At 51.3% G+C, this 57,671-nt stretch carries 58 protein-coding genes and 1 tRNA gene (2 of these 59 only partly in view); 21 read left to right on the plus strand and 38 right to left on the minus strand.

The genetic code is table 11. The features are described from left to right. Both PsW74_RS30090 and PsW74_RS30095 read right to left on the minus strand, forming a co-directional pair. On the minus strand, window positions 1-83 hold the beginning of the coding sequence (locus tag PsW74_RS30090) for a linear amide C-N hydrolase (RefSeq protein WP_275484639.1). 337 nt of this gene lie to the left of the window's left edge; 83 of the gene's 420 nt are visible here — the first part of the coding sequence; its start codon is at window positions 81-83; its stop codon lies beyond the left edge, outside the window. A gap of 74 nt (window positions 84-157) precedes the next feature. Continuing rightward, on the minus strand, window positions 158-814 hold the full coding sequence (locus PsW74_RS30095) for a linear amide C-N hydrolase (RefSeq protein WP_082830487.1): 657 nt from the start codon (window positions 812-814) through the stop codon (window positions 158-160). 149 nt (window positions 815-963) lie between these two features. Between PsW74_RS30095 and PsW74_RS05190 the strand changes: the two genes are divergently transcribed. Then, a complete protein-coding gene (locus PsW74_RS05190; protein WP_063289174.1) occupies window positions 964-1,428 on the plus strand; it encodes a GNAT family N-acetyltransferase in 465 nt (154 codons plus the stop codon). Here PsW74_RS05190 and PsW74_RS05195 read toward each other — a convergent pair. The 7 genes from PsW74_RS05195 to PsW74_RS05225 all read right to left on the minus strand — a co-directional run bounded on the left by PsW74_RS05195 (window position 1,420) and on the right by PsW74_RS05225 (window position 8,591). Further along, on the minus strand, window positions 1,420-1,863 hold the full coding sequence (locus PsW74_RS05195; protein ID WP_063289175.1) for a GNAT family N-acetyltransferase: 444 nt from the start codon (window positions 1,861-1,863) through the stop codon (window positions 1,420-1,422). The genes PsW74_RS05190 and PsW74_RS05195 overlap by 9 nt on opposite strands. Continuing rightward, the gene (locus PsW74_RS05200; RefSeq protein WP_063289176.1) at window positions 1,863-2,336 is read right to left on the minus strand and encodes a GNAT family N-acetyltransferase; all 474 of its coding nucleotides are present in this window, start codon (window positions 2,334-2,336) and stop codon (window positions 1,863-1,865) included. The genes PsW74_RS05195 and PsW74_RS05200 overlap by 1 nt, the downstream gene beginning before the upstream one ends. Before the next feature lie 69 nt (window positions 2,337-2,405). Beyond that, complete coding sequence (recJ, locus tag PsW74_RS05205) at window positions 2,406-4,238, minus strand: single-stranded-DNA-specific exonuclease RecJ (protein WP_063289177.1); 1,833 nt, start codon at window positions 4,236-4,238, stop codon at window positions 2,406-2,408. A gap of 96 nt (window positions 4,239-4,334) precedes the next feature. After that, the gene (gene glpX, locus PsW74_RS05210) at window positions 4,335-5,330 is read right to left on the minus strand and encodes a class II fructose-bisphosphatase (RefSeq protein WP_063289178.1); all 996 of its coding nucleotides are present in this window, start codon (window positions 5,328-5,330) and stop codon (window positions 4,335-4,337) included. Window positions 5,331-5,376: 46 nt separating this feature from the next. Then, window positions 5,377-6,702 (minus strand): homoserine dehydrogenase, encoded by a 1,326-nt coding sequence (locus tag PsW74_RS05215; protein WP_063289179.1) that lies wholly within the window; start codon window positions 6,700-6,702, stop codon window positions 5,377-5,379. A gap of 31 nt (window positions 6,703-6,733) precedes the next feature. Then, window positions 6,734-7,945: an LL-diaminopimelate aminotransferase gene (locus PsW74_RS05220; protein ID WP_057464398.1), complete on the minus strand. Its 1,212-nt coding sequence runs from the start codon at window positions 7,943-7,945 to the stop codon at window positions 6,734-6,736. A gap of 316 nt (window positions 7,946-8,261) precedes the next feature. Continuing rightward, the gene (locus PsW74_RS05225) at window positions 8,262-8,591 is read right to left on the minus strand and encodes a hypothetical protein (RefSeq protein WP_208981937.1); all 330 of its coding nucleotides are present in this window, start codon (window positions 8,589-8,591) and stop codon (window positions 8,262-8,264) included. A gap of 539 nt (window positions 8,592-9,130) precedes the next feature. Between PsW74_RS05225 and phaC the strand changes: the two genes are divergently transcribed. Continuing rightward, window positions 9,131-10,939, plus strand: coding sequence for a class I poly(R)-hydroxyalkanoic acid synthase (gene phaC, locus PsW74_RS05230; protein WP_063289180.1), 1,809 nt, complete (start codon window positions 9,131-9,133; stop codon window positions 10,937-10,939). A gap of 63 nt (window positions 10,940-11,002) precedes the next feature. After that, a complete protein-coding gene (locus PsW74_RS05235) occupies window positions 11,003-11,596 on the plus strand; it encodes a DUF6653 family protein (RefSeq protein WP_208981016.1) in 594 nt (197 codons plus the stop codon). A gap of 3 nt (window positions 11,597-11,599) precedes the next feature. On the opposite strand, the gene PsW74_RS05240 is transcribed toward PsW74_RS05235, so the two are convergent. The 4 genes from PsW74_RS05240 to PsW74_RS05255 all read right to left on the minus strand — a co-directional run bounded on the left by PsW74_RS05240 (window position 11,600) and on the right by PsW74_RS05255 (window position 14,306). Beyond that, on the minus strand, window positions 11,600-12,478 hold the full coding sequence (locus PsW74_RS05240) for an FkbM family methyltransferase (protein WP_208987849.1): 879 nt from the start codon (window positions 12,476-12,478) through the stop codon (window positions 11,600-11,602). A 176-nt stretch (window positions 12,479-12,654) separates the two neighbouring features. Further along, entirely contained in the window at window positions 12,655-13,131 is a 477-nt protein-coding gene (gene rpsI, locus PsW74_RS05245; protein WP_057464395.1) for a 30S ribosomal protein S9, read from the minus strand. Window positions 13,132-13,133: 2 nt separating this feature from the next. Then, complete coding sequence (gene rplM, locus PsW74_RS05250) at window positions 13,134-13,598, minus strand: 50S ribosomal protein L13 (RefSeq protein WP_057464394.1); 465 nt, start codon at window positions 13,596-13,598, stop codon at window positions 13,134-13,136. A 231-nt stretch (window positions 13,599-13,829) separates the two neighbouring features. Continuing rightward, entirely contained in the window at window positions 13,830-14,306 is a 477-nt protein-coding gene (locus PsW74_RS05255) for a hypothetical protein (protein ID WP_208981018.1), read from the minus strand. A gap of 300 nt (window positions 14,307-14,606) precedes the next feature. Here PsW74_RS05255 and PsW74_RS05260 point away from each other — a divergent pair, with 300 nt between their 5' ends. Together PsW74_RS05260 and PsW74_RS05265 are read left to right on the plus strand one after the other, a co-directional pair. After that, complete coding sequence (locus PsW74_RS05260) at window positions 14,607-15,833, plus strand: hypothetical protein (protein ID WP_063289182.1); 1,227 nt, start codon at window positions 14,607-14,609, stop codon at window positions 15,831-15,833. Window positions 15,834-15,850: 17 nt separating this feature from the next. Further along, window positions 15,851-16,726, plus strand: coding sequence for a leucine-rich repeat domain-containing protein (locus PsW74_RS05265; protein ID WP_153041726.1), 876 nt, complete (start codon window positions 15,851-15,853; stop codon window positions 16,724-16,726). Between the two features lie 85 nt (window positions 16,727-16,811). Here the strand turns inward: PsW74_RS05265 and PsW74_RS28805 are convergent, their stop codons facing one another. Then, window positions 16,812-17,066, minus strand: coding sequence for a hypothetical protein (locus PsW74_RS28805; RefSeq protein ID WP_063289183.1), 255 nt, complete (start codon window positions 17,064-17,066; stop codon window positions 16,812-16,814). Between the two features lie 5 nt (window positions 17,067-17,071). Beyond that, on the minus strand, window positions 17,072-17,530 hold the full coding sequence (locus tag PsW74_RS05275) for a PaaI family thioesterase (RefSeq protein ID WP_063289184.1): 459 nt from the start codon (window positions 17,528-17,530) through the stop codon (window positions 17,072-17,074). 187 nt (window positions 17,531-17,717) lie between these two features. On the opposite strand from PsW74_RS05275, the gene PsW74_RS05280 reads away from it, so the two are divergent. From PsW74_RS05280 to PsW74_RS05295, 4 genes are all read left to right on the plus strand, one after another. Next, window positions 17,718-18,548, plus strand: a complete 831-nt coding sequence (locus tag PsW74_RS05280; protein WP_063289185.1) for an enoyl-CoA hydratase — start codon at window positions 17,718-17,720, stop codon at window positions 18,546-18,548. A gap of 22 nt (window positions 18,549-18,570) precedes the next feature. Then, a complete protein-coding gene (locus PsW74_RS05285; protein ID WP_063289186.1) occupies window positions 18,571-19,026 on the plus strand; it encodes a DUF3052 family protein in 456 nt (151 codons plus the stop codon). Between the two features lie 7 nt (window positions 19,027-19,033). Next, on the plus strand, window positions 19,034-19,471 hold the full coding sequence (locus tag PsW74_RS05290; protein ID WP_063289376.1) for a CoA-binding protein: 438 nt from the start codon (window positions 19,034-19,036) through the stop codon (window positions 19,469-19,471). Window positions 19,472-19,790: 319 nt separating this feature from the next. Next, window positions 19,791-21,074 carry an O-acetylhomoserine aminocarboxypropyltransferase gene (locus PsW74_RS05295; protein ID WP_063289187.1) on the plus strand — a complete coding sequence of 428 codons (1,284 nt, stop codon included), beginning with the start codon at window positions 19,791-19,793 and terminating at the stop codon, window positions 21,072-21,074. Window positions 21,075-21,207: 133 nt separating this feature from the next. On the opposite strand, the gene PsW74_RS05300 is transcribed toward PsW74_RS05295, so the two are convergent. Next, window positions 21,208-22,293 carry a COX15/CtaA family protein gene (locus PsW74_RS05300; protein ID WP_063289188.1) on the minus strand — a complete coding sequence of 362 codons (1,086 nt, stop codon included), beginning with the start codon at window positions 22,291-22,293 and terminating at the stop codon, window positions 21,208-21,210. A 290-nt stretch (window positions 22,294-22,583) separates the two neighbouring features. Here PsW74_RS05300 and PsW74_RS05305 point away from each other — a divergent pair, with 290 nt between their 5' ends. Continuing rightward, the gene (locus PsW74_RS05305) at window positions 22,584-22,787 is read left to right on the plus strand and encodes a DUF2842 domain-containing protein (protein WP_063289377.1); all 204 of its coding nucleotides are present in this window, start codon (window positions 22,584-22,586) and stop codon (window positions 22,785-22,787) included. 29 nt (window positions 22,788-22,816) lie between these two features. On the opposite strand, the gene PsW74_RS05310 is transcribed toward PsW74_RS05305, so the two are convergent. Further along, a complete protein-coding gene (locus tag PsW74_RS05310; protein WP_208987850.1) occupies window positions 22,817-23,896 on the minus strand; it encodes a polysaccharide deacetylase family protein in 1,080 nt (359 codons plus the stop codon). A 155-nt stretch (window positions 23,897-24,051) separates the two neighbouring features. Here PsW74_RS05310 and PsW74_RS05315 point away from each other — a divergent pair, with 155 nt between their 5' ends. Further along, a complete protein-coding gene (locus PsW74_RS05315) occupies window positions 24,052-25,269 on the plus strand; it encodes a GNAT family N-acetyltransferase (protein ID WP_063289190.1) in 1,218 nt (405 codons plus the stop codon). 35 nt (window positions 25,270-25,304) lie between these two features. On the opposite strand, the gene PsW74_RS05320 is transcribed toward PsW74_RS05315, so the two are convergent. After that, entirely contained in the window at window positions 25,305-27,674 is a 2,370-nt protein-coding gene (locus PsW74_RS05320; RefSeq protein WP_063289191.1) for a GumC family protein, read from the minus strand. Window positions 27,675-27,894: 220 nt separating this feature from the next. On the opposite strand from PsW74_RS05320, the gene PsW74_RS05325 reads away from it, so the two are divergent. The 5 genes from PsW74_RS05325 to PsW74_RS05345 all read left to right on the plus strand — a co-directional run bounded on the left by PsW74_RS05325 (window position 27,895) and on the right by PsW74_RS05345 (window position 32,899). After that, complete coding sequence (locus PsW74_RS05325) at window positions 27,895-28,452, plus strand: polysaccharide biosynthesis/export family protein (RefSeq protein WP_063289192.1); 558 nt, start codon at window positions 27,895-27,897, stop codon at window positions 28,450-28,452. 182 nt (window positions 28,453-28,634) lie between these two features. Beyond that, window positions 28,635-29,849: a glycosyltransferase gene (locus PsW74_RS05330; protein ID WP_063289193.1), complete on the plus strand. Its 1,215-nt coding sequence runs from the start codon at window positions 28,635-28,637 to the stop codon at window positions 29,847-29,849. Between the two features lie 12 nt (window positions 29,850-29,861). After that, window positions 29,862-31,421: an undecaprenyl-phosphate glucose phosphotransferase gene (locus PsW74_RS05335; protein ID WP_063289194.1), complete on the plus strand. Its 1,560-nt coding sequence runs from the start codon at window positions 29,862-29,864 to the stop codon at window positions 31,419-31,421. Beyond that, complete coding sequence (locus tag PsW74_RS05340; RefSeq protein ID WP_208987851.1) at window positions 31,418-32,686, plus strand: O-antigen ligase family protein; 1,269 nt, start codon at window positions 31,418-31,420, stop codon at window positions 32,684-32,686. The genes PsW74_RS05335 and PsW74_RS05340 overlap by 4 nt, the downstream gene beginning before the upstream one ends. A gap of 136 nt (window positions 32,687-32,822) precedes the next feature. Next, a tRNA-Pro gene (locus PsW74_RS05345) sits at window positions 32,823-32,899 on the plus strand. 133 nt (window positions 32,900-33,032) lie between these two features. Here the strand turns inward: PsW74_RS05345 and PsW74_RS05350 are convergent. From PsW74_RS05350 to PsW74_RS05370, 5 genes are all read right to left on the minus strand, one after another. Next, entirely contained in the window at window positions 33,033-34,433 is a 1,401-nt protein-coding gene (locus tag PsW74_RS05350; RefSeq protein ID WP_063289379.1) for an amidohydrolase, read from the minus strand. Between the two features lie 196 nt (window positions 34,434-34,629). After that, window positions 34,630-35,406: a glycoside hydrolase family 108 protein gene (locus PsW74_RS05355; RefSeq protein WP_063289195.1), complete on the minus strand. Its 777-nt coding sequence runs from the start codon at window positions 35,404-35,406 to the stop codon at window positions 34,630-34,632. Window positions 35,407-35,497: 91 nt separating this feature from the next. After that, window positions 35,498-36,268 carry a DUF2793 domain-containing protein gene (locus PsW74_RS05360; protein ID WP_063289196.1) on the minus strand — a complete coding sequence of 257 codons (771 nt, stop codon included), beginning with the start codon at window positions 36,266-36,268 and terminating at the stop codon, window positions 35,498-35,500. A 113-nt stretch (window positions 36,269-36,381) separates the two neighbouring features. Then, complete coding sequence (locus PsW74_RS05365) at window positions 36,382-36,687, minus strand: hypothetical protein (RefSeq protein ID WP_063289197.1); 306 nt, start codon at window positions 36,685-36,687, stop codon at window positions 36,382-36,384. Window positions 36,688-36,945: 258 nt separating this feature from the next. Beyond that, on the minus strand, window positions 36,946-40,008 hold the full coding sequence (locus PsW74_RS05370) for an aminotransferase class III-fold pyridoxal phosphate-dependent enzyme (RefSeq protein ID WP_063289198.1): 3,063 nt from the start codon (window positions 40,006-40,008) through the stop codon (window positions 36,946-36,948). A 139-nt stretch (window positions 40,009-40,147) separates the two neighbouring features. On the opposite strand from PsW74_RS05370, the gene PsW74_RS05375 reads away from it, so the two are divergent. Continuing rightward, window positions 40,148-40,576: an Lrp/AsnC family transcriptional regulator gene (locus PsW74_RS05375; RefSeq protein WP_063289199.1), complete on the plus strand. Its 429-nt coding sequence runs from the start codon at window positions 40,148-40,150 to the stop codon at window positions 40,574-40,576. Between the two features lie 102 nt (window positions 40,577-40,678). On the opposite strand, the gene PsW74_RS05380 is transcribed toward PsW74_RS05375, so the two are convergent. From PsW74_RS05380 to PsW74_RS05405, 6 genes are all read right to left on the minus strand, one after another. Next, on the minus strand, window positions 40,679-41,392 hold the full coding sequence (locus PsW74_RS05380) for a MerR family transcriptional regulator (RefSeq protein ID WP_063289200.1): 714 nt from the start codon (window positions 41,390-41,392) through the stop codon (window positions 40,679-40,681). A 41-nt stretch (window positions 41,393-41,433) separates the two neighbouring features. Continuing rightward, the gene (locus PsW74_RS05385) at window positions 41,434-41,745 is read right to left on the minus strand and encodes an integration host factor subunit alpha (protein ID WP_057464306.1); all 312 of its coding nucleotides are present in this window, start codon (window positions 41,743-41,745) and stop codon (window positions 41,434-41,436) included. Between the two features lie 135 nt (window positions 41,746-41,880). Then, window positions 41,881-42,858 (minus strand): beta-ketoacyl-ACP synthase III, encoded by a 978-nt coding sequence (locus tag PsW74_RS05390; RefSeq protein WP_057464305.1) that lies wholly within the window; start codon window positions 42,856-42,858, stop codon window positions 41,881-41,883. Between the two features lie 10 nt (window positions 42,859-42,868). Continuing rightward, the gene (plsX, locus tag PsW74_RS05395; RefSeq protein WP_057464304.1) at window positions 42,869-43,918 is read right to left on the minus strand and encodes a phosphate acyltransferase PlsX; all 1,050 of its coding nucleotides are present in this window, start codon (window positions 43,916-43,918) and stop codon (window positions 42,869-42,871) included. 166 nt (window positions 43,919-44,084) lie between these two features. Next, on the minus strand, window positions 44,085-44,657 hold the full coding sequence (locus PsW74_RS05400) for a DUF177 domain-containing protein (RefSeq protein WP_063289201.1): 573 nt from the start codon (window positions 44,655-44,657) through the stop codon (window positions 44,085-44,087). Beyond that, window positions 44,650-45,210: a ubiquinol-cytochrome C chaperone family protein gene (locus tag PsW74_RS05405; RefSeq protein ID WP_208987852.1), complete on the minus strand. Its 561-nt coding sequence runs from the start codon at window positions 45,208-45,210 to the stop codon at window positions 44,650-44,652. The genes PsW74_RS05400 and PsW74_RS05405 overlap by 8 nt, the downstream gene beginning before the upstream one ends. A 127-nt stretch (window positions 45,211-45,337) precedes the next feature. On the opposite strand from PsW74_RS05405, the gene PsW74_RS05410 reads away from it, so the two are divergent. The 4 genes from PsW74_RS05410 to PsW74_RS05425 all read left to right on the plus strand — a co-directional run bounded on the left by PsW74_RS05410 (window position 45,338) and on the right by PsW74_RS05425 (window position 49,160). Further along, complete coding sequence (locus PsW74_RS05410) at window positions 45,338-45,775, plus strand: outer membrane protein assembly factor BamE (protein WP_057464446.1); 438 nt, start codon at window positions 45,338-45,340, stop codon at window positions 45,773-45,775. 358 nt (window positions 45,776-46,133) lie between these two features. Beyond that, window positions 46,134-47,042, plus strand: coding sequence for a DUF417 family protein (locus PsW74_RS05415; protein WP_063289202.1), 909 nt, complete (start codon window positions 46,134-46,136; stop codon window positions 47,040-47,042). Window positions 47,043-47,192: 150 nt separating this feature from the next. Further along, entirely contained in the window at window positions 47,193-47,612 is a 420-nt protein-coding gene (locus PsW74_RS05420; protein ID WP_063289203.1) for a thioesterase family protein, read from the plus strand. Between the two features lie 267 nt (window positions 47,613-47,879). After that, complete coding sequence (locus tag PsW74_RS05425) at window positions 47,880-49,160, plus strand: carbohydrate porin (RefSeq protein WP_208987853.1); 1,281 nt, start codon at window positions 47,880-47,882, stop codon at window positions 49,158-49,160. Between the two features lie 89 nt (window positions 49,161-49,249). Here the strand turns inward: PsW74_RS05425 and PsW74_RS05430 are convergent, their stop codons facing one another. The 9 genes from PsW74_RS05430 to glyA all read right to left on the minus strand — a co-directional run. Beyond that, window positions 49,250-51,379 carry a sodium-translocating pyrophosphatase gene (locus PsW74_RS05430; protein ID WP_057464301.1) on the minus strand — a complete coding sequence of 710 codons (2,130 nt, stop codon included), beginning with the start codon at window positions 51,377-51,379 and terminating at the stop codon, window positions 49,250-49,252. Between the two features lie 180 nt (window positions 51,380-51,559). Continuing rightward, window positions 51,560-52,777 carry an MFS transporter gene (locus tag PsW74_RS05435; protein ID WP_063289204.1) on the minus strand — a complete coding sequence of 406 codons (1,218 nt, stop codon included), beginning with the start codon at window positions 52,775-52,777 and terminating at the stop codon, window positions 51,560-51,562. Window positions 52,778-52,947: 170 nt separating this feature from the next. Further along, a complete protein-coding gene (gene thiL / locus PsW74_RS05440) occupies window positions 52,948-53,967 on the minus strand; it encodes a thiamine-phosphate kinase (RefSeq protein WP_063289205.1) in 1,020 nt (339 codons plus the stop codon). A 3-nt stretch (window positions 53,968-53,970) separates the two neighbouring features. After that, window positions 53,971-54,462 carry a transcription antitermination factor NusB gene (gene nusB, locus PsW74_RS05445; RefSeq protein WP_057464298.1) on the minus strand — a complete coding sequence of 164 codons (492 nt, stop codon included), beginning with the start codon at window positions 54,460-54,462 and terminating at the stop codon, window positions 53,971-53,973. Between the two features lie 8 nt (window positions 54,463-54,470). After that, entirely contained in the window at window positions 54,471-54,920 is a 450-nt protein-coding gene (gene ribH, locus PsW74_RS05450) for a 6,7-dimethyl-8-ribityllumazine synthase (RefSeq protein ID WP_057464297.1), read from the minus strand. A 156-nt stretch (window positions 54,921-55,076) separates the two neighbouring features. Next, window positions 55,077-55,700, minus strand: coding sequence for a riboflavin synthase (locus tag PsW74_RS05455; RefSeq protein ID WP_063289206.1), 624 nt, complete (start codon window positions 55,698-55,700; stop codon window positions 55,077-55,079). Beyond that, window positions 55,701-56,846 carry a bifunctional diaminohydroxyphosphoribosylaminopyrimidine deaminase/5-amino-6-(5-phosphoribosylamino)uracil reductase RibD gene (ribD, locus tag PsW74_RS05460; RefSeq protein WP_063289381.1) on the minus strand — a complete coding sequence of 382 codons (1,146 nt, stop codon included), beginning with the start codon at window positions 56,844-56,846 and terminating at the stop codon, window positions 55,701-55,703. It lies immediately after the preceding gene. A gap of 94 nt (window positions 56,847-56,940) precedes the next feature. Next, a complete protein-coding gene (gene nrdR, locus PsW74_RS05465; RefSeq protein ID WP_057464295.1) occupies window positions 56,941-57,426 on the minus strand; it encodes a transcriptional regulator NrdR in 486 nt (161 codons plus the stop codon). A gap of 68 nt (window positions 57,427-57,494) precedes the next feature. Continuing rightward, on the minus strand, window positions 57,495-57,671 hold the final stretch of the coding sequence (gene glyA / locus PsW74_RS05470; RefSeq protein ID WP_057464294.1) for a serine hydroxymethyltransferase. It continues 1,137 nt past the right edge of the window; the window shows 177 of its 1,314 coding nt (coding positions 1,138-1,314); the start codon falls outside the window, past its right edge — the gene reads right to left on this strand; it ends in the stop codon at window positions 57,495-57,497.

Genomic DNA, 57,671 nt, shown 5'->3' on the forward strand with positions numbered 1-57,671 from the left:
GCCGTCACGCGCACAAAACGCGATGGCGGCGTTACATCTCCCGGCACGCCCAGCATACCTGATCCTTGCCCCAGTGGTTGCAGCTCACCTTCTGGAAACTTCTTTCCAGCCGAGTTATAGGCGTCAGGTTCACGTAATTGCGCAGATTGGTTAAGTGCTAATCGAACTGTGGCGAGTTGGTCATCACACCAAGCTCATTATCGTAGATCTTCAAGCCATCATCGACAGGCTCAATCACGATGGACTTTCCAGAACGGTCATGAATAGTGAAGTGCAGCGGAGGCACTTCGCCAAGCGGAGCAAAATCAACATCGACCAACTTGATCGACTTGACGGCTTCTTTCACCTCTTCAACTGTCTCAAACTGCGATAGGACCCAAACGAGAAAATCAATCGGCGCAACTTCATCATCTGCGCCACTCGCCTTCACGTCAGAATACTCTGCAAAACCAGGGAAGTAGAGCGCTCCAGCTGCAAGACCAGCTTCATTTACACCATCAACAATCGCGGTCTCATGCTTCATTGCATTCATACCGATCACAGCATACTTGCTTTTCCACTTTGCCCCTTCCCATTGTGTATCCCCGTTAAGCTCTCCAGAACTCGTGAGCTCATAATTGCGTGGGATCAGAGAAACAGTGGACTCGGTTTCAAAGCCGAACTCCATGGTCCTCCCATAGACACGTCCGTCATCTTTGGCCGTAACAACAAAGCTCGTGCAAGCAGATGCACCAGCAATTGGTGATATCAAAAGGGTGGTCGAACACAATCCAGTCAGCACAACGCGCTGCATTTTTGAAAATAATGATGGCATGCTAAGCTCCTTTTAGCTTTTTGCATGCGTATCGTCTCTGGAGATCTCCAAGAAATGCATAACGTTTGCATTCGATTATTCTGAAGCTTAGTAAGTGCTTTATGTTGTTGTTTTAATGAGAAATATTTAGAGCTCAGTTGGAGAAATCAATGCACAAAACTCTGAGCATCTCAAACCTCATTGATGTTCCTCACTTCCTTGAGCCAGCTGCAAAAGGCATGTGGCTGGAGTGGTGGGAAGAAGAAGGTCATCCGATTGAAGATGTTTATGTGGAACTGCGCACGAGCCTCAGCGAGGAAACCATTCCAACAACATTGATCGCCCACGACCAGACCGGGTTCCTTGGTATGGTCATGCTGGTGCGCTCAGATATGAGTAAACGCCCGCAATATGCGCCATGGCTCGCGTCCCTATGGGTCGCTCCCGAGCACCAGGGAAAAGGCATCGGCTCCCGGCTGACGAAGGAGCTGGAGACACTCGCCTCGAACGATGGCACACCGCACATCTACCTCTTCGCAAAGCGCAGCCTGCGCGGGTTTTATGAAGGTTTGGGCTGGCTTTGCATTGAAGACGATGTGAATGGAGTAGATATTTTCCGCAAGCAATTAAGCTGAAACAGCAGGCCGCTTCATCAACACCTTATGCAATCCAGGCCCATAGCCATCCGTCTCAACGGACTCAGCGACAAACCCCATTCTCTCATAGAAGGGACGTGTATGCTGCAAGGTATCGATGTAAACTGTCTGATCCGGATAGGCTTCCGCAATACGCGCAAGCCGGAATTGCACGAGCTTCCTGCCAATTCCCTGACTGTGCAGTTCACGGCGTACCATTCCCCAAGTTAGCCCAACCCCTTTAGCGTTCAGGCAATACCCGCCAGCAGCAACAATCACTCCATCTCGCTCAACGACAAAGTACGGATCATCAAGCCTTTCCAGGTCCTGGCTGTATTCTTCCAGCTCAGTCTCCATGAAATACTTGGGAACGTTACCCTTAAAGATCTCAAGGCATGCATCGTAGTCAGTTGTTTGATACCTGCGAAAGTCCATCACACAGTCCTTGGTGGTCTTGGTTCCAAAACATATCGCATGACAGGTAGTTTTCGCCCTTCAGGAAGGGAAGGTCGATACCCAACTTCTTCTGCTCCCATACGCTCATAAAACCCTTTGGCGTGAGGATCAGAGACGATCACCAGCTCCGTCATCTGCTGAGTTTGCAGCCAGTTCTGTATGAAACCAAACATAATCCGCCCGGCTCCCTTACCCATCAGTTCCGGCAAAACCCAAAAATCTTCAAGCTCACAGCACTGCTCTGCATCAACGGAAATTGAGAATACACCAGCAATCCGGCCCTCATTTTCCAAAACCCAGAAATGCCTGTTTGCCAAGACAACCTCATCAACGATCAGATCAGGCAGCCAGACATCCATCATCTCCTGCGAATAGCCCCAATGGCCTTTCGCTGAGAGGATAACCTCATTCATCTCCGAAATATGCTGTGCTCTGGCCCTGATAATATTCAAGTTCAGGCCTCCTTAGATGGAGAAGACTAAACATCTCACGCAAGCTGGCACAATCCAATGAGACCGGACTTATGCTCCGTATTGCCCTCGGGTCGGGTCTGCCACATCAATAATGCGTAAGGATGGTTTCGCTTGCCCCTGCCACGTATCAACACTCAAACTACCAGCAATATGCAGGGGCTTGCCGCGGGCTTGTAAGAGCGCCTTCCCGTGAGGCTGGTCTTCAGCTTTAAAAGCAATCGCCTTGAGATTCGTTCCCTCATTGCCGCCAAGCGTCACACTCACATGACCTTGCCCAACCACCTTGGAAAATTTGATCGGCACAGATGGCAAGGCAAAGACAGGTTCTGCGTGCGAAGCACCATAAGGTCCTGCCTGTTCCAGTATATCCAGTAGGCTCAGATTTGCACCGGCAGGCGTCAGCACACCATCAATGGTGAGTTCATGGTCAGCAGAGGCCTGCTCCACATCCTCACTCAACTGCTCGCTCAGGAAGGCCTCAAACTCAGGCACTTTTGCCTTTTCAATGGTCAGCCCTGCCGCCATTGCATGCCCTCCGCCTTTGACCAGCAAACCCGCTTCAACAGCTGCACGAACCGCAGAGCCCAAATCAACACCAATGATTGAACGGCCTGAGCCAGTGCCCAAACCCTTTTCATTAAACGCCATCGCAAAAGCAGGCCGGCGGTAACGCTCTTTCAGCCGCGAAGCAATCAGCCCAACAACACCCGGATGCCAGCCGTCTGCTCCCGTCAAAAGCACGGCAGGAGGAACAGTGACCTCCATTTTCTGGAACGCCTGCCCCTCGCCTTCTTCCAGCATCACAGCTTCCATGGCCTGACGTTCCTGGTTGAGCCGTTCCAGCGTCGCTGCAATGCGCTCCCCCTCCGCCCGATCATCAGAGGAAAGCAGTTTCATGCCAAGAGCTGAATCGCCAATTCGCCCGCCTGCATTGATGCGCGGCCCAAGCATGTAGCCCAGATGGTACGGGGTCGGCTTTCCACTCAATCGGGAAATATCAGCAAGACAGGAAAGGCCAATGTTCTCACGCCGTGCCATCACTTTAAGGCCCTGCACCACATAAGCACGATTCAGTCCCTTCAGCGGCACAACATCACAAACAGTCCCAAGCGCAACAAGATCGAGAAGGTCCATAAGCCGGGGCTCAGCGCGCTGCGCAAAAGCACCACGCCGCCGCAACTCCCGGTTCAAACCAACAAGGAACAGGAAGGTAACACCCACAGCTGCCAGGTGGCCCTGCCCCGACAGATCATCCTGCCGGTTGGCATTCACCAGAGCATGAACTTCCGGAAAGCTCTCATCCACCTGATGGTGATCCAGAACCACCACTTCCAGTCCGATCCGCTTGGCTTCTTCAAAGGCTTCAAACGACGTGGAACCACAGTCTACTGTGACTAGCAACCGTGCCCCACCTGCATGAAGCTGATTGATTGCCGTTGGATTTGGCCCATAACCATCAATGATGCGATCCGGGATATAAACATCCGGCTCCGCTCCAAGCTGCATCAAGTAGCGCTTGAGCAAAGCAGAGGACGTCGCCCCATCAACATCGTAGTCACCAAAGATCGCAATCTTAACGCCCGCTTGCAACGCATCTGCAACACGCGCGCAGGCCTTATCCATATCCACCAGTTTGGAAGGATCCGGCATCAGGTCTTTAAGGGAAGGATTTAAGAACCCGGAAGCCTCTTCCAGCGCCACATTGCGCCCGGCAAGCACACGGCCAACCACTTCAGGCAGGTCGGTTCTTTGCGCAATGGCAAGTGCTTGTGAGAGCCCCTGATCATCAAGCCGCTCACGCCACATACGCGCGCTCAAAGACTTTTTGACACCAAGAACGACACGCCGCTCGGCACTGGATGCATCCAACGTCATAACCATAGAAAGAAACTGCCCGGATTCTCGTATAAAAGCAAAAGGGGCGAGTGCTCAACACACCCGCCCACTCTATTTATCTAGCTTGAAGGAAGCGCTAAATCAATCCAGATGGAATTTTTCCAACTGGGTATGCTTCGCTTCAATGAAACGAACAGTACCAGTCGTGGAACGCATCACAACAGTGTGGGTGGTGATGTTATCACGGCCCAGCTTCACACCCTTCAGGAAGTTACCAGTTGTCACACCGGTTGCTGCAAACAGAACGTCTCCGCCAGCCATTTCTTCCATGGTGTATTTGCGATTGATATCGTCAATACCCATGCGGCCTGCGCGTTCAACCTGCTCTTCACGGGTGATCACCAGACGGCCCTGCATCTGACCACCGATACAGCGCAGAGCTGCAGCAGCCAGAACACCTTCAGGTGCACCACCAATACCAACATAAAGATCGATACCGGTCTCTTCAGGGTCAGTGGTGTAAATGATGCCAGCAACATCACCATCGCCAATCAGGAAGATGGAAGCACCGGTGGCACGGATGTCGTCAATCAACTTTGCATGACGCGGACGGTCCAGCACACAGACGGTTACGTCTTTCACTTCGCAGCCTTTTGCTTTCGCAACAGCTGCAAGGTTTTCCTGAATTGGGCGATCCAGATCGATGGTACCCTCAGGATACCCCGGACCAATCGCAATCTTATCCATGTAGCTGTCAGGTGCGTTCAGCAAGCCACCTTCTGGTGCCAGCGCGATAACAGCAATGGAGTTTGGCATGTTCTTCGCACAGATCGTGGTACCTTCCAGCGGATCAAGTGCGATATCAACCTTTGGCCCGTCTTTGGTGCCAACCTTTTCGCCAATGTAGAGCATTGGCGCTTCATCACGTTCCCCTTCACCAATCACGACAGTACCGTCGATTGGCAGCTGGTTCAGTTCGCGGCGCATTGCGTCCACAGCAGCCTGGTCAGCTGCCTTTTCATCGCCCCGCCCACGAAGACGTGCTGCAGATACAGCAGCACGTTCCGTAACGCGTGCAAGTTCCAGTGTCAGAATACGGTCAAGAACGTCAGTTGCGTCCTGATGACTATCCGCCATTTAAACCTCTCGGGTGTCCTGTTTTCACGTTAAACGTGAGGAAGTATTATTTCAGGTTCTCAATTCGTAACATCTGAGGCTTACCAGAAGTTACTTTTTCAGCAGCAATCGCATCCAGAGCTTCGCGCACAGCCAGCTCAGTGGTCTCATGCGTGATAAGGATAACACTTCGCGGTGCTGCAGGATCGCTTACACCATCCTTATCATTTCTGGAATGCGGTCCACGTTGGACAATAGACTCAAGTGAGATCCCTTTGTCCGCCATACAGCGCGCAATTGTGGCAAAAGTACCGGCTACGTCCAACACAGCCAGACGAATATAGTAACCACCTTCATGCGCTCGCATACGCGCTGGAACATAATCTGCAAGTGTTGTCGCAGACTGACTAAACACCGGCAGAGAAACATCACGTGCAATATCGACCAGATCGGAGATCACAGAGGATGCTGTTGCATCACCGCCAGCACCCGGACCAACCAGCACCACTTCACCAACCGCATCACCATCAACAGCAACGGCATTCAACACACCATCAATGCGGGCGATCGCAGAAGATTTCGGCACCATAGTCGGGTGCACGCGCTGCTCGATCCCCGTATCAGTGCGCTGAGCAACACCCAGCAGCTTGATCCGGTAACCCAGTTCATCCGCAGCGCGAATATCAGCAGTCGTAATGGAAGTGATCCCTTCCACGTAGATCGCATCTGCATTCACTTCACAGCCAAACGCAAGGCTAGTCAGCAGAGCAAGCTTGTGTGCGGTATCAAAACCTTCGATGTCAAAGGTTGGATCAGCCTCCGCATAACCAAGGCGCTGCGCATCAGCAAGACACTCAGCAAACGACAAGCCTTCCTGCTCCATCCGCGTGAGGATGTAGTTACAAGTGCCGTTCATGATGCCGTAAACGCGGGACACATCATTGCCCGCAAGGCTCTCACGCATGGTCTTGATGATTGGAATACCACCTGCGGCAGCGGCCTCATAGTTGAGGCTCACACCTTTGGCTTCTGCAAGGTGTGAGAACGCAACCGCGTGCTTCGCCAAGAGGGCTTTGTTGGCTGTGACGACATGCTTACCGGTTTCTAGCGCAGTGCGAACACTCACCTCAGCCGGACCGTCTTCACCACCAATCAGCTCCACAAAAACATCAATCCCGTCGAACTTGGCAAGTTCAACGGGATCTTCAAACCAGGTCAATCCATCCAGATTAACACCACGATCTTTAGAGCGGCTGCGAGCACTCACAGCCACTACTTTGATAGGTCGGCCACATCGATTGGCAAGAACATTCGCCTTGGCCTCGAGGATACGCACCAACGAAGCACCGACGGTTCCTAGACCAGCAACGCCAACTTTCAAAATATCAGTCATAAATACCCAGTATCTGTAGGTGGGCGGACGCCTAAGCGCCCGATTTGCTCAATTCCTCAGAATTGCTGCCCGCGTCTTCAAAAAACTTCCGAATGCCACGTGCGGCCTGTCTGATACGCTGTTCGTTTTCAACCAGACCGATACGTACAAAACCTTCACCGTGTTCACCAAAGCCGATTCCCGGAGCAACCGCCACATCTGCCTTTTCAATAAGCAGCTTGGAGAACTCCAAAGACCCTAGATGTTTGAACTGGTCTGGAATTGGAGCCCAGGCAAACATGGATGCTTCCGGAGCAGGAATATCCCAACCAGCGCGTCCAAATGAGTCGATCAACACATCACGGCGCTTCTTATAGATCTCGCGAGTTTCACGAATGCAGTCATCTGATCCGTTCAGCGCAGACGCAGCTGCCACCTGAATTGGAGTGAACGCACCATAATCCAGGTAGGACTTCACGCGAGCAAGAGCCGCAATCAGACGTTCATTACCAACTGCAAAGCCCATACGCCACCCCGGCATGGAGAAGGTTTTGGACAAAGAGGTAAACTCAACAGCAATATCCATTGCCCCCTCTACCTGCAGGATGCTCGGAGGAGGAACATCACCAAAGTAGATTTCAGAGTACGCCAGATCAGAAAGCACATAGATTTCGTGCTTACGCGCAAAGGCAACCACATCGCGATAGAAATCCAGATCAGCAACACTTGCTGTCGGGTTCGCTGGGAAGCACAGAATAATTGCAATTGGCTTCGGAATAGAATGGACCACAGCCCGCTCCAGAGCCTCAAACAGCTCAGGACCCGGAGTTGCCGGGATAGACCGCAGCGAACCACCTGCCATCAGGAAGCCAAATGCATGAATTGGATAGGATGGATTAGGGACAAGCACCACATCGCCCGGCGCGGTAATCGCCTGAGCCATGTTGGCAAACCCTTCCTTAGACCCTAGAGTCGCAACAACTTGCGTATCTGGGTTTAGCTTTACACCAAAGCGACGCTCATAATAGCCAGCCTGTGCCTTACGCAATCCCGGGATCCCTTTGGATGCGGAATAGCGATGTGTGCGCGGGTTCTGAACAGTCTCCACCAGCTTATCGACAATATGTTGCGGAGTAGGCAAATCAGGGTTGCCCATACCCATGTCGATAATATCGGCGCCTGCCGCTCGCGCTTTGGCTTTCAGACGATTGACCTGTTCAAAGACATAGGGCGGGAGCCGGCGTGTCTTGTGAAAGTCGTCCATGACGCGAGCCTCACTTTCTTCAGTTTAGCGTTTCAAGCTATATTTTGATTTCTGTTCAAACTTGGTCCCGAGTCATTTCAGCCAAGTTTCCACGGCCTTTTAGCAGGTGCGAACATTTTTCGCATCATTCATGAGGGATAAAACCGACATTTTTTTAAAGTTTTCAAAGAAGATGTGAAACTTTAAATCCAAAGAAAAAGCCGCAGAATTCTGCGGCTAACAACGGGATCTGCAATTTCGACTTGAGAAATTAGACGGCTTTCACACAAAATGCACAACTAAAGGTGCATTCGCCACATGAAAATGCGGCGAAAGATTATTGCGCCTGCACATCCTGAGATTGCTCAGCCTGCTCACCAGCAATCGTTTTCAGCTGTTCGGTACTAGACTCAAAGCTCTCACCAAGACCTGCCCTGCGCTTACTCTCAGAGGAGATTGCAAGCAGATTGGCTTCAGAAGCCGCACGCTGTTCTGGGGAAAGCAAATCGCTGGAAACTTCTGGCGGCAGTTCAGCCACACCAGTCTGCTTTGCGCCGTTGCCTTTTTCGATGGCCTCGTAAACCGTCAAAGATTCGCCAAATGCACAACCGCCAACAAAACCTGCCAGCACAACTGCACAGCAAACTCGTTGAAACTTAAGCAACATCTGGAACCTCGCGTTTTATCTGATGACGACACAAAAGCAGCGCACATAACTTTATTAAAAATGCACTTAGCAGTTGCGTCATCCGTAGTCCACATATATTACCCTGTTAACAACACATAGTTTATTACTCTAGGGCAGTTGTCATTTACTGAACACAGAACACGATATACTCAAACCATAGCCGATAAATATTAAGAAGAAATACTATTATAATTCGGAGTATTCCGAGTTTTCCTCAAGAGTTGAACTCATCCATAAAACTTAAGAATAACCCAAAACTTCTCACAGTTCCGCAAGAGCACTTTACTTGCTAAATACCTACTAAGAATCCACCTAAGGACTAAGACAATCAGCATGGATTTTCACGTGCCTGTCAAAATTCTTAGGGATATACTCATTATGCCGTTTTTGTAGGCTAAGACACCGCCCCATTACGCATGAGTGTATGTGGTATATTTTTGAGCACGATCACGCACACCAAATACTATTGGGTCTGGCGAGTATTAATCAGACACCAGATACGAGGACTGAGCAGGCAAATGACCGGTGAAGACACCAATCCAATGTTGCAGTACATCCTCAATAATCCTGAGGAGTTTGCCAAGAACCTCTCCGAGATCGCCGAAAATGGCGGCAAGGCTCTGGCAGCCTATCTGGAGCCTCGCGAAAAAGGCGAAGCAGCATCCGGTGGCACCGAAGAACTCAACGCAGTGGTAAAGACACTCGCTGAGGTCGGCAATTATTGGATGAAAGACCCTTCCCGCGCCATAGAAGCTCAAACAAAGCTCTGGTCTGGATATATGAACATCTGGAACTCCACGCTCCAGCGCATGGCTGGAGAGGAAAGAGAACCAATCGTTGTCCCCACCAACACCGACAAGCGCTTTAAAGATAGCCAGTGGGACGACAACAACTTCTTCGACTTCATCAAGCAGATGTACTTGCAAACGAGCAACTGGGCTGAAGAACTTGCAGAAGGCGCCGATGAACTGGATGATCACACGCGCCATAAGGCGGGCTTTTACATAAAGCAAATCTCCAATGCCATGTCTCCGTCCAACTTCATCCTCACCAACCCGGAGCTGCTGCGCGAGACCATGTCGTCCAACGCCGGCAATCTGGTGAAGGGCATGAAGTTGCTCGCGGAAGACATCAAGGCCGGTCACGGAGACCTACGCATCCGTCAGACTGACCCGGACAAGTTTGAAGTTGGCGTGAACGTTGCTGTCACACCCGGCAAGATCGTAGAACAGAACGATGTTTGCCAGCTGATTCAATACACACCAACGACAGAAACAGTTCTCAAACGTCCGCTCCTTATTGTTCCGCCTTGGATCAACAAGTACTACATTCTTGATCTTAACAAGGAAAAGTCCTTCATCAGATGGGCAGTCGATCAAGGCCATACTGTCTTTGTAGTCTCGTGGATCAATCCGGATGAGACGCAGGCTCAAAAAAGCTTTGAGCATTATATGCGCGACGGCATTCTCAACTCTCTGGAGCGCATTCGCAAGACCACACAGCAGACGACCGTCAACGCCATTGGTTACTGCGTCGGCGGCACTTTGTTGGCTGCTACCCTCGCCTACCTTACCAAAATCGGAGAGCAAGATCGCATTTCATCCGCAACCTTCCTGACCACTCAGGTGGATTTCACCTATGCAGGCGACCTGAAGGTGTTTGTGGACGAAGAGCAGATCGAAATTCTTGAACATCGCATGGGCGAGAAAGGATATCTGGACGGCTCCAAAATGGCGACGGCCTTTAACATGCTGCGCTCCAATGACTTGATTTGGCCTTATGTCGTCAACAATTACCTGCGCGGTAAAGATCCATTCCCGTTTGACCTGCTCTATTGGAACGCGGACAGCACGCGCATGCCTGCTGCCAACCACTCATACTACCTGCGCAACTGCTACCAGAAAAACGCACTTGCGAAAGGCGAAATGGAACTGGCCGGGCAAAACCTCGACTTGAGCGATGTCCAGATCCCGATCTATAATCTGGCAACAAAAGAAGACCACATTGCACCTGCAAAATCCGTATTCAAAGGCTGCGGGTGTTTTGGCGGTCCCGTGGAGTACGTTTTGAGTGGCTCTGGCCACATCGCTGGCGTCGTCAACCCGCCCTCCAAAGAGAAATACCAGTACTGGACAGGAAGTAAGCCGGAGGGTGCTTTGGAAAACTGGATGCAAGATGCATCTGAAACCCCTGGGTCATGGTGGCCACACTGGCAAAAATGGATTACATCTCAGGATGATAATCAGGTAAAAGCACGCAAACCGGGCGCACGCCGCACAAAAATTTTGGAAGACGCACCAGGCAGTTATGTTAAGGTGCGCATATAAAGAGAACACGCAGTGAGTCTGCTCGACGCCACGCTTGTTCTCACGAAATAAATGGAGGACAACGTGGCAGGAGATCCTAAGCTATCACAAATGCAACCGCGGAAGATCGGCGGCTGGGATCCTCGACATGTTCGGCACCTGAACACACAAAGCGCGGCCCTCACGCGCATGAACAAGCCTAAAAACCTCTTGGCAAGAATCCTTGTGCTTCCTGCCTTGCTTGCACCTCTGTGGTATCAACCAGCACTCGGCTGGTTCTGGGCTTTAGCCCTTTCACTTGCAGCTGTTGCATGGGTTTGGGTCATTCCACCCTTTGGCAAAAAAGCAATTGGCGCAAAAACTTGGCTGCAAAAAGCGATGTTGGGTGAGAGAATGTGGCTGAACCGGATGTTTGTTCCAGTTCCAGCCCCTTATCATCAAAAAGCACTCGCTCTTCTTGTCATCGGGCTAATCGCAGTAGGCACAGCGATCTGGGCAGCAACTACCAACAATCTTCCACTTATGCTTACGGGTGGCATCCTCGCCTACCTCGCAAAGCTCGCCTCACTGTTTGTGATGGTGAAGGTCTTCGAGCATATGAAAAATGCCCATCCGCTCTACAAGAGCTGGCGAAACATTCCAGTCAACGACAACAGCCTGAAAGCAAAAGCGAGCTGAGTCTTAGTCCGCCAACAAGGGCGCACCATAACCGTCTTGCTTTGCAGAAACAGACGACGCACGCCCCTGCCCTGAAACAAACCAGTAATCTGCTCCGGAGAGTTCCGGCTGGGTGACCACATATCCCTGCAACTTCATAAAGGCGACTAAGGCATCTTGCTGCTTTGAGTTATGATTGTGCTCAACGCATAGGAAGTCAAACGTCCTGCGCGAAAAATCTATTCCCTTGAGAACCTCCAGCTCAGTACCTTCCGTATCAATAGATATAAAGGGAATGTGATCAGGCACATTGTGCTGAACCAGAATATCCTCAGTCCGAGCAATAGGAACTTCAATCTCGCGCCCGGGCTTAGTTCCTTGGCCTACAACGGAGAGCATCCCAGAGTACTCCGAAGTATCAGCACAAAAGAAGCGAAGTGCTCCCCCTCCCGAACTCCAAGCCGCTCTCTTATCCAAATCAGCGTCACGCCTTGAGCAAATCTGCTCCCAGCAATCTGAATTGGGTTCCACAAGCAAACCAGACCAACCCAATGCCCTCTCAAAAAGGAAGCTATTGGAAAGGTGCGTTCCATCTCCAACGCCTATTTCTACAAAAAAACCTTTTTGCTTCTCGTAGAATGGAAACTGTTTGAGGAAATGCAGCTCCTGAAAGCGCTGAGCACGGCAATAGTAAAAGTACTTCTCACTCAACCGCGCAAACTGCTCATCACCCAAGCCAACTCGCAAAAACTCTTCCAATCGCCTCATATTGGAAAAGCCCTTATGCTCTTTCAGATAAAGCACTCTCGAAGCACTCAGGTTCTTCTTATCCAACCTCAAAGCAAGACGAGCCAGCGTCCCACTTCGTTTATGCGGGGCAAGCCCCATTAGGAATGCCGACAAGAACTTTTGCGACCACCGGATCAATGCACATCCCCACCACAGTTTCGCACAAACGTGGCAGGCAAACCCCAGCGCAACAACTCTGCAATTTCACCCACGGCAAGACAGAGAGCCCAAATACAAAAAGGGCCGCCAAATGGCAGCCCTTTCCGTAAAACTGTTTCCAGTATCGCGTATTAGCGCTTGGAGAACTGGAAGGAACGACGAGCTTTACGCTTACCGTACTTCTTACGTTCAACAACACGGCTATCACGAGTAAGGAAGCCTTCTTTCTTCAGAACCGGACGCAGTGCTGGCTCGTAGAAAGTAAGTGCTTTAGAGATACCGTGACGAACAGCACCAGCCTGGCCGGAAAGACCACCACCAGCAACAGTTACGTTGATGTCGTACTGGCCATCACGCTCGGTGAGCATGATTGGCTGACGCAGGATCAGCTGAAGTACTGGACGAGCGAAATACTCAGCGTACTCTTTGCCGTTTACAACGATTTTACCGGTGCCTGGCTTGATCCATACACGAGCGATAGCGTCTTTACGCTTACCGGTTGCATATGCACGGCCTTGTGCGTCGAGCTTCTGTACATGTACAGGAGCTTCGTTCTCGGTAGGGGCGATTGCGCCGCCCAGTTCCTCAAGGGACTGTAGCTCAGACATAATTAACCCCTCTTCGCATTTTTAGGATTCATGGCTTTAACGTCTACCACTTCTGGAGACTGGCCATCATGCGGATGTTCTGCAGCAGCATAAACACGCAGGTTACGCAGCTGTGTACGGGAAAGAGGTCCGCCTGGCATCATACGCTGGATAGCCTTTTCCAGAACGCGCTCTGGGAAACGACCTTCGATCAGCTGACGTGCAGTGCGCTCTTTGATACCGCCAGGGTAACCAGTGTGCCAGTAGTACTTCTTGCTCTGGTATTTTTTACCAGTCAGTACAACTTTGTCTGCATTGATAACGATTACGTTGTCGCCATCGTCGATGTGTGGTGTGTAGGTCGGCTTGTGCTTGCCGCGCAGACGGTTTGCGATGAATGCTGCCAGACGGCCAACAACAACGCCTTCTGCGTCGATCAAGATCCACTTCTTGTCGACCTCAGCCACTTTAGTGGAATGAGTCTTCATAAGATCTACCGTAGTTTTGACGGTTAAAATTCTTGGGAGAAATTCGTTCAGGCCCGAAAGAGCAGCTAAACGTGATAGCTCCGTGTAGGAACGGGTAGATACGCGAGCTTAAGCACAACGTCAAGAACAAAAAAACACACACTCAAGCAAATTAATCAATAAAATCAAATAGATATAAAATAGGTATTATAATACCACACTTTTTCCGCATGAATCTGAGGTTTTTGCACCTCAGGAAACACCGGCAGCACGTGCAGCAGTCAAAATAAGGTCATCTACCTGCAATTCATAGAAGACCCAGTTGGCGCTGTAACAGCTGACATAATAACCAAGACCAGCAAGTGCCACACGATATTCGCGCAAATTAATGGGTGTAAAATGAACCGGATAGAAAAACCGCCAGCGACTTCGGGTCAGGCGTGTCGTCAACGTGGCATTTGCCAGCAGCAGATTGAAGAACACCAGGCTCACGAAGACGATTGGATCACCAATAAAGGCCGTATCCAGATAGAACATCGTCTCGCGGAATTCAGCAAAGACCCGAGGCTCACTGACCACATAAAGATCAAAGAATGCAGGAACAGCCAGAATCAAAAGGATATTCAGGGCTAGAAAGCCAATATAGCCGATCGTGGCCAATAGAGTTCCGAAACGGAGTGGCACCAACAGGAAATCAAAAATGAAACCGAAAAACGCACGATAGAACACAAGCCTGCTCCCCCACACGCCGTCTTCTCAGGTCTCCCATCCATCAAAAAACGGCCTTTGGCTTTAGTCCCTGAATTTTAAGTGGCTTTTTGCTTTTGGATCAACAGACAATTCAACTTTCTGGCAAATTTAATTCAAAAGTTTCAATAAGCTGAGGGTTTTACGCACTTCAACGCAGTGTCGTCTTGTAGAGCACATGCTTCATACATTGGATAACATGGGATGAACACATTTCCGTGCGGAAATCATCGAATCGATTGTTCAATCCAAAGTTGCTTTTCTCAGGTATCAAATTTTCAGATGCACCTCCCCTTTCTCTTTCTAATTCCGTCCCTGTTCATAAAACCTGCCCTTGCAGAAAATCCACCGGTCCAGATCATCATAGACGTCAGCACCACCACACCTATGAGCGGAACTGCAACAGTCACATTTCCAGCTCCACAAGGCCTCAGGTTACTGAAGCCCCGCACCATTCGAGGGGATGCAGAAACGCCACCAATTCAGTTCTTCTGCGACGGAGTTCACAAGACATCCATTACCTATGGAAAGCAATTATCATGTCGTGAGTTGCAATGGACTGTCACCTTCCAGAATGTGCAAACCGCCCCTCACGCCATTGCAAACCAGCAAAACCTCTACTCTCCCTCTGGATGGTGGAGCTTAACGGAGTGGGATGACATTCCTCGCTTCGAAGGTATCTCTGCAACAGAGATCTGCGGCAAAGTCCATAACAAGGCGCAGGCAATCAAATGCAGCGCCCTGCCCGCCCAAAACGAACCACCACTGATCCTTACATGGGGCAAGTCCACCAAAACACTGAAAACCGGGCAAACAACACTCACGCTGTTCAAAGACGACCCGACTTCAGCCTTGAAAGGAGAGAACCTGCCCACTCTTCAACAACAACTTGCGTATCTGAAAGCGTTGCTTGCACCCGAGGAGCGCACACCAAACAATATCGATCTCGTATGGGTCGCAATTGACAAGAAACTGGGGCAAATAGTTGGAGCTGCTGGCAAACAAGCGTTCCTTGCCAATTTTGCAGTAACCGATGGCGCAGCCACAGACGACAGCCTCGCCAAGCTTCATTGGGTCTCCGGCCACGAACTCTTTCACTTGCTGACAACCCAATCTTACCCACTCTGGATTTCTGAAAGCCTCGCTCAATACTACGGCTACAAATCACTGGAGAAAGCTGGTTTACAATCAGAAACTCCGATGGAGCAATGGCAAAACTTTCAAGAGCGCTACCCTCACGCAGCAACAGGCCTTTATGAAGCCCACACCAAAGTAACGCACGATAATAACCCCAGCTACTATCCTCTTTTCTATATGAAAGGTGCTGCATTCTGGCAGGCAGTTGATCAGAAATTGCAGAAGGCAGGAACATCACTCGATAATGTTCTGCCTCAAATAGAAGCCGCAGCAGCAAATGATGCGGCATTATCATCAAGAACAATCGGCCTCCTGAAAACTACGCTTTCGGAGCAAGTCGTTTCGACGCTACAACAGCAGTACCTCCACTAAGCGCATTGCAGGTTCCAATGATCACACAGGATTCATTTCAGTATCATCAGCTCAAAAGCATCAGGCACCGTCAAGATGGAACCCCATGCGCAGTCCAGACCGGCGGCAAGCTGACGGATGTCGCGCTCACAAAGTGCGAGTTGAACCGTTTCCCATCAGAATTGCTGCATCATGGCTCCTTAAGAAGCCTCTATCTGGGACAGAACCCAATCAGCGAAATACCGCAGGCCCTATTCGGCCTTCAGGCGCTGAAGGAACTCTACATCTACGGATGTAAGCTGACACAGCTGCCCGACAGCCTCTGTAACTTGCCAAATCTGGAGATCCTGGACCTCAGCCATCAAGCATTGAAGTGTCTTCCGGAAAAGTTAGGAGCTTTAAAAAAATTGCGTGTGCTCTACGCAAGCAACACAGTCATGTCGCAATTGCCGGAGAGCATTGGTGATCTGTCTGCACTGGAGTATCTCGGCTGCACCGACAACACCATTACACATCTCCCAGGAAGTTTCGGGAACCTGCAAAATCTGAAGGAGCTAAGGCTCTACGGCAATGGTTTGCGCGCATTACCCTTGCACTTTTCCAACCTCTCATCCTTACGAGAAGCTTATTTGCGCGACAACGCCCTCACAAAGCTTCCTGAGAACATGGGCGAATTGCATCAGCTCGAAGTGCTGGACCTCCGCAACAATCAAATATCCCAGCTCCCAGAAGATATTGGAGATCTTCCCAATCTCTATCAGTTGGACCTCAGGGCAAATCCATTGGATGAACTGCCCGCCAGCATGAGTAACCTGAAGAACTTGCGCAAACTGGATCTACGCTGGACACGCCTGACCAAAGAACCGGAGTGGTTTGAAATCCTGCGCGCACAAGGCACGCTGATTTACCTCTAACCCGAAAAGCGCCCCTGAAAAACAGTGGTAGCGATCCACGCCCTACATCTTACCATGGGGAATGCATCGCTATCTCTTACTCACCCTATCGCTTTTGTTGCTTTGGACCTGGAATGTCCAAGCTCAGGAAAGCAAGTTCCGCAAACGTCCTCGCAGTCTGTTTAAACAACCGGACTGTTATTGCACCAACCGTGGCCTGCGGATTGAGCTGGGTGATTTTTCCTGCCTGTATGTAGACGGCACCGCCTATCTGGCCCAATGCCAAATGGCACTCAACAACCCCATGTGGCGCAAAATTGAGGATGGATGCCCAACCACGCAGTTGGACAACAAACAGCACGCATCCTATCCCTTGAACGACGCCGGCGGGATGGAGTAAGTCGCGGTAGCATGGGCAATCAGATCATCGCTCCCTTCACGTGTAATTTCGCAATCCATAACAACAAGGCGTTTGCCGCCCTTCAGGATGCGACACGTGGCAATCATCTCACCAGCTTCAGCTTTGCGAAGGAAGTTGATATTGATGTTGGTGGTCACAGCAAGCGCATGCAGCCCCATATTGCCCAGCAGAACCACATAGGCTGCATAGTCAACCAGAGCCATCAACGAAGGGCCGGAAACAGTACCACCAGGACGCAAATGCACGTCCCCGGCCTTGAGCCTGACAATTGCTTTTCCCGGTAGAATTTCATCGATGAAATATGCACGACCTAATGCGTGCATCTGCGGAAATGCCTTGTCCAGAAATTCCGTCAGTTCTGCCGGACTAAACTTAACAGCAGGCGCCGCCACCTCACTGGTCATGAAGTCCCTCCTCCTCATGCAAGCCGACATACTGATATATGGCTCCATGATTTACCAGCTGAACAAAAGTTCTAAACCGTTGCGCTAGGCTCAAGTTTTGTTCACTCTGTGATTTAACACTTAATCATGGCCCGATAGCCTGCTAAAGGCATCTCAACGACTATTTTCAGCACTATGGAGAACCATCATGTCTGACGCAGACACCACCAAAGATCAAAACGAAGCAGAACGCCCGATGCTTGGCAAACTGCTGCACAATGGTGTTCAGCGTATCGTCATGCAGCGCCCTGAGCGTATGAACGCTCTGTCCATGGCCATGATGAAAGAGCTCTGCACCGCATTGGATGAAGCCGCAGCAAACCCGGAAGTGCGCGTTGTTTTGCTTGGCGCTGAAGGCAAAGTCTTTTGCGCAGGCCACGACCTGAAAGAGCTAACCGCTGCACGCGCGCAGGCAGATGGCGGCAAAGTTTTTTATCAGCAGACATTCGATCAATGCGCTGAACTCATGCAGAAGATCGTGAACCTGCCAAAGCCAGTCATCGGCGTTGTAACTGGCGTTGCAACAGCAGCAGGCTGCCAGTTGGTCGCTTCCTGTGATCTGGCACTAGCACTGGATACAGCCACCTTCTGCACCCCAGGCGTTAACATCGGCCTCTTCTGCTCCACCCCAATGGTAGCCCTTACCCGCAACATTGGCCGCAAACAGGCCATGGAAATGCTTTTGACTGGCGAAAGCATCGACGCCTCCACCGCAAAGGAATACGGCTTGATCAACCGCGTGGTGCAAGCCGATTATCTGGAAGTCGTAGTTCAGAAATACGCTGAAGTGATTGCATCAAAATCAGCCCTTACCGTCAAAACCGGCAAGGAAGCCTTCTACAAGCAAGCCGACATGCCATTGGCAGAAGCTTATGCCTACACCTCACAGGTTATGGCAGAAAATATGCTGGCCAATGACGCAGAAGAAGGCATCAACGCCTTCCTTCAAAAGCGCACACCGGATTGGAAAGACAGCTGATCAAGATGTAAGGAGCTGCGCAATGACAGCCGGGTATTCAAAAAGATCACTAGCTCAAAAGCTAGGCCTGAAACCCGGCATGCGCTGCTGGTGGTACAACATGCCACAAACCGTTTCCGATGAAATTGCAGCAGGAGTTGACGATCTGGTCCTCCTGCCCGCACTGGAAACTGGTATCAGTGCTGCCCATATCTTTGTAACAGGTCAAAGCGAACTGTCAGAATTGCTGAGTAAGCTGCGCAGAACACTGGATGCACACGGCATGATCTGGGTGTCTTGGCCTAAGAAAGCATCCAAAGTCTCCTCAGAGGTGACAGAAGATACGGTTAGAGAAGTTTGCTTGCCTATGGGGCTGGTCGATATCAAGGTTTGCGCAGTTGACGCTGTCTGGTCCGGTATCAAGCTTGTTATTCGCAAGGAACTGCGTGAAGAGCACAGACAAATGCAGCTGGCAGCCAATGAAATTGCAGAAAGTTGATAAGAACATGAACCACGATCATTATTCAGACGACTACATTCAGGGCATTCTGGAAAACACAAAAACAATCGCATTGGTCGGCGCCAGCAACAAACCAGAACGCGCCAGCTTCCGCGTCCTCAACTATTTGCTTGAAGGCTATACAGTCTATCCAATCAATCCCGGTCAGGCAGGCACCGAAATCGCAGGCGCAAAAGTCTATGCGTCCCTGACAGACCTTCCAGAACCCGTCGACATGGTCGATGTCTTCCGCAATTCAGAAGCAGCGGCAGGTGTCATCGATGAGGTAATCGCTCTGCCAACGCTCCCAAAAGCAATCTGGCTTCAGCTGGGCGTCAGAAACGACGAAGCAGCAGCACGGGCAGAAGACAAGGGAATCAAAGTGGTAATGGACCGCTGCCCTAAGATCGAAATCCCACGCCTGGCATCAGTTACAGCCAGCTAAACACTCCTATCAGGCGCTCTCGATACCACGAACATTGAGAGCGCATCCGATAAATTAGAACGATTTTCCAATCCCACCGAGCAGAAGCGAACAGAATTTCAAGCATCAAATAGTCGGCAAGTTGCTTGAGCTTTCTGCAAGAGTGAAGAGCGCTCATCTTTTCATCTGAGCTTGCCAACCTCCAGTTGCCCCCTCATAGTTCCTAGCGGGAAATTATATAAATTTCAGCAGAGAATGACGCGCCTGTTCCAAGGGATTGCAAACCATGCACCTTGCGCAGAACCGTTCCATCCTGCAAGCGCATTGAAAGGACTGCCTTATGAGCGATCACACCCCAGGCTTTGATACCCTTGCAATTCACGCAGGCGCGAAACCAGACCCAACCACAGGCGCGCGCGCAACACCAATCTACCAAACCACATCTTTCGTATTTGAGGATGTAGACCACGCTGCGTCCCTGTTTGGCCTGCAAGCATTTGGCAACATCTATACTCGCATCACAAACCCAACCACCGCTGTTCTTGAAGAGCGCGTGGCAACATTGGAAGGCGGCACTGCAGCTCTGGCCGTGGCATCCGGCCACGCCGCACAGCTTCTGGCCTTCCACGCCCTCATGACACCTGGCTGTAACATCGTCGCTTCCAAGCGCATGTATGGCGGCACCATCAACCAGCTCAACCATTCTTTCAAAAGCTTCGGTTGGGATGTGAAATGGGCAGAAGGTCTGGACGCACAAAGCTTCGCAGACCAGATCGACGAAAACACTCGTGCTGTCTTTATCGAAAGTGTCGCCAATCCAGGTGGCGTTATCATGGATATCGAGGGCATCTCAGCAGTGGCCAAAGATGCTGGCGTGCCTCTTATCGTCGACAATACGATGGCAACCCCATACCTCTGCCAGCCAATCAAGCACGGCGCAGACATCGTGTTGCATTCCCTGACCAAGTTCATGGGTGGACATGGCAACTCCATGGGCGGTGCCATTGTTGATGCCGGTACATTCGATTGGGCAGCATCTGACAAGTATCCAATGCTGACCGAACCTCGCCCAGAATACAACGACATGCGCCTGTTTGAGACCTTCGGCAACATCGCCTTTGCGATCTGCTGTCGGGTACTGGGTCTGCGTGATCTCGGCCCTGCTATCTCTCCACAAAATGCCTTCATGCTCATCACAGGCATCGAGACACTTGCGTTGCGCATGCAGAAGCACTCTGACAATGCTCTGAAGGTCGCTGAGTTCCTCCAAAGCCATCCAGCTGTCAGCTGGGTTTCTTATGCAGGTCTCGCCAATGATCCATTCCATCAGGCGCATCAGAAGTACTGCCCAAAAGGCGCAGGCGCTGTCTTCACCTTCGGCCTGAAGGGCGGCTATGAGTCGGGCGTTGAACTGGTAAAAGGTCTGGAGCTATTCTCTCACCTTGCTAACATTGGAGACACTCGCTCGCTCGTCATCCATCCAGCGTCTACCACACACCGCCAGCTGTCTGACGCTCAAAAAACTGCTGCTGGAGCAGGCCCGGATGTTGTTCGTGTCTCCATTGGCATTGAAGATGTTGCTGATATCATCGCAGACCTGAAACAAGCCCTCGAAAAAACGTAATACCTTTATATTTCAAAGCGGTATGATTGGAAAATGAATCAATCTGCCAGCAATGATCGCAAAACAAGAAAAGGCGCTCACAAGGCGCCTTTTTCGATTCCACATCAACCACTTAGTCAGACAAACTGAATCATCATCTCAACGTAGCTTCCTTTTCACGGCGAAGCAGACAAACCTGCTCGACAGCGAGTGCCAGAACAATAAGCGCCATCGCCTGATGCGCCAATGCGCGATCCATCGGCACCATGCCAAGCAGCGTCACAACACCAAGGAATACCTGTACAACAATCGCCACCATCAACCAGCTGGCATTGCTCTTCAGCACGCTCTCTCTGTTGCCGCGCATCAGATAGAAACCCTGCACAAACACAGCAATCACCAGCGCATAAGCGATCATGCGGTGCTGGAACTGCACCATCATCACATTCTCGAAAAAGTTGATCCACCAAGGAGACATGACAAACAAACCTGATGGAATAATCTGCCCATCCATCAGCGGCCAGGTGTTAAAGGTCAGCCCTGCATTGAGGCCTGCAACCAATGCTCCTAGGAACAACTGAAAGAGCACCAAGCCAACAATGGCATATGCACCAAACAAACCATCACCAAACACATTCCAGCCTTCACGCTCAAGCTCTGGGCGGCGCTTTAACACAGCTGCTAGATAATACAGGTAAGCAAACAGAATACAGGCCACACTCAAGTGCACAGCAAGACGGTACTGGCTCACATCCACGCGGTTCACAAGGCCAGACGCAACCATCCACCAGCCAATGCCCCCCTGCAATCCACCTAGCAAGAACGCAACTACAAGCCGCGGCTTAAGCCATGAACTCACCTGTCCACGAGCCCAAAACCACACAAGCGGGATGAAAAAGAAGAGCCCAATCACCCGGCCCAGCAAGCGGTGTCCCCACTCCCACCAGAAGATGGACTTGAACTCGCCAAGCGTCATCCCCTCATTGAGCAGCTTGTACTGCGGGATCTGTTTGTACTTCTCAAACTCCTCCGCCCATTCAGCTGCACTCAGCGGCGGAATGGCACCATGTATTGGCTTCCATTCAGTAATGGAAAGGCCGGATTCGGTCAGGCGGGTCGCCCCGCCCACAACAACCATGGCCAAAATCAGGAAGCAGATAAACAGCAACCACACGCGAATTTGCCTGCGATTGGAAAGGTCTTGAGCAGAAAGATCTGAACTGTAGAACGGAGTAGACATGACACCTATTCGAAGAACTTGTTTGCCCCTATATATGTCAGATCAACAGCCAAATCAGGAAAAATACGCAGATCCTCACAGCAGTCTAGACAAATTACCTAGATTTTTCAGGTGAAAGTCAGTCATGCAATAGCACTGCTGTGTCATAGACTTAGAGAACACGAAAGCGGGTCTGCACAATCTAAATTGCAAATTATCAGCAAGATCCTCTTGAAAAATATATGCATTTTGAACTATGGCTTGCGCGGAAAAGAAAGGCCCTACGCAAAGAGGCTTTCAAGGAGAACTCTATGGCTTCGCCATTTCGTCGTTTCATCGGCATGGTATTTTTAGTGACTTTTGTTCTTGTCTATATCTTCCTGGCAATGGTCATTGGCGATATAACAATGGCGGGCAAGCATTGGTCTATTAAGCTTATCTTTTTTGCAATTGCTGGTTTGATCTGGGTGGTTCCGGCGGGATTGATTATCAGCTGGACCTATAAAAAGCGCTAGGACCTAAAGGTTCAAGCCCTGATCAAAGCTCACGCTCTTCTCAAAAAAGACCGGACGCGCTTCACCGCATAGTAAGCCGCAAATGCGGCTCCGGTCAAATACACATCAACCATTCTTTGCTGTTGATGTAATCCATTCAATGAGACACGCGGCAAATGATAGCGTCGCTTGAGATTTTCCGTAGTCAAGGTTCCCGGTTGCGTCGTCACAGCCGCCGCAAAACTCAGTTCCTCTGCAACACTTTCACAGCGTTTATCAACCGCTTCTGCAAAACCATAAGGATACGCCAAAACCGTCGGCGTCTTGCTTAACTGCGCAGTCATCTCCTCCAGCCCTGCCTGAATATGCTGCCGGATGTCCTCTCGGGTAGAAAGCCGCGCCAACATCGGATGAGTGTCCGTATGTGCGCCCAGGCTGACCAGTGGATCCTGAGAGAATGCTCGCAACTCTTCAAAAGACAGAATCAGCTCGCGGCAAAGTGCACGCCAATCCAATCCATAACGCTCTGCAGCCTCCCGAATAACCGCCCGCTGCTTAACCTCTGGCACTTCGCTGATAAGCATGCAGCGCACTGATATAAACGCTGCCTCTTTTTGGTCTAAAGAGGTACAGTCATAATCAAACTGCTTGTCTTCATATCGGAATGAGACGTGATCATTCTCGGCAATGAGCTGTTCGATGATAATCCACCACAGCTCAGAGTTATGCTTGCTGTACTCACTGCTGATAAAAACGGTGAAAGGAACATCGAGTTCCTTTAGCACGGGATAAGCCACATCCCGGTTATCTTTATAACCATCATCAAAAGTCAGAACCGCAAACTTCTGAGAGCATTGCCTTTTGCTTTGAAGCCGTTCCAAAGCATCATCCAGTGAAATAAACTCGTATCCCGCCTGCCGAACCTGAATAACGGTTTTACGCAAAAATTCTGGTGTAACTTCAAGCAGTTTATTAGGCTGAAAGGGCCCGGTTGTTTCAGGTAGAACACGATGAAGCGTAAAAATAATGCCATCACCAGCGGTCATGTTCCTGAATAATCTGGCAGGCCCACGGCTACTTAAAAAGTAGCTGGCGTAATCAATAAATAAATGCTTGAAGGACTTCCGCACGGAGACCCCCTAGTTCCAAACCGAATATTTCTCAAATTGTAACTGGGAATTATTTACGATTAATTTCAATTTGGGTTGCTCTACCTAGTTAGATTTGAGATTCATTAAGAGCTTGGAACTAATAATTCCTTGTATTTTATTTAGGGCATTTTTCAATGGCACTTCCACAATCCACGTCAAACAGCGAGCGCTCTAACCGTGCTGATTGTAATAACACGCTGGATTTGAATAAGCTTTCTTTTCAGATCATCTCAGATGAAGAATTGTCAAAACTGCGAAGTGATTGGCTCGTTCTGGAAGCATTAGGCGATGGAAGTGCCTATCACGCCTATGAATGGTGTAAAAGCTGGGCGGAGCATGTTGCCCACTCAGAAAGAGCCACCACACTGATTGTTGCCGGATACATCGGCGCAAAACTCCACGTCCTACTACCTCTCGCTCTCCATCAGTGCCACCTTGCAAAAACCGCCCGATGGCTCGGGGAGGAAATCTTCAACCAGAACACGGGCTATTGGTCTCAAGAGCTATTACAAGCTACGCAGGCACATTTTCTCCGTCCTCGCCTGGTCGCAGCTCTTAAAGCATGGGGCGTTGATCTCATCCACCTTGGCAACATGGCAAGTCGTGTGGGCACCTACGACAACCCGTTAATCTGTTTGGATGACACCACGAGCACCAATGCAATCTATCCGTTTGAGCTAACAAGCCCTGCGGAAGAGTTCGTCAAAGCAAAACGCTCTAAAGGTGCCCGCAAAAAGCACCGCAGTAAACTTAGCAAACTTCAGTCACTGGGAACGCTCAGCTTCACAGCTGAAATCACAAAAGAAGGCGCAGCCGCCGCCATTGATGCCATGATAAGGCAGCGAGAGCTCCGACAGGCTGAGACAGGCATTCCAACCGCCTTCGCTCTTCCCAACTACCAGTGTTTCGTGCGTGAGGCCTTCACAAACCTTTCGCAAGACGACAGCCCATCAAAACCGGTGATTTACAGCCTGAAGCTTGATGATGAGATCATCAGCACATGCCTCAGTCTTAAGTCTGGAATACGTGTATATTGCTACTGTACCTCCATCATTAATGGCGAACTGATGCGGCATAGTCCGGGCGAGTTGCTCATGCAGCACGTCATTGAGGACATGTGCAATGAAGGCATGGAGATTTTTGACTTTGGATTGGGCGAAGAACGTTTCAAGCTGGCATGGGCTGAACCAGAACACTTAAAGGACTGGATCGAACCACTCACATTCAAAGGCAAGGTCGCAGCAGCTTTGGAAAACGTCATACTCAGCTCTAAACGCAAGCTCAGAAACAACGAGAGATTTTGGCAGCTTTACAGGCGTGTCCGTAGAATTTTCGCTCGCATACAGCACTAAGCTCACTCAAAACACTTTGAAGTAAGCGGCGGCTCTTACGCTGCCATATCAACCTGCAGCCAAGCCGCAGCTTCATTGCTGACTACTCGTTCCACCTCAACAGGTGCCTTGGTGTGCTTTTCAAGGATGGTCAGAGCTTTTTCCAGTTCAGGGCCAGCAGGTGACCCGTCAGTCGCAATAATTACGCGATCCGCTTCAGAAAGCATCTGCGCGCAAATCAAACTCGGTTCGATGAGACCGAGATCAGCCACGATTACGTCATACGTCAGATCCAGGGCTTCCATGATGAGATTATAGCGCCCGCCATAAACCACTTCATCACGAATAGGCATGACACCTGACTGTATCACATGCGCACGGGAAACAGGATCGCGGTGGATTACGTTCGTAAAGGCCGCTTCACCTTCCAACAACTCGGCAAAACCCGGCTTCAGCTGATCGTCAGCCCCCTCTTCAGCCTGAGGCACATCCCCAACTTCTTCAAGCGGCGTTTCTTTGAGGATGGATTGAGCCCCTTCACCGCCTTCGGACCGCACCTCAACAACCACTGGCATGATACCGCGCTCGGCAATCTTGCGCGTACAGCTTAGGGCAACGCGTGAAGACAGGCTTTCATCCTCCACGCTCAGCACAACCACACGGCCAACCTTTGCTAGCTGATTAGCGTTATCAGCCTTGACTTCTTTTAGAGTGATTGACGAAACCTCAGCACTTGCTTCTTCTTCCTCAAACTCCTCGTCAAACTCTTCTTCTTCGCGTGCTTCGTCATGCTCTTCTTCAAAAGCTTCATCCTCAGCAAGTTCAGTCATTTCCTCTTGAGGCTCTTCCTCCTCTGAGGTTTTCTGCTCCTCATCAGACTTATCTTCCTCTTCAACAAAGGAAGGCTTCAGCTCGACAGGAGGGGCGACAACAGCATGGCTGCGGGTCGTTGCATCCACCACGCTTTCAAGCGCATTAGAGGTTGCTGTACCAGTCGCTTCTTTCGGATTAGCGGCAGGTGCTGTTGGCGTAGAAAATGTTTCTCGGCGCAAAACTTCACCAGCAATCAAAGCACGTGCAATCACCCAGAGGCAGCCGAGGAAGAACGCGGCAAAACCAGCAATCGCAGCAAGCGCAGAAGGCTTCCGGCCAGACGGCTCACTTGGCACAGACGCACGCGAAATCACACGGGAGTCAGCATTCAACACACCAACACCCTGCAGCACTTCTGCTTCACGCAAGCTCACAAGTAACTGGTTCAGCTGCTCTTCTTTGGAGCGTGCTTCTCGCTGCAACTCCTGCAAATGAACCTGATCAGCGCCCGAACGGGCAGCTTCTACCTTCAACGCATTCACCTGCTCATTGAGAGCGACATAACGGTCCTGAGCAATCTTGGCATCATTCTCAAGACCAATAACAATTTTCTCCGCCTCAGCGCGGATCTGACGATCGTACCCACGCAGCTGGGAACGCAGTGCTTTGATCTGCGGGTGATTTGGCAAGAGCGTAGTTGAAAGCTCCGCAATACGATTTTCCAGCGCCAACTGACGCTCGCGCAAGCGTTGGATTAGAGAAGAAGCCAGAACCTGCGTCGCAGTTTCCAAAGACCCACCATCCTCCAGCAAGGATCGGATCTGTCGCGCCTGAGCTTCAGCCTGCGACTTTGCCACGATGGCGGAAGAAACCTGAGAGTTGAGCTCGGCCAGCTGCTGTTGGTTTAGCGTCCTGTTTTCGGACCCAAGCAACAGGTCTGCTCCCGCACGAAACTCCGCAATGGTCTTTTTCGCAGCCTCAACTTCGTTTTCGAGGCGCGCAACCTGCGGCGCAAGCGCATCAGCCGTGTTATTGGTCACCGCGCGCTTCGCATTATCCTGCAGCATGCGATATTCGTTGATCACCGTGTTAGCAACACGCGCTGCAAGCTCAGGATCTTTGCTTGTAAAACGCACTGCGATAACGCGGGATCCGTCGACCTGATACACATCCAGATTGCTCGTGAACTTGTTCAGCAACCGCTCTGCTTCACTCATCTGACCAGATGTCGGCTCAAGCCCAACACGGGACATCAATTGATCAACAAGGCCCGGCTTGCTTTTGGCCGCAAAAACACTGTTGTTCGCAAGATCAAGTGTTTGCACAACGTGGCGCGCCAAATCGCGCGACTGCAGCAACTGTACTTGGCTGGCGATGCCTTCTTTATCCAGCAGAGACCGTTCCTGCTCGCTATTACGGACTTGGCCAGGCAGGATGATTTTAGCTGTATCAATGAGGACTTTGGATTCGCTTGTGTACTTGGCAGTTTGCTTGCTGGTCAGGTAAAAAGTGCCAAAGGCGATCAGCGCTGCAAAAGGGATCACCCAAAGGAGCCCCTTAAACACTTTTTTGAACAGCACGCCCATATCAAGAAAGACATCTTCTTGCGGCACAGCCCACTTCCCCACTCAATACAAAGCCCGAAACAATTTTCAATCACAAGAATGCATAGACAGGGTAACCAAGTTATTAAGCACCTTAATCAAATGCTGGAAAGAAATGACAAAGCGCCCAACAATTCTTGCAAAATTAACTAGAGGATAATTACAATATTTATACTCTGTTAACCTTGAGCGCCGAAATATACTCCCAATGAATTTAAAGGATTTCGTAATGCGCCCGCGCCTACTAGCAGTTATTGCTGGCTTAACTCTGTTAACGAGTTGTTCATCCTATAAAAAGCCAGAGCCTGCTTTTCATGAGGAACTGGTCCAGCCATACACTCTTGCTGCAAGCGACGAAGTCCGTATTATCGTTTTTGGACAGGCTAATCTGTCCAATACCTACAAGATTGATCAGGGAGGCAGCCTCGCCTTCCCATTGATCGGTCAGATCAACGCAACAGGCAAAACTCCAAAACAACTCGCAAGCATGATCCGCACCCGTCTAAAAAACGGTTTCATCCGCGATCCCGATGTATCTGTGGAAGTTGCCGTCTACCGACCAATTTTCATCATGGGTGAAGTCAGAAACGCAGGCCAATACGCATACCTGCCGGGCATGACCGTGCAAAACGCCGTAGCGACTGCTGGAGGCTTCACTGCAAGAGCCCGCCAACAGGATGTTGATCTAACGCGTCAGATCGGCGGCGAAGTTGCCAGCGGACCGGCACCAATCACAGCGCCTGTACGCCCTGGGGACACGCTCTATGTGCATGAAAGGCTTTTTTAAATTAAGAGCATGCATCCTACATGCCTTCGCGTTTTATTAGGCTAAAACCCACGATTAAGAATTAATTAACCCTGTCGATTAACAGGTCAAACAGTATTTTAAGCTAGCAATAAACTCAGTTGCGCGGCGGTCTGTGCTGGGGAGCATCAGACAATGCATGCGCGGTGGGGAGTTTGCTGCGGATGTCTACGGACAAGCTGAAAATCGTTCATTGCATACGTGCGCCTTTAGGCGGTGCGTTTCGTCATCTTATGGATCTTGTCGAAGAGCAGATCGAGATGGGCCATGAGCTTGGCATTGTCTGTGCCTCCAACGCTATCCCTCTCTCATCAATAACACAACTAGAAGCCTTAAAGCCTAGTCTTTCCCTTGGCTTACTCACAGTTCCCATGGCGCGTTCGCTCGCTCCCAAAGACCTTTTCAGCTTCTACAAACTCACAAAACACCTTACCCCTTTAAAGCCGAATGTCTTGCACGGTCATGGCGCGAAAGGTGGCGTATGGGCACGCATCATAGGGTCTGCACTGAGGCTGAGGGGAATCAATACACAACGCGTTTACAGCCCTCACGGCGGCAGCTTGCACTACGATTTCTCAACCACATCAGGCAAAGTTTACATCACGCTTGAAAAGCTCTTGAGACCACTCACCGACTCACTCGTGTTTACCAGTGCGTTTGAGCAAGCAGCTTATCAACAAAAGATCGGCTTGAGCGGTAATCCTCCAAACCACAAAATCATACATAACGGTTTGCGGCAAGCAGAGTTCAAACGCAGCACAACTCATGAGAACGCAGCAGACCTACTCTTCGTCGGAGAGCTTCGTCTTTTGAAAGGCATCGACCTGCTCATCAATGCTCTGGATGACTTGCACAAAAACACCAAAACCAAGCCAAACCTTGCAATTGTAGGAGATGGTCCAGATCGTGCTCTGTTTGAGCAAATGGTCCGTGATAAAAATCTGCAAGCCTACGTTACCTTCCATGGGTTCTTGCCACTCAGCCAAGCTCTTCCACTCGGCAAAACATCAGTCATCCCCTCACGAGCAGAAGCTCTGCCGTATATCGTGTTGGAGCTCCTTGCTGCACAAAAACCGCTGATCACAACCCGCGTTGGCGGCATACCTGAGATTTATGCAGAGCATCACAAGACACTTGTTCAGCCCGATGATCAGCAAGCGCTGACAAAAGCTGTCAGTTGGGCTCTCTCTCACTCTGATGAGCAAATCCAGCTGAGCCAGCAACTGCAGAACCATTTGAAAATGAATTTTACTCTGCCGCAAATGGCGCAGAGCATCACCCAACTTTATCACCCTGTTCAAAGTGCAAAAGATGAACTGGCAGACGCCTCACAGCAGTCTCAACAGTCCACGCTGCACTCACAAAACAAACTCACTTAGGCGCACGGCACAATGGTCAAGCATCGCTTCAATGTAATTGAGAGTGGCCCGTCACCTGATGACCAATCCGGGACGAACGGTCAGCAGACTTCTTTGACACAAAATGAAGATACCACAACAAGCAACCTGTCCAAGGATGCTCTGGAGGTGGCAGCTACCCTGCGCACCAACACCATCTCTAAAACGGTTTTCGATGGTTTCATGCGCTGTTCGGATGCAGCCCTGATCGTTCTGACAGGTATTATCGCCTATCTGAGCGGAGCCTCCCTTGATATCCCGCCTCTCTGGCAAATCTTCGCACTGTTCGAAGCATCCCTGATTGGCGTCATGCTGTTTCAAATGGCTGATCTGTATCAGGCTAACGCCCTGCAAAAAGTCGTGGCTCAGGCCATGCGTCTCATCACAGCATGGGCACTCGTATTCGCGGCTTTGATCACGTCTCTGCTACTTATCCTGCCATCTACAGAGATTCCACAGGCCTTCCTGCTGAAGTGGTTTGTGAGCGGGGCTGTGGTCCTCACAATCTTCCGAATGGTCATGCGTGGCTTTATCGTGCGCTGGACTCGCATGGGTCGCTTGAGCCGCAGAGCAGTCCTCGTCGGAGGTGGGCAAAGTGCTGCTGATCTCATCGCAGAACTTGAGCGCCAACCAAACAATGACATTGAGATTTGCGGGATTTTTGATGACCGCTCAAATGATCGTTCCCCACCAAGCGTCGCTGGCTACCAAAAGCTTGGCAACGTTTCTGATCTGGTAGAGTTCGCCCGCATCGCACAAATCGACATGTTGCTGGTGACAATCCCGATCCGCGCAGAAAAACGCATCATTCAGCTGCTGGAAAAGCTCTGGGTTCTCCCGGTCGATATCCGCCTCTCAGCGCATGCAGACAAACTCCGCTTCCGCCAAAGGGCCTCGTCTTTCGTGGGCGCAGTGCCGTTTGTCGATGTTCTTGAAAAACCGATCGCGGATTGGGACACAATCGCAAAGCGCGCCTTCGATATCTTCTTCGCAAGCATTTCGCTGATTGCCCTCTCTCCGGTTATGCTGATCACAGCATTGCTGATCAAGCTGGACAGTCCCGGCCCGGTCATCTTTCGACAGAAACGCTACGGCTTTAACAACGAGCTGATCGACGTCTTCAAGTTCCGCTCCATGTACAACAACATGACGGACGCCAACGCCTCAAAACTGGTGACCAAAGGCGATCCACGCGTTACCAAAATCGGCCGCTTCATCCGCAAGACCTCCATTGACGAGTTGCCTCAGCTAATGAACGTACTGATGGGACAGCTCTCTCTCGTCGGCCCTCGCCCGCACGCTCTCTCCGCAAAAGCCGAAGATCGCCTCTACGAGAATGTGGTGGATGGCTATTTCGCACGCCACAAGGTCAAGCCAGGTGTCACCGGTTGGGCGCAGATCAAAGGTTGGCGCGGCGAAACGGATACCGAAGACAAAATCCAGAAGCGTGTCGAATGCGACATCTACTACATTGAAAACTGGTCCGTTTTCTTTGACCTCTATATCTTGATTAAAACACCGTTCTGTCTTCTGGAAACGGAAAACGCATATTGACCGACTTATCGCGCTCACACGATGAAATCAGAAATGCACGCCCCTTCTGGTACGTGCCTCTGACAATCGGTACAGAAACAATAGCCAGAGCGCTGTTGTTCCTGACCGCATCTGTGAGCGCGCTCGTTATCATCGAACCAGCTCCCTATGATCTGCTGATCGCCCTCTTGTTGGTGGGTTGGTCCTTCTTTGGGCTGGAATTGCGTAAGGACATTCTGCCTCTTCTGATTTTGCTGTGTTTCTACATAGCAGGCGGAATTCTTGCCTTACCCGCAGCCGCAGACACCAAAGAAGCCGTCACCTTCTACGCCGTAACGATCTTTCTGGCGTTTTCATCCTTCTTGTATGCAGCAACCCTGTCTGCAAAAATTGAACGGATAGACATTCTTGAGAAGGGCTATTTGCTGGCAGCTCTGTTTGCCACCCTGCTTGCCATTGCAGGTTACTTCAACGCCTTCCCCGGCGCTTATGACCAGTTCACCCTGTATGGCCGCGCAAAAGGCACCTTCAAGGATCCAAACGTCTACGGCCCATTTCTGCTCTTGCCAACGCTGCTAATAACCTACGACATTCTAACCAAACCTTTGCAAGAGAACATCTTAAAGTCAGGCGCTCTGCTCATCCTCTTGCTGGGAGCATTTCTTTCCTTCTCCCGAGCAGCATGGGGCATGACACTGGGTGGCGCACTCATGGTGTTTCTCCTCGTCTTCATCAACGAGCGGCGCTCACTCCCACGCATAAAGCTGCTCGGTATCCTTGGTCTTGCAGGTATCGGCCTCATCATTGCGCTGTTTGCAATTCTTTCAATTGAATCGATATCGGAGATGTTCACGCTCCGCGCCAAGCTCGTGCAGGATTATGACGGCGCACGTTTAGGGCGTTTTGGACGCTGGGGGGAAGGCTTCACACTTGTCACAGAACGCCCGTTTGGTCTTGGTGTCGGCGGCTTTAACTCTATCTTCCCAGAGGATGAGCACAACGCCTACCTCAAAGCCTTTACAACCTACGGGTGGCTCGGTGGCCTGTCTTATATAACGCTTGTTTTCTGGACATTGATCAAAGCTCTGCCGCTGGTCTTCAAGCCACGACCATGGCAGAAATACATCATCTGCACCTACGTCGCGTTCCTGCTACACGCTTGTGTTAGCTTCATTATCGACACAGATCATTGGCGCCACTACTTTCTGCTACTCGGCATTCTGTGGGCCATCATCGCAGCGGAATCCGGCATCTCACGCTACAGGCGTTTTCCACCAGCACAATAAGCTCAGTTTCATTTGATCCTTGATCGGACAACCTGAATTAGGTAGGAAAGTTGTGTGGTAAGCTGTTAAGGCAGCTCCACAAATAGGAATACTTGCATATGCGGCAACGCACCCAGGCGCAAGGTTCCTCACGGTTCGGGTAGTAGCGCAGCCTGGTAGCGCACTTCACTGGGGGTGAAGGGGTCGTCGGTTCAAATCCGGCCTACCCGACCATTTTTCTCACAAAGCCATTGTTTTGGCGGGTTGGGTCAGCCTAGCCTGCCGCACCGGATAATGTGCAGTTGCTTGCACAAAAAAAGGGGACTGACCAAGCCAGTCCCCTCGTAAATGCATCTCTCAATAAGATCTATTGAACAACTTCACCCTTATCGATGACTGTTTTGCGGACGACCTCAGCAAATTCCTGTGCTTCTTTGCGGATTTGATCTTCATCCACGGTCAGCACGTCACGCTTTTCCATCAGGATACGGCCATCAACAATCGAGGTGCTGACATTGGTGGCGTAAGCAGAATAGACCAGCGCAGAGTATGGGTTAAAGATCGGCACCATGTTGGGCGCTTTGGTGTCGATGATGATCACATCAGCCAGTTTCCCAACTTCCAATGATCCGATCTTATCCTCCATATGCAGCGCACGAGCAGCACCAATGGTTGCCATTTCAACCACTTTGACCGGAGGCATCGCAGCCCGGTCTTTGTTGGCCAGTTTGTGAACCTTCGCCACCTGCCCCAACTCATCAATGATGGAAAGCGTGTTGCCAGACATCGGGCCATCAGTCCCAAGACCGATACGAAGCCCCTGATCAAACATCTTCAAAGCAGGAGCAACACCCTTCGCTGATTTGATATTGGCACTCATATTGTGAGAGACACCAACATCATGATCCTTCAAGATCTGGATATCATCATCATTTGCTGTGATGGCATGCGCTGCTACCCAATGTTTTGACAATGCTCCGATTTCAGCCATGTAACCGATTGGCGTTTTGCCGGGCATCCGCTTTTCAATCTTCTCACTTTCACGAGAAGATTCAGAAAGATGGATCAGGACCGGAACATCTTTTTCCTGCGCCAGCTCATTCACCTTCACAAGCACCTCTGTTGTGTTTGTATACGGCGCATGAGGCGCAAATGCTGGTGTGATACGCGGATGGTCTTTATATTCCTCAATGAATTTCAAAGCATAGTTGATGCCTTCTTCAGCATTTTTCGCATCTGCCACCGGAAACTTGATCACAGTCTCACCAAGCACAGCGCGCATACCGATCTGATCGACCGTCTTCGCAACTTCATCCTCAAAATAGTACATATCAGCGTAGGTGGTGACGCCGCCTTTCAGCATCTCCACATTACCAAGGTTTGCACCAATACGAACCATATCACGCGAAACAAGCGCTCCTTCCAACGGGAAGATATACCGGTGTAGGCGATCAGGAACATCATCAGCCAGTGAGCGGAACACAGTCATAGAAACGTGGGTGTGCGCATTAATCATGCCGGGCATAACAATATCGCCGTCCACATCAATGGTTTTGTCGGCACTGTAATCAGCACTGTCAGACCCATCAGACACCGCAACAATCTTGTTGTCCTTGATTGCCACAAGCCCACGGTCATAAACGTTTTTTTGTGCATCCATGGTCAGAACGTGCGCATTGGTGATCAGCAGATCGACCACCTCACCCGCATGCGCATTTGTAAGAGCCGTAAAACCAAGAAGAAGAGAAACGAGGCTAAGTTTTTTCATGGAACCTGCAATGCCTTTCCAGCAGTTCAGAATTTTGGTGCCCGGTTGTAATGAGAGAACCTGCATGCACACTAAAACGTCCTTAGCAGAACGTCATTGGTAGTTCCCATTACAGATTGCCCAATGCTTCAAAATCACTGGGGAGCTTTACGGCACCGCTGCGTAAACTCCCTTCCAGTCGCAGTGCCGCTCAAATCTATGCCATTCGCTCTTTCTGGAGCATCAGATAGCCACCAATGCCTGCTGCAACAACAAGCGCAAAAACAAACGCCCACTGCAACGGCCCGGAACCTGCAAGCATGCCGGACATGCCGGAAATCAGCACCCCGGCCTTACTCACGCCTTCTGGCGTCCACCAGGTGCTCATTGCAGAGGTTTCTTCGCCCCGCGCTTTGGCAGCCCCATCCGGCACAACGCTATCACGGACACGCAGTGTTTGAACCGCAGACGCTGGCGACTTGATCAACTCAAGCGACCGTTGCTGAACATCCCTCACCCGGCGTGTCCATCCATTTTTGTTGTAGGGCCAGTTCTTAAGCCGCTTCATGAAACGCAAGCGCTCAGCAGAAAGCTTGCTCACCAGATCACCGAGATTGTGCGTCTTGAGTGCTCCAAGCGTTTCAACACCAGCCAGACCATCAACAGCAACGCCCAGAATACTCTGAAGCGTCTTGACCGCCCGCGCAGGCCCCGAGTTCACGGCAAAATCAAAAAGCGCATAATCCAAGCCCGAAGGCATTTTGTCTCCCTTCACAGCATCCCAATACTGTGCCCGAAAGATATCGACAGCCTCAGCCCGCTCCAGAGACCGCACCTCCTGCACGCTGACAGACTGCCCCCGCCATGCACTCAAGGTCCGCTGTGTGATACCAAAGTTTGTAGGACCACCCGGATCAGCCTTACGGCTTCGATGGGCAAATCCTCCTTCACTCTCAAGCAAGTCCGAAACAATCAGTTGAAAGGTATCCTGCATCTCTCACTCCCCAAATAAAAACGGGAGCCAGAGCCCCCGTGCAAACACAAAAAAAACCGCGGATGCGGCCTATGAAATTCAAAGATATCGCTCAGGTCTGCGGCACCACTGGCAGGAAGAAATGTAAGGACAATCGAACCTTGCCTCCGGTAAAGCTGCCAGTATTCGCAGTAATCCGGACTGGCGTGTCCGCATAATACGCAGTTGGTCCAATCACGCCTGCATTATTAGAACCAACGGCAATTCCCAAAGAGCCCCCAAACTTGCCAGTCTCACCAGCAGTTCCGCAGTCATAGGAGCTTGCACCCGTGACAGCCTCAACCACGCGGGTGGAAACACAAAACACGATTGCACGGGAGGGAATAACCAAAGAGCTTTCAGTAAAACCGCCAGAAACGGTGATCAGCTCATCTGCGGTCACAAACTGGCTCTGCGCACCATGAGCGCTCTCGCTTAGCACAGTCTTTTCCTGCTGAAAGGCCGCACCGCCGGTAACGTCATCAACGCCCAATCCAGCGACAGAAGAAAACCCAGTCCAGTTACCACCTGAGTAAACCTGCATCGCGCCGAGGCTTTGCACCCAGGCCGCCCAACCTTCAACTGGAGCTAAAAATCGCCAGAGGCCGCCATCAAAGGCCGCGATCTTACTCTCCTGCCCTGCAAAAGCACCTGTCGCAGCTGCAGGAACGATATAACGCTCCCCTTCTGCGGGAGCTGCAGGTGGTGCACTCACACTGTTGGAAACAACGCAAAGCTGCACAACCAGATCAACAAGTGCCAAAGCCTCATTGTGCGTGACATGCTTTTGCGCTTGAGCAGCTGCCAGAAATGGCAGTTTAAGATGCGATGTCGTCTCACTCATCATGATCCCCATAGATCGCCTAGCCTACGCAAAAGCGTACCATCTAGCGCAACAAGGGGGATAAGTTGAGATCAGAGCCGCAGGCAGATCAGCCCGCAACAGCAATCAAAAGCTTAGGCAACGTGGCGACCAGTACCATCACCAGCCAGAGACCAGATACGCGTGCGGTTGCGAGCCATTTTCTCGTCAACGGCAAATGAAAGCTCAGCGCCATGCAAACCAACAAGACGATGCAGCAGGATCGCAATCTCCGCGGCATCCGCAGCGACATCACGTGAACTCTCGCCGCTTTCGACAGCCAGTTGCAGAGCGGCAAGCTCTTCTTTTGCCCGCGCAATCAACGCATTCAGGTCAGCCACTTGCCCAAAGGTTCGCTCACCCCAGGCCGTAATGCTTGCACTGCTTTCAATGGTTACCATGTTCGCCCACCTTCAAACTCTGGGGCCTGTTCTTTAAAGGTTGGCAAGCCAACCTATTCTAAAACAAACCCAAAACAACAAGCCGGAGCACTCAGGACGTTGCGATCAAGAGCGACGCCTCCGGATTTTGAACATGAATTGAACTCACCCTTACCTTCATCCCGTTAGCCCTCAGGACAAAGAAAAAGCGGAGACAACTTCCTGTCCCCGCCTATTCTTCAGGTAAAAAAGGCCAGACTTTGGCCCTTTTTTGATAGTTTACATGGTTTCCAGAGCTGAAACAGACTCATTCATGGCCTGATCAAGGACATCCAGTAGGTAATCCGCATTTTCCTTAGAAAAAATCATCGGTGGCCGCATCTTCAACACATTGTCATAAGGCCCCTCGGTTCCCATCAGGATACCAAGGTCTTTTGCGCGGTTGGCAATACGTTTCGCCATATCTGTTGCAGGCGCTTTGGTACGGCGATCTTTCACCAGCTCGATGCCAAGGAATAGTCCCATCCCGCGCACATCACCAATAAACTCATACTTTTCCATCATCTTTCGAAAGCCCATCAGGATGTAATCACCAACAACATGCGCATTCTCGCGCAATCCATCACGCTCAATCACGTTCAGCACAGAAAGCCCGACTGCACAGGAGACCGGATTACCGCCAAAGGTGTTGAAGTATTCCATGCCATTGTTGAAGCTGGCAGCAACCTCACGAGTGGTCACAAGCGCGGCCATAGGATGACCATTGCCAATCGGCTTGCCCATAGTCACAACATCGGGCGTCACGCCTTGTGTTTCAAAAGCCCACCAATGCGATCCGACACGGCCAAACCCAACCTGCACTTCATCAGCAACGCACAGGCCACCCTCCGCGCGGATCAGCTTGTAGACCTCCTCCAGATAGCCATCTGGCATAAACACCTGACCAGCCACACTTGGAATTGATTCAGCAATGAAGAATGCTGGGGCACGGCCTTGTTTTTTCATCAAGTCCAGCTGCTCAGCAACACTTTGCACATAACGTGCAGTAATCTCCTCAGGTGCCCAGTCAGCCGGTGCACGATAGGCGTCCGGAATAGCTGCCTCAAACACATGATCAGGCCGCCCTTTACCACCGTTGCGCTTGTATTTGTAAGGGCTCAGCGCAATCAGCTCAGGTGTTGTGCCATGATAAGCCCAATCCAGAACAACTGCATCACGACGCCCGGTATGCGCCTCTGCCATGCGAAGCATCAGGCTGTTCGCCTCACTGCCCGTACACACAAACGAAGCAACCGCCAGATCATCCGGCAGTGTCGCTGTCAGACGCTCAGAGTACTCAACGATGTTGTCGTGCAAATACCGTGTATTGGTGTTGAGCAAACCTGCCTGATGAGACAAGGCCTCAACCACATCTGGATGTGCATGACCCAGATGGCAGACATTGTTAAAACAGTCCAGATAAGCCCGCCCGCGATGGTCGATAAGGTAAGCCCCCTCGCCACGCACAAACTTGATAGGTTCGCTGTAGGAGATGGAAAGGTTCGGTAGCAGATTTTGACGGCGCGATGAAACGATATCGCTGACTGATCGCCCAGCACTGCCCAGTGTTTCTTGCGGGAGCCCGGCAAAATCGATAGCGGACGGGAATAAATCTGCCCACACATCAAGATACTTCTCTTCACCAACACCGAGAATTTCTTCGGCACTCAAAGAAACATCTGCACATAGCTGCAGGTGAAGATGGGGAGCCCAGCCTCCATTTTCATCTTCAGCACCCAGATACCCAACTGTCTCACCAGCCTTGACCACATCACCCACGCTCAGTCGGCTCGCCGCCTCATGCGCCATGTGTCCCCAAAGGCTCACAAACGGCTGACCGCAATCCGTTTCATGATCCAGCGCAATCATGCAGCCATAACCAAGCGGATCCGTCTCAATCACCACAGACCGCACTTTGCCATCCATAGGCGCACAAACACGGGTTCCTGACGGCAGGAACAAATCAAACCCCAGATGGTTCCGGCGACGCTCTCCCTCAATGAAACGGCTCTCAAAGAAGTCGGAGGAATAAACACTGCGGCTTTCACCCCATGGGCCAATGCCAAGTTCAACACCATGCGCCTCGCAATACTCTTCCCACCATTCTTGTGCAGCTTCTGGCTGTCGATCACGAGACGTCACAGTCATCTCATTCTCAGGATCAGCATAAGGCACCAGCGCTTTGGACATGAGCTTGGGATGACGCGCAAACAACGGGGCAAATGAGTTCCGGTTTTTTGCACAAAACGCCGCCACCTTCCGAGCACCTGGCACCGCATCAAAGCCACAGGCCTTACGCAGGATTGCAGTCGCAAACGATGGTTTCATGCCATAAAGTTTGTAAAGCAGGTTCCAGGCTGGTGCTTCACTGACAGCAAGGTATGGATTGTCGTCAGTCTCATCTTTCCGCAGAGCAGACAAACTCACGCTTGTCACCAGTCGCATTGCAATCAGATCAAAGAGAAGATCAACCTCCCCTTCTTCCAACGGATACTCAGCATGGTAGGCAGCAGCCAGATCAGCAGCAGCGCCAATCGGATCAGGCACCTCCATAATCGTATAGGCCGCCGCAATCGCAACTTCTGCAATAACGGGCGTATGCAGGCTGTCACCAAAATCAATAAGACCACAAACGCGGGAATGATCTTCTGGATCAACCAGCACATTCCAGTCATTGGCGTCATTGTGAATGACAGCAGCTCTCAAGCCGGCAAACTGCGGAGCAACAATCCCGTCAAACCGATCAAGGAAATACTCAACCACGCGCCGCTGATCAGGATCACCAATGGCACTCAGGCGCGCGCGGGCATCACCAGCCGCACGTAAATCCCACTCAAAGCTGCGCAAAGCACCGGGATGCACAAAACCACGCAGCGCCTTATCCATCTTGCCAAGCAACGTCCCCAAACTGGCAACAACACCATCCTCACGCTGAGTTTCAGCCAACGGCACCCCCGGAACCCAGGAAACCACACGCATGGCATGAGATGCTCCATCCGGTCCGGCGACACTCTGCGTGGCTCCACCATCCTTTGTCAGGCGCAGGCGCGGCATAGGCAAATCCGGAGAGGACGCAGCAAGATGCTGCAGCATGGCTGTCTGGAATCCAGTCTCAGCGCCGGGCTCACTGGCATTAACAAGCTTCACCGTCCAGCGCGTGCCATCCTCTGCATCAAGGCGATGGTTCTGGTCGCGCTCGCTTTCCAATGGAGACAAGTCACCTTTCAGGTTCCAGTGCTCCAGCAGAAGGGCTGCAATGGTATCGCGGTCAAAATTAGGGGCGGGATGGCTAATATCAGTCATAAGTCTCTCCGGTTGCCCGAAATATAACGCACACTGATATTTCAGAACACCGACTTTATGTCAGTTGCACCGCCACTATGTCGCGATTAATAAGTATTTTAACGGCACTCTTCCTGATAGCCCGCGCAGAGGAATCTCAATGCTCGACACCACCGACCGCGAGATTATCGCGATCCTTTCCAAAGAAGCCCGTATCCCGATCAAAACACTAGCAGCCCGCATCAACCTATCTCGCAGTGCCACCAGTGAACGCATCACACGACTGGAGAACAACGGCACAATTCGCGGCTACAGGGCAGATATTGGTGGGCTCGATCCCACACACATCTCCGCCTTCCTGTTCATCCGCCTATCACGCACACCCATGCGCGAAATCCTCGACATATTGGCAGCATTTCCAGAGATTAAACGCGTAAGTTCGGTAAGTGGCGAGCTCGACCTTGTGGTCGAAGTCGTTGCCTCCTCAATGGAGATGCTCAACAACGTCAGAGACGCCATCGCATCCACTGACGGCGTGAAAGACCTGACAACCACAGTCATTTTGCGGGATGAGTTTCAACGCACCTGAAACAGCAAAGGGCGCCGACTGCAACAAAGCAGTGACCGACGCCCTTAAACCAACGCTCAGGTCAGCGTTCCACCAACCCAAGACCCTATCAATTTTTGCAGATTATCGCGCCTGATCCAGCATACGCTTACACTCCAACAGCTCAAAAAGCGTGGATTGCAGCCGGTCAACATTGTCCTTGGAAAGTCCAGTAGACCCAGCTGTCTCTTCCTTTTCAGAACCCATCAAGCGATCCATGAAGCCAAACGCCCCATGCCCACCTTTGCCATGCTGATCCGGCTCGTCATCCGGCAACAGACCGGACGGCAATGGCGTCTGCGGCTCAGGCTCGCTCTCGAGTGGAAGCACCGCCTGCTCTTCAACAGACCGCTCAGCAACCCAATCTTCCTGCGGCTCATACATCTCTTCTGGAGACGACATGATAGCCTGTGCGACTGCAGCTTCCGCAGCACTGCGCACTGAACCCTCAGAAACTTGGGATGGATCAGGTGCTACGCCCACAGGCATATTGGCGCTGGACGAGGTTGGGATGACAACGCCACCACCCTCTTTCCAAACGTCCATAACGACGCGCACGCCTTGCTCTCGCAAAATACGTTGCACGCCTTTAATCGTATAGCCTTCCCCATAGAGCAAATGGCGGATACCACGCAAAAGCTCAAGGTCGTCAGGTCTGTAGTAGCGCCGTCCACCGCCTCTTTTCAGAGGCCTGATCTGGGTAAATCGTGTTTCCCAGAACCGCAGAACGTGCTGCGGCAGATCCAGTTCACTCGCTACTTCACTAATTGTTCGGAACGCGTCGGCGCTCTTCTCCACGATGCAGACCCTCTAAACCTTACTATTATCGGGGCAGCAAATTAGCTGGCGCCCTCAACCAGTGCATCATTAATGCGCTGTTTAAGAACATTGCTTGGCTTGAATACCATAACCCGGCGTGGAGAGATCGGAACTTCCTCACCTGTTTTTGGGTTACGGCCAATGCGTTCACCTTTTGAGCGAACAACAAAAGAGCCAAAGCTAGACAATTTGACAGACTCGCCGCCTTCCAGGCTGGCAGAAATTTCTGCAAGTACCTGCTCAACGAGTTCGGCAGATTCAGTCCGAGATAGGCCGACTTTCTGGTAAACCGCTTCACATAAATCAGCGCGGGTTACAGTGTGACTACCCATTCCACCCTCCTCCGGTAAAGCCATGATCCGTAAGAATAAAGCTTGCTTTCAACAAGTTACGGTATGGCCAACCGGCGTCAGGGTCAACAGCTCATTTGCTAAGAAATGCAACCCTCTGGGGTTTTTTGCCGCTTTTTACCACTTAAGGAGTACGGAACCCCAGGTAAAGCCGCCGCCCATTGCTTCCAGCATGATCAGATCTCCCTTTTTCACCTTGCCAGCTTTAACAATGCTGTCCAGCGCCAAAGGAATCGATGCAGCTGAAGTGTTGCCGTGCTCGGAAACTGTTTTCACTACCTTTTCAGGAGCGATGCCAAGTTTCTTAGCAGAAGCATCAATGATGCGTTGGTTCGCCTGGTGCGGCACAAACCAATCCAGATCTTCCGCAGTTGTGCCAGTGGCATCAAAGGCAGCTTCAATCACATCAGTGACCATGCCAACCGCGTGTTTGAACACTTCACGGCCCTGCATGCGCAGATGACCAGCTGTCTGCGTGGTGGAAGGACCACCGTCCACAAAGAGCTTTTCTTTGTGACGTCCATCAGAACGCAAATGACAGGTCAACACACCGCTGGTCTCAGCAGAAGCCTCGCCTTCCTGCGCTTCCATGACAACAGCGCCAGCGCCATCACCAAACAGAACACAGGTCGTACGGTCTTCCCAATCCAGAATGCGGGAGAATGTTTCAGCGCCAATTACAAGCGCACGCTTAGCCAGACCACCGCGCAGGTATGCGTCGGCAGTGGTAACTGCATAAACAAAACCAGAGCAAACAGCCTGAACGTCGAACGCAAAACCGTGGTTGATACCAAGTTCTGCCTGCACAGCAACAGCCGTTGCCGGGAACGTATTGTCAGGTGTTGAGGTTGCCAGAATGATCAGATCAATGTCCTGCGCATCAACACCGGCATTTTCCAGCGCAGCCTTGGCAGCATTCACTGCAAGGTGAGACGTAAACTCACCTTCTGCCGCTATATGACGGTTCTTGATCCCGGTACGCTGAACGATCCACTCATCAGAAGTGTCAACAATCTCGGTAAGCTGCTGGTTAGTAAGTGCTTTTTCAGGCAGATAGCTGCCACAGCCCAAAAATACAGAGCGAAGTGCCTTCACTTTAAACCCTTCAGTTTTCTTCAGCCTCTGAGAAACGACCACGATGGTAGTTTGCCAGATCCTCGGAGATCTTTTTAATCAATTCATTCTTGGCCATATCATAGGCAAGTTCAATGGCAGCACCAAAGCCTTCAGCGTCTGTTCCGCCATGGCTTTTGATAACAATCCCATTAAGCCCAAGAAAGACCCCGCCATTGACTTTACGCGGATCCATTTTCGCCCGAAGCCGCTCGAAAGCACCTCGTGCAAAAAAGTAACCGATTTTCGCCATAAGCGTACGTTTCATAGCAGCCCGTAGGTAGCCAGCAAACTGTTTTGCGGTTCCCTCGGCTGTTTTGAGTGCAATATTGCCGGCAAACCCTTCGGTCACAACAACATCAACGGTGCCTTTACCAATGTCATCACCCTCGACAAAGCCGGAGTAAACAAGGTTTGGAGGAGACAGTTCGCGCAGCATTTTGCCTGCTGTACGCACTTCCTCAACACCCTTCACCTCTTCAACACCAATATTAAGGAGACCAACAGTCGGCTGTTTCACACCATGAACAGAACGACACATAGCGCCGCCCAAAATAGCAAAGTCGATCAGCTGCTGTGCATCCGCGCCGATCGTAGCACCCACATCAAGCACAATGGATTCACCGCGAAGTGTCGGCCACATTGCCGCAATCGCAGGACGCTCAATACCAGACATGGTGCGCAGGCAAAACTTGGACATCGCCATCAGCGCGCCCGTATTACCAGCGGAAACAGCAACATCTGCTTCAGAATTTTTAACCGCAGCGATCGCATTCCACATGGAAGATTTACCGCGGCCCTTGCGCAAAGCCTGACTCGGTTTTTCGTCCATGCCAATCGACACATCGGTATGATGAACAACGGATGCCTGCTTCAGACGAGGGTATTCCTCGAGCATTGGCTCGATGACTTTACTGTCACCGAAAAGTAGGAATTCGATATTCGGGCAGCGTTGCAGCACCTGATCAGCACCAGGCAGCACCACCTCAACACCGTAATCCCCCCCCATAGCATCAAGAGAAATACGTATTTTTTCAGACATTTCCAATTTCTTGCCTTGTCCCAACAAAGTCTGCCCTTGTATCGGCAGACCTCGGAATAGTTAAGAGCATTTTCCCTAAGTTCAGTGGAAATGCGCGTCGCGAAGATACTCGATTATAAACGTCTCGCAACACCCACCTCTAAAAAACCTTTGCAGCAATCTAAGATTATTTTTTGCCTTTAAGGGCTTCTAGTGCAGCAAAAGGAGAAGGCTTCTGCTCTTCATCCTGTTTCAGTTCTTCCTCTGGGTCCGGAGCATATTTGTCATCCATTTCAACCCCTTTAGCCCGAGGAAATGGATCCAGTCCCAACGCAAAGTGCTCACAAACAACAGCTCCGAAATCCACCTGAGAGCCTTCGAAATAATCCGGCGGATCGCTCTCATCAATATCCAGATCTACTTCCAAGGTATCATCATCACTTCGACGACGCCCCCGAGAATCTTGATCCGGCAAAAATGTACGGTCGAATTCTTCGTCCACCAGGCACTCAACTCGGTCAAGCGTGACAACGCATTGTTGAATAGCTTTGGCGCGAATGTGACCGCGCACCGCCAGTCCATCACGGCGCCACGGACGCACTTCAAGGTCGGCTTCGAACTCAGGCAGCTCTATCAAATCATAGGCCTTGGCGATCTGCGTCCGCTCATTCTCATTGAGGACAAGCTTTAGCTGTTTGGTTTTCTTACCAAGACGCACCGCATCGAATAAATAGGCCCACGGGTATTCAGTTTCAGCCATCGCTGGCGCTTTCCCTTATAAGTTCGATCTTTGGAGCCACAAATTTGACGTCGCCCGCAAGAATTTCATGGGTTGGAAGAGCAGCAAGGCCTTCCACCGCTTCATGCATGTAATGAACCAGCGCTCTTATCGCAACAGCTTCACCGCTCTCGCCATAAATGTTTCTTACAAAGGCCTCAAATAGAGCGGAATTGTCCTTGTTTTCCAGAGCCTGCATATAGCTGGCTGTGCGTCCGTAAAACGATTCGACCATAATTCGAACCCGTTTACGCACACCTTCGTCGCCAATACCGATCTCTCGCATGCTCTGGTCCATATCCTGAAAAAAATAATCGAATACAGCCTGTGCAAATTTCCGGGACGCCTTATCTTCGCCTCCTAACCGGTGAAAGACACAAAAAGCGTGCAAAACAATCATCTCGAAGCGACCTTCGCTCGTATCAGGTATACCATAGTGCTGATAAAACACTGGTAGTCGTGCCTGCGCGACGATCCGCTCGTAAGTTGTTCTGACGGATGTGTCTTTACGTCGACGGAAAAAACCGAAGATCATGGCACCTCTCTTGCGCTTGTCGAGTTACTTGTGTGACTGCCACGAGGATGGCATAAGCACAAGTCTGAATCTAAACCGCTTGCTTGCTGCATTTTGCTGCAATTTGCAAGCCAACAGGATGTTTGGAATGATTGCATTCGCACGCCGTACTGTGTTCCTCGCTTTTTTGAGCCTGCCACTTGCCGGCTGCTTCACCCAGACACTGACACATGGCCAGGTTGTTTCACCTGATTCAATTCAAGATGTTCAAGTCGGTTCCAGCCGTGAGCAGGTAGAACTTCTCCTTGGTAGCCCGTCCACCACATCTAATCTGGACGGTGAAGCTTACTATTATATCTCGCAAAAGAGCGAAACAGTGGCATTCTGGTCTCCGTCAATCGTCGACCAACGTGTTGTCGCTGTTTACTTTGATAAAGATGGTTATGTGAAGTCCGTTGCTGATTACGGCATTGAAGACGGAAAAGTCTTTGATTACCTCGGCAGAAAAACACGCACCGGCGGTGCTGATTATGGTCTCCTGACGCAGATCCTGCGTGGAGCTGCAAATCCATCAATCGGTCTCTAAGACCCGCCCATCACGAGTTTAAAAAACGGCGCCTGTTTTTCAGGCGCCGTTTTTTTTGCGCTTAAAGCCAACAGGCCAGGCTGCTCTATCCCATTCATATCGCGAATGCTGCCAAATCCTAAGCTTCACACTTAAAATCACGCTGGTGTTATTGGAGGTTTGCTACATGTGATCCTGTATTGAGGAGTTATACGCATTCTGGCCGTCTTCTTCCGTGGTTTCTTCAAGGCATTAGAGCGCGTTCCTTTTGATTGAAAACAATCAAACGACAAGAATTCGCTCCACCAAGGATGTTAGATCGCGATGCGTGAATGCGAATTAATGCGACGTGCTCTAACGACAAACGCGAAGTAAAATCATGACGCACTCCTCTACTGCCCTCAAAAAAATTACAGATCTGCGCCCCTCAGATCACGCTCTTTTTATCTATCTCACACTCGTCACAGCAACCTACCTGATCTGGGTTGGCCTGCTGAAGCTGACAGGTCCGGAACATCAGCAAATCGAGTTCTGGCTCGGCAACAGCCCCATATTCAGTGGAGTGGTTCAAGCACTCGGCGTGCCTCTCACCGGCGTTCTGATGGCTCTTTTTGAAGTCCCGGCAGGCATTCTGGTTCTGCTTGGCCTGAAAGATCGCCGCCTTGGAATTCTTGGCTGCCTGATGGCCATGCTGATCTTCGCCCTGAACTTCCTTTACCTGTTCACAAACCCTGTGTGGATGGATGCTCTCGGAGGTTTCCCGATTATCGGCTCCGGTCAGAACCTCCTGAAGTACCTCTCCATGTTTGCAATCCCGGCGTACATCCTCGGGCATCACATGCACACAGCTGGCAAGGAGCAGACCGCAGGCTCTCTCAAAAAGCTGGCCGTGTTCGCAAGCTTCGCTGGTATCGCACTGGTCATGGGCTGGATCGGCGCCATGAAGTTTTATGAGTTTGAGGCACAAGGCATTGTCCGCCTGATGCAGTCCAACATCCTCTTCAGCTGGACCTATCAGATCTGGGATGTTCAGGGCGCTTCCAACTTCATCGGTATCGTTGAGTGGGTCTTCCTACTGTTGCTGCTCTGCCTGCCATTCAACCGCTTCCTTGGCGGTCTGGGTGTCCTCGGCATCGCTGCTACAGCACTCGGCACCCTCACCTTCATGTTCTCCGTACCGGGCTGGGATGCGGATTCATTCTTCCCCCTCCTCAACCGTACAGGCATCTTCGTGCTGAAAGACCAGTTCCTGCTCGCCGCCGCCATCATCCTTTGGCGCAATTACTGAGCAGTACATAGACAGCAATGATAGGAAAGCCGGTGTTCCATAAGGAGCACCGGCTTTTTCACGTTCACCTGAAGGTATCCGACAGTCGTAATGACCTGCAGCACTCTTCCCAATAGGCTGGTCAGGATTGCGATTGTATTGGAAACAAAGATGTTTGAGACATATCGCGGGATTGTTTACCCGCAGCAGGAAGATCACATGGGCCATATGAATGTGGCCTGGTACACCTCCAAATTTGATGAAGCAACATGGCACATGCTCGCCCACATTGGCATCACCCCAGCCTATATCCGCGAGAGCAACAAGGGCATGGCTGCACTGGAGATCACATATAAGTATCTGGCGGAGGTCTCCGCAGGCGACCTACTTGTCGTACGCTCTGAAATTAAAGAAATGCGCGACAAGACCATCCTCTTCAAACACACCATGTTTGACTCAATCACCAACACACCTGTTGCAACCATGCAGGCCGTCGGTGTCCATATGGATCGCGAAGCCAGAAAGTCCTGCCCTTTCCCCGCGCATGCAAGAGAACGCTATGAGGCCCTGCTGCCAGAGCCAGCAGCCTGATCAGGCACCTCAAAATTACTTAGCAGGTTTCAGATAGGAGCCGCCGCAAGAACAACAGACTATAGTAATCTTGTAAGTGAATCTGAGTAGGACATGCAGCACTGCTGCATACCAGATTGATGCGGGCAAATTCTTGATTGAGTGCGGGCGTTTTTCGCAAAAGGATGGGTTCCATCAAAGTGTTGGAGCATGCGGCGTAAACAAGAGTGCGCGCTGCATAATCCTGAGTTTCTCTGTTTGCCTGAGTCAGTCTAGGGGAACCAGCTTTTGCGAGCGCTTAAGGTACCTGCGATAAAAAAACGCATATCGCCAGTTCTACAGTTTCTAGCGGTTGTCGGCATAGCGCTGACAGCCAGCACAGAACTTCGCGCGCAAGTGGGCAACTGGCCATTAGCCTGGGCGCAATGGCACAACGAAACACGCGACTGGGGCGGTATCCGCACCAACCTTTCTGACGAGGGTCTTGATCTAGGTGTGCTCTACACCCAGGACGTTGCCGCAAACCCCGTTGGCGGCCTGAACCAGAGCGCAACTTATGGCGCGCGGCTGGAAGGCATGGCCATGCTGGACTTTGAGAAGATCTTCGGCATCAAAGGCAGCAGCCTGCACTACATCATGTATCAAGGTCTGGGACAGGGCCTGTCACAGGAGGTCATTGGCAACGACTTTGGCGTCACCCAAATTTTCTCAAGCGACATCCTCGCCATCGCCAACTTCAGTCTGGAGCAAAACCTGCTCAACGATCAGCTGTACCTCTCCGCCGGTCGCCTCGCTGTGGGCGACATCTTCGCAAGAGACGATACCTTCGCGTACTACCTCAACGGAGCCCTCAACAGCACCCCTGGTCAGCTGCTCATCAACCAGCCCACTTTCACCACCTACCCCTTCAACATATGGGGTCTGGCAGGCAACTATACCTTCCCCGGTAATCAATACGTCAGCCTCGGCGTCTATGACGCGTCCGTGGATGACCTGAACAACGCCGAAAACGGCTTCAACTTCCGCTTTGCGCCCAAAGGCAGCGTGCTGATGGTCGGGCAAGTTGGCGTTAATCCGGGGAAAGATGACACAAGCAAGTATCTCCGCGGCCACTATCAGCTGGGCGCCTTCTACAACACTGGCAGAGTGGATGTTCTGGGCACCACCACCACGCAGACCCGTGAAGGCAACTGGGGCGCCTATGCCATCGCACGGCAAATGATCTATCAGGAAAAGGACCTGCAAGGTCTGAGCCTCTGGGGCCTTGTTACAATCGCGCCCCAACAAGCCATCAACACCCAACCTCTCGGCATCAGCGGCGGCTTGTTCTACCAAGGCCTGATCCCCAACAGAGACAATGATGTTACTGCCGGAGCCTTCATTCTCGGTTATTTCAGTGATCACCTGCCCGGCCAGTCCTATGAGCTCGTATTCGAAGCCACCCATCGCTACCAGTTCGCCGATTGGTCCTATCTCTCACTGGATTTTCAATACGTGGTCAATCCTGCCGGAAACGACGACATCCCGGACGCCTGGGTCTTTGGCACCGAGTTCTCAGTGAAATTCTGACCTCCGCTAAAGCTCCCAACACCAGAACGGCAAAAAGCCCGGCCATCTCCCAGACCGGGCTTTTTAGTTTCAAATCAGATCAGAGCAAACTAGTGCGCCAGCACTGCCAGAAGCAGAAGAGCCACAATGTTTGTGATCTTGATCATTGGGTTCACAGCTGGACCAGCAGTATCCTTGTAAGGATCACCAACAGTATCACCCGTCACAGCCGCTTTATGAGCTTCAGAGCCCTTACCGCCGTAATGACCGTCTTCAATGTACTTCTTGGCGTTGTCCCACGCACCGCCACCAGCGGTCATGGAAAGCGCAACAAACAGCCCTGTCACAATCACACCAAGCAGCATAGCGCCCAGGGATGCGAAGGCATTTGCTTTGCCAGCGATTGCTTCAATCAGGAAGTAAATGACGATTGGAGATAGCACAGGCAGCATGCTCGGAATGATCATTTCCTTAATTGCAGCCTTGGTCAGCATATCAACAGCACGGCCATAATCAGGGCGAACTTCACCCTTCATGATGCCTGGCTGTTCTTTAAACTGACGCCGAACTTCTTCAACCACAGCACCCGCTGCGCGGCCAACCGCTGTCATGGCCATACCGCCAAACAGGAATGGGAGCAGACCACCAAAGAACAGGCCAACAACCACATATGGGTTAGACAGTGAGAAATCGATAGACGCCTCAGTCATCCCCTTGAAGTAAGGAAACTGCTCAGAGTTTGCCACGAAGAACTTCAGATCCTCCGTGTAAGCCGTAAACAGCACCAGAGCACCAAGACCGGCAGACCCAATCGCGTAGCCCTTGGTCACAGCCTTTGTGGTGTTACCCACTGCATCCAGCGCATCAGTCGTGTCGCGCACTTCCGCAGGCAGGTCTGCCATTTCAGCAATACCACCAGCGTTGTCCGTGACTGGACCAAACGCGTCCAGCGCCACAACCATACCAGCCAGCGCCAGCATCGTTGTCACTGCAATGGCAATACCGAACAGACCAGCCAGCTGGAAAGTCACGATAATACCGGCAATGATAACCAGAGCAGGAAGCGCAGTGGATTCCATGGAGACCGCAAGACCCTGAATAACGTTGGTACCGTGACCCGTTTCAGAGGCACGGGCAATCGCCTGCACAGGACGGAAGTTGGTACCGGTGTAATATTCAGTGATCCAGATGATCAGACCTGTCACCACAAGACCGGAAACACCGCAGAAGAACAGATCCAGCGGCGTAAAGCTAACGCCATTGCTCTGCGTCAACACTGTATCCATCCCGCCGAAGACCCAGTAGGTCAGCGGATACAGGATGATCAGCGAAACAATTGCAGTGGCGATGAAGCCCTTATAGAGCGCACCCATAATGGAGTTGGACGCACCAAGGCGCACGAAGAACGTACCGATGATGGATGCCACAGAACAAACACCACAGATCAGCATCGGATACAGCATTGCAGACTGCAAATCAGCCGTACCTGCAAAGTAGATCGCTGCAAGAACCATCGTCGCAACAAGCGTCACGGCATAGGTCTCAAACAAGTCAGCGGCCATACCTGCACAATCACCAACGTTGTCGCCAACGTTATCTGCGATTGTTGCCGGGTTACGTGGATCATCCTCAGGAATGCCAGCCTCAACCTTACCAACAAGGTCACCACCAACATCAGCACCTTTTGTAAAGATGCCGCCGCCAAGACGGGCGAAGATGGAAATCAGAGACGCACCAAACCCAAGAGCCACAAGCGCATCAATCACGGTACGTGATGTTGGATCAATACCCATAGGTCCGGTGAGGATCAGGTAGTAAACGGCAACGCCCAGAAGAGCGAGACCAGCAACGAACATCCCGGTAATGGCGCCGGAACGGAATGCAATTGAGAGCCCTGCCCCAAGGCTCTGGCTTGCAGCTTGTGCAGTGCGAACGTTTGCCCGTACGGAGACGAGCATTCCAATAAATCCTGCGGCACCGGAAAGAACGGCACCGATAACAAATCCAATAGCTACGGTGATAGACAGCAAGTAAGCGACGATGGCGAAGATAACCACGCCAACAATTGCAACACTGGTGTACTGACGAGTGAGGTATGCTTGCGCACCCTCTTGAATGGCACCAGCGATTTCCTGCATTTTCGCAGACCCGGTGTCAGCAGCCATCACGCTGCGAATTGCCCAGATGCCGTAAACGACAGAGAGCAAACCGCACGCAATGGTAACGATAAGTTCAGTCATATTTCCTCCCCTAAGGGTACCCTGCTACTTATGTGTGTGTTCGTAGCAAAATCCGCACTGCAATTGTGTAAATTAACGAACACAGTGACGGTATATACCTGTCACTATCCGTCAAGTTGCTTTTGCGTGGTAGTGGAAGGAAACACGTATGTTGAAAGGAGAGAAACTACTTGGAATTATTCAAACTTTAACTTCCCGTTTTTCAGTAAACATCAGTGAGACAACAAGAAATAGACATAAGATAACGAACGGGAACACCATTAGGTTGACAGTTTCCCAACCAAACACGTTTAACAATTTCCCTGAGGAAAACGAGGCAGTTGCGACTAAACCAAAGACGAAGAAGTCGTTTACGGACTGGACTCTGTTTTGTTCTTCTGGTCGGTAAGTTTGTGTCAGCAATGCAGACGCTCCGACGAAAGAAAAGTTCCAGCCAAGACCAAGTAAAATCAGGGAACTCCAGAAAATCCAACGCTCTAGTCCCGTAAGGCCAACCAGCGCGCACACCGCATAAAGCAAGAATCCGGTGCCAATTACAGCTCCATGACCGAATCGGTTGATCAAACTACCCGTAATAAAACTAGGTGCAAACATGGCAATCACGTGCCACTGGATGCCAAGAGCTGCATCTGAGTTCGTCAACCCGCAAGCAACCATGGCGAGCGGAGCAGACGTCATGATCAGGTTCATGATCGCGTAACTGATCATTCCACAACCAACAGCTACAAAGAACTTTTGTTGCTTCAAAATCTCTAAAAGCGGACGTCCACGTTCATGCTTTTCCATCTTCGGCGGCAAAGGTATTTCCAAAAACGCCACAAAAAACAAACCGATAAGCATCAAGACCGCTTGCGCAAGGTAGGTTCCGACAAAAAGGAAGGGCTCAAACATGCCCTGTGTCAGAATTACGGTCTGCGGACCAACCACACCCGCAAGAATACCACCAGTCAAAACCCAGGAAATGGCCTTAGGTTTGAAAGCAGGGCTGGCCGTATCAGCAGCAGCAAAACGCGCCTGCTGGGTAAAGGCCATCACAAAACCGCTGCCGAGTGTGGAAACGCAAAGCAGCGCAAAACTGCCAAGGTAGGCAGCGTAGGCGGCAACCAAGGCAAACAGCACACCAAACAACAGCGCACCAACAAGCCCGGCACGACGTCCAAAACTGCGCATGATCATGCCAGCAGGCAACGTTCCGATGGCTGTTCCAAGCACGAAAGCAGTAACGGGCAAAGTTGCCAGAGACTTGTCATCAACCAGCAATACAGAGGCGAGAATAGATGTGGTTGCAAAAATGATAGGGGGAACACCACCAGCAAACGACTGGGCAAGCGCCAAAAGCAGCGCATTGCGCTTTGCCAATCCGTCATCAATCAACGGAGCCGCCAGAGTATTTGCCATAATGTAAATCTTTCAAAGAAGTCAGGAAGGAACCGACAGCCTAATCAATTCCACGTAATGAGCAACCACAGAGCTCACCTGATCACCTGCAACTTTGAGAGATATACGCACAACTCGATGAGAATACGTCATGCAAGGCGGTTTTTGTCGATTATCTGCCTGCAATGGTGTCAGAAATGCTTGAACCCGTCAGCACCCAGAAGACAATAAGCCTCACCATTCAAACTGAGGGAAATCTCAGGTCCTGCAGCCTCTGGCTTGTGCAGTGCTCCGATCCGGGAACAGGACAAACCAGCCGTTTGAAGAGCCTTCTCAAAAGCCACTGCATTCTCAGGCATCACGGCAGCAAGGATCTCGTAGTCATCCCCGCCCGTAATCGCTGTCTCACGGAACGCAGCATCCTTCGCAATCATTGCAGAAGCAGCGTCAGACAGCGGTACATTCTCCAGCTTCACTGAGGCCTGCACCTGCGATGTCCGGCACATATGTCCCAGATCAGCAACCAACCCGTCAGACACATCCATCGCCGCAACAGCATAATCACGAAGCGCTTGAGCAGCACCAACACGTGGCTGCGGCAGCAAATAACGGTTTAGGAGGAGATCACGTTGCTCAGCAGAAAGCTCAAGCTTATCTGCGAGTGCTTCATCCAACCGCAGCTGCAAGCCAAGTGCGGCATCACCAATGGTGCCAGTCACATAAAGCAGTGCACCAGCAACAGCCTCATTGCGCCGAACCACCTGCCCCGTTGGAACCTGACCAAACGCGGTGATGGAAAGCAGCGGGCCTTGCGGGCAGGAAATCGTGTCACCGCCAAGAAGGTCAATCTGGAACTGATCCTGAACCAGCTTCAAACCGCGGCAAAACTCGGCAACCCACTCTTCGCTGATGTCTTTGGAAAGACCGAGACCCAGCAGATACCCCTTAGGTTCTGCGCCTTTGGCAGCCAGATCCGAAAGGTTCACACCAAGCGCTTTTTGCGCGACTTCAAAGGGAGGGTCGTTTTCAAAAAAATGAACCCCTGCCATCAGCATGTCTTTGGTTACAACCAAATCACATCCGGTGTCAGGGGTAAATACAGCAGCATCATCTTGCAGATGCACAGCACCCGCGCTGGTGGCGAGCGGCGCAAAATAGCGCTCAATAAGCGAGAACTCTCCCGGTCTGGAACTGGCAGCTCTCTCGCTCATTTTTTAGTCTTCGAATTCGGACTGACGCAGTTCGCGAGCCAAACGGTTCATAATACCGTTGACCAGACGTGCCTCATCTCCATCATAGAAGGACTTCGTCACATCAATGTATTCATTGATGATAACGCGGGCCGGAACGTCTTTTTTACGCAAAAACTCAGCACAGCCAACACGAAGGATCGCACGCAAAGTGGTGTCGATACGCTTCAGTGGCCAATCTTCAGAAAGCGCTGTGTGAATGCGAGGATCAATACGCAGCTGATCCTCAAACACCGCCTGCACCAGATCACGGAACCATGCCGGATCCGCATCACGGTACTGGTCGCCATCCACTTCCTGACCAAGCCGGTAAGCTTCATACTCATTCAGCACATCATTCAAACGCGCACCAGTGATTTCCATCTGATACACAGCCTGAACAGCAGCCAATCGAGCAACCCCGCGCTTATTCGCGGGTTTCACTTCGGCGTTTTTCTTGTTGTTTTCCGTTGTCATCCTAAACCTTACACACCGAACCGGTCGCGCACGTCAATCATAGCAAGACAAGCTTCAGCAGCACCGCCGCCCTTGTTCTTTTTAGAAACGCTTGCGCGCGCCCATGCCTGATCATCATTCTCAACTGTCTGGATGCCGTTACCAACTGCAACGTTTGCATCCACAGAAAGATCCATGATCGCACGAGCCGACTCGTTAGAAACGATGTCGTAATGGGTTGTTTCACCGCGAATTACAACACCGAGCAATACAAAACCGTCATAATCTGCGTCGCCATTTTCCATTGCGGTTAACGCCATGGAAAGCGCAGCAGGAATTTCGAGCACACCTGGCACAGCCAGTCGAGAGATTTTCGCTCCTTCACGGTCCAGCACATCTGAAGCACCTTCATAAAGGGCATCAGCCAGATCTTCGTAAAACCGTGCTTCAATAACAAGAATGTGCGGAACGGCGCTCATTTAATTTCTCCTAATGCCAACCTCATCTTTTCACTGAGAAATCAGCAAAGATGGGTTAAGGCCACGGGTACGGACAGTACCCACGTATGTGCGCTCAGGAACCACGCCCCAAGCGAAATGTCCAGTTATTTCCTGCGGAAGATTTTGGCTATAAGGCTATTTTGCAATTTCTGCAAGGCTTGGAAACTCAGCAAGACGCGCAACGTACCGTGCCATCATGTCAACTTCCAAGTTTACCTCATCCCCCTGCGCTCTGTCGGACCATGTGGTCACTTCCAGAGTGTGTGGAATAAGGAAGACAGAAAACGTATTTCCTTCAGCCTCGTTCACCGTCAAAGAGGTGCCATCCAGCCCCACGGATCCCTTCTTTGGGATGAACCGCGCGAACTCTGGCGCACACTCAAATTTCAGATAAACGCTCTCAGGGTGTTCGGTTCGCTCAACAATGGTCGCCTTGCCATCCACATGCCCCAGAACCAGGTGACCACCCAGCTCAGCGCCCATGGAAAGGGAACGCTCCAGATTGACCCGCTTGCCCACGCTCCACTCAGCAACAGTTGTCAGCGCCAGCGTTTCGGCAGCCGATTCAACCGTAAACCAGTTCTGCTCGCCATCACGACCTTTCGCGACAACAGTGTGGCAAACGCCGGAACATGCAATGGATGCACCAATATCGATCCCGTCAGGATCGTAAACAGTACCAATTTTCGTCCGCTGACCTGCAGCAATCTGCTCCAGTTCAAGGATTGTTCCAACGTCACTAACGATGCCCGTAAACACCTAGAACCTCTCTTTTGGCGTATACCGCCACAACAGATCTTCGCCCACAGGACGCAGCATCTGCTTGTTATAACCGTCTCGCAAACTCTCCAGCCCTTCAAATCCGAAAGGCTGAATACCATCGGACCCAATCAGATTGGCTCCCTGGAAAATCAATAGCTCATCCACCAGATCTTGCTGAAGCAGACCGTGCGCAAGCTCCGCACCGCCCTCAACCATAATCTGGGAGAGACCATGCATGTAAAGCGCATCCAGTGCCTTATCAAGACATACCTTGCCATTTCTGAGGCAGTCATTGACGATAACTGTCACGCCTTCCCGCTCAAGCGCACTGACGCGATGATCTGGCGCATGTTCACCAATCACCACCCACAGGGAATTGATCTCTGCGTTTTGCACCAGCTTGGAGGAAAGCGGAATCCGGGCCTGACTATCAAACACCACCGGCTGCGGTGAGCGATGCGCCATGCCCGGCAGGCGCACAGAGAGCTCGGGATCGTCTTCTAAAACCGTACCGATGCCAACAACAATGGCATCCATCTGCGCCCGCATCGCATGCACCAGCTGCCGCGACAACGGACTGGAGATCGCCACCTGTCCGGCACCGCGCTTGCCGATATAACCATCTTTCGACACAGCCATCTTCAGCTGAACAAAAGGACGCTCATTAAGGATACGGGAGATATGGCCACGAACAGCCTGTCGGCAGTCCTTCTCTAAAATACCGATTAGGACGTCAACACCGCCCTCTTCAAGGATCTTTTTGCCGCGACCGGCAACAGCAGGGTTGGGATCAGCGGTGCCATAAACAACGCGCGCCACGCCAGCCGCCACAAGCGCCCGCGCACACGGGCCAGTCCGGCCATAGTGAGCACAAGGTTCAAGGGTCACGTAAGCTGTTGCGCCTTGCGCATGTTCACCGGCATCTTTGATGGCCAGCACTTCAGCGTGGGAGCCACCAGGAGGCAGAGTTGCACCCTGCCCCACAATCACAGGCCCATCACCAAAATCTTTTGTCAGGATTGCTCCAACAGGAGGATTGGGCCACGTCCGACCCTTTGCACGAATGCCATAGCTGATCGCCGCCGCCATAAAGCGCTCGTGCTCAACTCGTTCCTTTGCATCTAATGCTTTGTAACCAGACAAAGCCATCCCCCTGCCAGCACTACAGCGTATTTCCTAAAAGAAAAGCCCGATCCTCGGAGAAATTACGCAACACAACACTGCAAAAAGCCAGAGATTACGTCCGTGGCGGCATCATCAGCGGATCAACATCCGCATCGGAAAGCTCATCCAGCAGAGCCTCGAAGTCTTTGGCCTCGCGGAAATTCTTATAAACAGAAGCGAACCGCACATAAGCCACATCGTCAAGGGTTTTCAGCCCTTCCATGACCAAATGACCAATATCTTCCGCCACAACGTCACTTTCACCGGAGCTTTCCAACTGCCGGACAAGCCCGCTCACCATACGCTCTATACGCTCAGGCTCAACAGGACGTTTGCGGGTTGCGATCAGAACAGAGCGCATCAGCTTTTCGCGATCAAAAGGTACTCGGCGCCCGTTACGCTTGATAACGGTCAGCTCGCGCAGCTGAACACGCTCAAAGGTGGTAAAACGACCACCACAAGTCTGGCAGACCCTGCGCCGACGGATAGCTGTATTATCCTCGGTCGGGCGCGAATCCTTCACCTGGGTGTCATCACCCCCGCAATATGGACAACGCATCTCGCCTGCCTCCTTACTTAAACACTAAAGAACCGCCGAAGAGTGTCCGGCGGTTCTTCTCGTTTAAATTAGTTTTTGTAGATTGGGAACCGGGCAGTAAGGGCCAGTACCTTCTCTTTGACCCGTGCTTCCACAGCTTCGTTGTCGTCAACGGAATTTGCTTTGCGCAGACCTTCCAGAACCTCGGTAATCAGCTTACCGATTTCACGGAATTCTTCCTTACCAAACCCACGGGAAGTCCCAGC

It is taken from the genome of Pseudovibrio sp. W74, assembly GCF_001623085.1.
Classification (GTDB): domain Bacteria; phylum Pseudomonadota; class Alphaproteobacteria; order Rhizobiales; family Stappiaceae; genus Pseudovibrio.

Bases quoted from the DNA above. Each gene is read 5' to 3' on its own strand.
- PsW74_RS30095 (WP_082830487.1), bottom strand. From the start codon at position 814: ATGCCATCATTATTTTCAAAAATGCAGCGCGTTGTGCTGACTGGATTG.
- PsW74_RS05190 (WP_063289174.1), top strand. From the start codon at position 964: ATGCACAAAACTCTGAGCATCTCAAACCTCATTGATGTTCCTCACTTC.
- PsW74_RS05195 (WP_063289175.1), bottom strand. From the start codon at position 1,863: ATGGACTTTCGCAGGTATCAAACAACTGACTACGATGCATGCCTTGAG.
- recJ (WP_063289177.1), bottom strand. From the start codon at position 4,238: ATGGTTATGACGTTGGATGCATCCAGTGCCGAGCGGCGTGTCGTTCTT.
- glpX (WP_063289178.1), bottom strand. From the start codon at position 5,330: ATGGCGGATAGTCATCAGGACGCAACTGACGTTCTTGACCGTATTCTG.
- PsW74_RS05215 (WP_063289179.1), bottom strand. From the start codon at position 6,702: ATGACTGATATTTTGAAAGTTGGCGTTGCTGGTCTAGGAACCGTCGGT.
- PsW74_RS05220 (WP_057464398.1), bottom strand. From the start codon at position 7,945: ATGGACGACTTTCACAAGACACGCCGGCTCCCGCCCTATGTCTTTGAA.
- PsW74_RS05225 (WP_208981937.1), bottom strand. From the start codon at position 8,591: ATGTTGCTTAAGTTTCAACGAGTTTGCTGTGCAGTTGTGCTGGCAGGT.
- phaC (WP_063289180.1), top strand. From the start codon at position 9,131: ATGACCGGTGAAGACACCAATCCAATGTTGCAGTACATCCTCAATAAT.
- rpsI (WP_057464395.1), bottom strand. From the start codon at position 13,131: ATGTCTGAGCTACAGTCCCTTGAGGAACTGGGCGGCGCAATCGCCCCT.
- rplM (WP_057464394.1), bottom strand. From the start codon at position 13,598: ATGAAGACTCATTCCACTAAAGTGGCTGAGGTCGACAAGAAGTGGATC.
- PsW74_RS05260 (WP_063289182.1), top strand. From the start codon at position 14,607: ATGCACCTCCCCTTTCTCTTTCTAATTCCGTCCCTGTTCATAAAACCT.
- PsW74_RS05265 (WP_153041726.1), top strand. From the start codon at position 15,851: ATGATCACACAGGATTCATTTCAGTATCATCAGCTCAAAAGCATCAGG.
- PsW74_RS05275 (WP_063289184.1), bottom strand. From the start codon at position 17,530: ATGACCAGTGAGGTGGCGGCGCCTGCTGTTAAGTTTAGTCCGGCAGAA.
- PsW74_RS05280 (WP_063289185.1), top strand. From the start codon at position 17,718: ATGTCTGACGCAGACACCACCAAAGATCAAAACGAAGCAGAACGCCCG.
- PsW74_RS05285 (WP_063289186.1), top strand. From the start codon at position 18,571: ATGACAGCCGGGTATTCAAAAAGATCACTAGCTCAAAAGCTAGGCCTG.
- PsW74_RS05290 (WP_063289376.1), top strand. From the start codon at position 19,034: ATGAACCACGATCATTATTCAGACGACTACATTCAGGGCATTCTGGAA.
- PsW74_RS05295 (WP_063289187.1), top strand. From the start codon at position 19,791: ATGAGCGATCACACCCCAGGCTTTGATACCCTTGCAATTCACGCAGGC.
- PsW74_RS05300 (WP_063289188.1), bottom strand. From the start codon at position 22,293: ATGTCTACTCCGTTCTACAGTTCAGATCTTTCTGCTCAAGACCTTTCC.
- PsW74_RS05305 (WP_063289377.1), top strand. From the start codon at position 22,584: ATGGCTTCGCCATTTCGTCGTTTCATCGGCATGGTATTTTTAGTGACT.
- PsW74_RS05315 (WP_063289190.1), top strand. From the start codon at position 24,052: ATGGCACTTCCACAATCCACGTCAAACAGCGAGCGCTCTAACCGTGCT.
- PsW74_RS05325 (WP_063289192.1), top strand. From the start codon at position 27,895: ATGCGCCCGCGCCTACTAGCAGTTATTGCTGGCTTAACTCTGTTAACG.
- PsW74_RS05330 (WP_063289193.1), top strand. From the start codon at position 28,635: ATGTCTACGGACAAGCTGAAAATCGTTCATTGCATACGTGCGCCTTTA.
- PsW74_RS05335 (WP_063289194.1), top strand. From the start codon at position 29,862: ATGGTCAAGCATCGCTTCAATGTAATTGAGAGTGGCCCGTCACCTGAT.
- PsW74_RS05350 (WP_063289379.1), bottom strand. From the start codon at position 34,433: ATGAAAAAACTTAGCCTCGTTTCTCTTCTTCTTGGTTTTACGGCTCTT.
- PsW74_RS05355 (WP_063289195.1), bottom strand. From the start codon at position 35,406: ATGCAGGATACCTTTCAACTGATTGTTTCGGACTTGCTTGAGAGTGAA.
- PsW74_RS05360 (WP_063289196.1), bottom strand. From the start codon at position 36,268: ATGAGTGAGACGACATCGCATCTTAAACTGCCATTTCTGGCAGCTGCT.
- PsW74_RS05365 (WP_063289197.1), bottom strand. From the start codon at position 36,687: ATGGTAACCATTGAAAGCAGTGCAAGCATTACGGCCTGGGGTGAGCGA.
- PsW74_RS05370 (WP_063289198.1), bottom strand. From the start codon at position 40,008: ATGACTGATATTAGCCATCCCGCCCCTAATTTTGACCGCGATACCATT.
- PsW74_RS05375 (WP_063289199.1), top strand. From the start codon at position 40,148: ATGCTCGACACCACCGACCGCGAGATTATCGCGATCCTTTCCAAAGAA.
- PsW74_RS05385 (WP_057464306.1), bottom strand. From the start codon at position 41,745: ATGGGTAGTCACACTGTAACCCGCGCTGATTTATGTGAAGCGGTTTAC.
- plsX (WP_057464304.1), bottom strand. From the start codon at position 43,918: ATGTCTGAAAAAATACGTATTTCTCTTGATGCTATGGGGGGGGATTAC.
- PsW74_RS05400 (WP_063289201.1), bottom strand. From the start codon at position 44,657: ATGGCTGAAACTGAATACCCGTGGGCCTATTTATTCGATGCGGTGCGT.
- PsW74_RS05405 (WP_208987852.1), bottom strand. From the start codon at position 45,210: ATGATCTTCGGTTTTTTCCGTCGACGTAAAGACACATCCGTCAGAACA.
- PsW74_RS05410 (WP_057464446.1), top strand. From the start codon at position 45,338: ATGATTGCATTCGCACGCCGTACTGTGTTCCTCGCTTTTTTGAGCCTG.
- PsW74_RS05415 (WP_063289202.1), top strand. From the start codon at position 46,134: ATGACGCACTCCTCTACTGCCCTCAAAAAAATTACAGATCTGCGCCCC.
- PsW74_RS05420 (WP_063289203.1), top strand. From the start codon at position 47,193: ATGTTTGAGACATATCGCGGGATTGTTTACCCGCAGCAGGAAGATCAC.
- PsW74_RS05430 (WP_057464301.1), bottom strand. From the start codon at position 51,379: ATGACTGAACTTATCGTTACCATTGCGTGCGGTTTGCTCTCTGTCGTT.
- PsW74_RS05435 (WP_063289204.1), bottom strand. From the start codon at position 52,777: ATGGCAAATACTCTGGCGGCTCCGTTGATTGATGACGGATTGGCAAAG.
- thiL (WP_063289205.1), bottom strand. From the start codon at position 53,967: ATGAGCGAGAGAGCTGCCAGTTCCAGACCGGGAGAGTTCTCGCTTATT.
- nusB (WP_057464298.1), bottom strand. From the start codon at position 54,462: ATGACAACGGAAAACAACAAGAAAAACGCCGAAGTGAAACCCGCGAAT.
- ribH (WP_057464297.1), bottom strand. From the start codon at position 54,920: ATGAGCGCCGTTCCGCACATTCTTGTTATTGAAGCACGGTTTTACGAA.
- nrdR (WP_057464295.1), bottom strand. From the start codon at position 57,426: ATGCGTTGTCCATATTGCGGGGGTGATGACACCCAGGTGAAGGATTCG.